The organism is Variovorax sp. J31P179, from assembly GCF_030316985.1.
Classification (GTDB): Bacteria; Pseudomonadota; Gammaproteobacteria; order Burkholderiales; family Burkholderiaceae_C; genus Variovorax; species Variovorax ginsengisoli_B.
Window position 1 is genome coordinate 1 of the sequence record NZ_JASZYL010000020.1, and the last position, 56,551, is coordinate 56,551.

Here is a 56,551-nt window from a genome sequence, read left to right on the forward strand (position 1 = left end):
ACGTAACCCCTTTTTCTTTCGTCCGCCTTTTGCTGGCAGGCGCTCTGCAGGCAACTTCGTTGGCTGCGGTCGCGGGGGGGGGGGGCGCGGCCCCCCCCCCCCCCGGCGGAGTCGGCGGCTCGCAGCGAGCCGAAGCTGGCCTCGTCCGGCGACTGGACCGAGTTCTAACAGCCCGTGCGGCGTACGGCCGCCATCCTAGGAGCAGCAATGCAGTGGTTTCAAAATCTTCGCGTCACCGTCAAGCTGGTCTTGAGTTTCCTCGTGGTCGCGGCCCTTGGCGCGCTCGTCAGCGCGCTCGGCATCTTCCACATGGGGCGCATCAGCGCGTCGACCGAGAGGCTCTACACCCATGAGCTGAGCGCTCTGCAGGCCGTACAGCAGGCCAATATCGCGCTGCTCTATGCCAGCCGCTCGCAGATGACACTGCTGTCGGCGGCCACCCGCGGTGAGCGCAACACGGGATCCAATGCGATCCGCCAATCGCTCGAGGCTCTCGAGGCTCGCACCGCCGAGGCCAAGCCGTTGTTCCTGGACAGCGAGGCCGGCACCAAGCTGTTCCGGCAATACGAGGCCTTGATGGCGCCGTTGAAGCTGCGCATGGCAGATTTCGTCACGCTGGTGGGCAAGCAATCGCTCGACAGTTCGCAATTCGACGGCCGGGTCGGTGACGACAGCGCGCAGCTGCTGAAGGACTCGCGCGCGCTCGAGGAGGTGCTGGAGGCGATGGTGGCCCACGCCAACACGCTCGCCAAGGCCAGCGCGGAGCGGGCCACGGAAACCTACCAGGGCTCGCGCTGGATGATGCTGGTGATCGCGGCCGTCGGCCTGCTGGCCAGCCTGGGCCTGGGCGCCGGGGTGGCCCGCTCGCTCGGGCGCCAGCTGGGCGGAGAACCGGCCTACGCGGCCGAGGTGGTCGGTCGCATCGCGGCCGGCGACCTGGCGGTCGAGGTGGACACCGGCGCGGCCCGGCCCGGCAGCCTGCTGCATTCAATCCGGCTGATGCAGATCGAACTGACCGAGGTGGTCGGCAAGATCAAGGCCTCCAGCGACACGATCGCGACGGCCTCGAACCAGATCGCGGCGGGCAACCAGGACCTGTCCTCGCGCACCGAGCAGCAGGCCAGCTCGCTGGAGGAAACGGCCGCCTCGATGGAAGAACTCACCAGCACCGTCAAGCAGAACGCGGACAACGCGCGCCAGGCGAATCAGCTCGCGGCCTCGGCCTCCGAGGTGGCGGTGAAGGGCGGCGAGGTCGTGAGCCAGGTGGTGGACACGATGGCGTCGATCAACGCATCGTCGAAGAAGATCGTGGACATCATCGGCGTGATCGACGGCATCGCGTTCCAGACCAACATCCTGGCGTTGAACGCGGCGGTGGAAGCCGCACGCGCCGGCGAGCAGGGCCGCGGTTTCGCGGTGGTGGCGTCGGAAGTACGCAGCCTGGCGCAGCGCTCGGCTGCGGCGGCCAAGGAGATCAAGGGCCTGATCGACGATTCGGTGGGCAAGGTGGGCGTGGGCAGCGCGCTGGTGGCCGAGGCGGGTCACACGATGGAAGAGATCGTGGGCAGCGTGAAGCGTGTGACCGACATCATGGGCGAGATCACGGCAGCCAGCCAGGAGCAGACCTCGGGGATCGAGCAGATCAACCAGGCGATCACGCAGATGGACCAGGTGACGCAGCAGAACGCGGCACTGGTCGAAGAGGCCGCGGCGGCCGCTCAGTCGCTGCAGGGCCAGGCCGGCGGCCTGTCCGAGGTGGTGGGGGTGTTCAAGCTTCGGGAGTCAGGCGCTGTTCAGTCTTCAACTTTCGGTTGAAGCTGCCGATATAGACCCTGAAGGCATTGCAGCGGCGATGCCGCACGCAACACCCACCCACACCCAACCAGGTAATCGATCCCATGTCAGGAAACTTGTTCTTCACGGGTCTGAGCGGCCTCAATGTCGCGCGAACCTCGCTGATGACGACGGCCCACAACACGGCCAACGTCTACACCACCGGCTACAGCCGGCAGGTCGCGGAAGTCGCCACCAACGCGGCGGTCGCCACCGGCTCGGGCTATGTCGGCACCGGCGCCGGCGTCACCACGATCAGCCGCAGTTACGACCGTTACCTGACCGCGCAGCTCGCCACGGCCCAATCCTCCTCGGCGGCCTTGAATTCCTACGGCACCGAGATCAACCGCATCGACTCGCTGCTGGCCGACAAGACCTCCGGCATCAGCGTGCTGATGCAGACCTTCTTCACCGCGGTGCAGGGCGTCGCCAACACCCCGGCCGACTCGGCCGCGCGGCAGCAGCTCATCAGCTCGGCGCAGTCGCTGTCGAACAAGTTCCGCGCGACCGACCAGTACCTGAGCGACTTGAACGGGTCGGTCAACGACCAGATCTCGGGCAGCGTCTCGCAGATCAACACCTACTCGAGCAAGATCGCCAGCCTCAACCAGCAGATCAGCATGATGACCGCCGTCGCCGGCGGCCAGCCGCCGAACGACCTGCTGGACCAGCGCGACCAGCTGGTCAGCGACCTGAGCCAGATCGTCGACGTCAAGGTGCTCGAGCAGGACAACGGCAAGTACAACGTGTTCATGGGCAACGGCCAGTCGCTGGTGACCGGCGACCAGGCCGCGACCATGAAGGCGGTGCCCTCGGCCGCCGACCCGACCCGCACCACGGTGGCGCTGGTGGGCATCGCCGGCAACGTGTCGGAGCTCGGCAGCGACGTCATCACCGGCGGCTCGCTGGGCGGCCTGATGAACTTCCGCACCCAGACCCTGATCCCGGCCCAGAACGCCATCGGCCGGCTGGCGATGGCGGTCTCGGGCGCCTTCAACGAGCAGCACGGCCTCGGCGTCGACCTCAACGGTGCACTGGGCACCGACTTCTTCACCACCGCCACGCCCGGCGTGTTCTCGAACGCGAAGAACGCCGGCAACATGGTGCTGTCGGGTGTCGTGACCGACACCAACAAGCTCAGCACCAGCGACTATTCGGTGCAGGTCAGCAACGTGGCGGGCACGCTGAACTACTCGGTGACCCGGTTGTCGGACAAGCAGTCGATGGGCACTTTCACGAGCTTCCCGATCAGCTTCGACGGCGTGAGCCTGTCGCAGGCGAGCGGCACGGCCCAGGCCGGCGACTCCTTCCTGGTGCAGCCCACCCGCACCGGTGCGCGCGACATGGACGTGCTGGTGCTCGACCCGGCCAAGGTGGCGGCGGCCTCGCCGATCGTGACCGGCAACGGCGCCGGCAACCAGGGCAGCGGCAAGCTGGGCAAGGCGACCGTCGACCCGACCTACCCGGCGACCCCGCTGGCCGCCAACCTGACACTGAGCTACGACTCCGCGACCGGCGCGCTGTCGGGATTTCCCGCCACCTCCGCCGTCACCGTGACGCTGGCCAACGGCACCGCGACCACCTACGCGGCCGGCGCCCCGGTGCCCTACACGGCGGGCGCCCAGATCAGCTTCGACGGCCTCAGCATGGCGATGACCGGCACGCCGGCCAACGGCGACACCTTCAACATCGGCAAGAACTCGGGCGGCGTGTCGGACGGCAGCAACGCGCTGCTGCTGGGCGCCCTGCAGCGCCAGACCACGATGGGCAACGGCACCACCACCTTCAATGGCGCCTACTCGCAGCTGGTCAGCGAGGTCGGCAACAAGGCGATGGAGATCAAGGTCGCGACCAAGACGCAGGAGAGCGTGACCAGCCAGATCAAGGCCAGCCAGCAGTCGATCTCCGGCGTCAACCAGGACGAGGAAACCGCCAACCTGCTGATGTTCCAGCAGATGTACCAGGCCAATGCGAAGGTCATCCAGACCGCCTCGACCATCTTCGACGCGATCCTCGGCATCCGCAGCTGATCGCCCCGACCCCACCCAGATCCAAGGAGCCGTGATGCGTATCAGCACCAGTTCGTTCTACGAGCAGAACACCCTCGCGATGGGCCTGCAGCAGCAGAACCTCTTCAACGTCCAGCAGCGCCTGTCGGCGGGCACCAAGTTCCTGACCGCCGGCGACGACCCGGTGGGCGCGGCGCGGGTTCTCGGCGTCGCCCAGACGCTGGCCGAGTCGGCCCAGTACGCCACCAGCCGCGAGCGCGCGACCCTGTCCCTCAAGCGCGAGGAAACCGCGCTCGACAGCACCACCGTCATCCTGCAGAACATCAAGACCCTGACCGTGCAGGCCGGCAACGGCACCTTGTCGGATGCCGACCGCGCTTCGCTGGCGACCGCGATCCAGAGCAATCTCGACCAGCTGGTGGGCATCGCGAACTCCGACGACGGCAACGGCCAGTTCCTGTTCGCCGGCTACAAGAGCGCCAGCCCGCCCTTCGCGGCCCAGGCCGGCGGCGGCGTGCAGTACATCGGCGACCAGGGGCAGCGTCTGATGCAGGTCGACGTGGCGCGCCAGCTGTCGACCTCCGACGACGGCCGCACCGTGTTCCAGTCGGTGCAGGGCGGCGCGGGCTACGTCACCTCGGGCGCCGCGGCCAACGCCGGCACCGCCGTCTTCGGCGCGGTCAGCGTGGTCGATGCCACCGCGGCCAACTACGGCAAGGACTTCACGATCAGCTTCGCGGCCGGGAACTACACCGTGTCGACCAACGACACGCCCCCGGTGGTCGCCGCCAGCGGCGCCTTCACGGCCGGCTCGCCGATCGCCTTCGGCGGGCTGCAGATCAGCATGACGGGTACGCCGGCGGACGGCGACACCTTCAACGTCACGACCGCCAAGAACGCGGGCACCGACGTCTTCGCGACCATCGGCGAACTGGTCACGGCGCTGCGCACCCCGCTGACAGGCGGCGGCGCGGTGGCGCAGGCGAAGCTGCAGAACGCGCTGAGCACCGCCAACGTCAAGGTCACGAACGCGCACGACAACGTGCTCACCGTTCTGTCCTCGGTGGGCTCGCGCATGAACGAGGTCGACGCCCTCGACGACGGCGGCGCGTCGCGCGTGCTGATGGACAAGAGCTACATGTCCTCGATCGAGGACCTGGACCCGGCCAGCGCGATCTCGGAGTTCTACCAGCGGCAAACCTCGCTGCAGGCGACCCAGATGACCTTCGCCAAGCTGGCGTCGATCTCGCTGTTCAACTACCTTTGATCGACAGCGGCCCGGGCGGCGGATGCGCCCGGGCCTCGTCCCTCCGGGGGCGGCCCGCTCCACCGGGCTTGGTTAGGCGTTAAAGTAGGTACAAAATCATTACATCGCTCAATTCTGGCGCGAGCATGAAACTTGTCCTGAACCATGGCGAACCTGGCCGATCTGGATCCATCGTTCTCGGTGCCTTGCAGGCGTTGTGCTGCCATGCTGCAGAAGGGGAACCGGTTTTGTCCCTTTTGTTTCGAGGATCAGCTGGCGCCGGCCGATACCGGCGATGCCGAGCCGCCGGCCGTGCCCGGGCGCGGCCTCTCCGTGGCCAAGGAGGTGCCGGCCCCGATGGTCATCGACTTCAGGGACACGGTGCAGCCGGAAGCGGACGAAGTCATCCACATTCCCGGCCCCACGGGCATGGCCGGGCAGGAGGCCGACGCCGAGATCGGCATGGTCCGGCCGGGCGCGTTCTGGCAGACGGAAGTGCTCGGCGGCGGCGGCAAGTCGAACTGGCTGACTCGCTTCGCGACCCCCCAGCGCATGGTGGCGGCCATTGCGCTCGCGCTGGTCGTGACCGGGCTCGCCGTCGTGGGGCTCGAGCGCGTCTATGTCGACGGTGAGAACGAGGCCAGCAGGGAGCGTGCGTTCAGGGACGACGTCGAGCGGGTCCAGGGCGCCCTGAAACGCGGCGACCTGGGCACTGCCGAGCAGGTGCTCGAGGGCCTGGATGCCGACCGTTCGGACGATCCGGCGGTGCAGGCCCTGTGGCAGGCCTTCGACAAGCGAGCGCAGGCGCAGGCCGCCGGCGGGGAGCCCCTTCCTGACGTTTCGCTGAAGGCGTCCAGGGCGATCCGGCTGGAGCAGGCCACTGCGCCGCCGGCCGCTGCGCCTTCGGCCCCGGCCCCGGCCCCGGCCCCGGCGCGGCCGGAGGCGCCGGTTGCGTCCCCGCCTGCGCCGACCGCCGGTGCGGCCGGACCGCAGGACAAGGAGTGCAGCGAGGCGCTGGCGGCGCTGGCCCTGTGCTCGAAGAATTAGAGAGTGCGCGCAAGAATGAGCCAGGCATCTCCTGGCAGTGTCATCAACCTTCGACGGAGCCAACATGCCAATCAGATTCCTGTCCATCGGGCTGTTGTGGATGGCCTTCCTCGCATGCGCGGCCGCGGCGCCCCGGGCGGAGTACAAGATCGTCACCGCATCGAAAACCGGCACGTACATCCAGATCGGCCGGGACCTCGCGACCTGGGTCGCGGACCCGGCCGACATCGATCTCGAAGTCCTCGAGTCGAAGGGGTCGGCCGAGAACGTCCAGCGCATGCGCTTCGAGCCGGGCGTCAAGCTGGCGCTGGTGCAGTCCGATGTCTACCAGGCCTTCCTGGACGAGGCGAAGGCCGGCAACGCCGAGGCCGGCAACATCATCCGGCCGCTGCGCCTGATCATGCCGCTCTACGACGAGGAGATCTACTTCGTCGTCCGCGCCGACTCGCCGCTCAACAGCATCCACGAGATCAAGAACCAGAAGATCGGGGTCGGCCCGCTGGGCAGCGGCACCGCGCTGACCTCGCGAACGCTCTACCAGCTGATGTTCGGCGAGCCGCTGCCGCCTGCCAACGCGCAGTACCTGACCAATGAAGAGGCGCTGGCCAGGCTCACGGTCGACAAGTCGATCGATGTCGCGATCATCGTCGCCGGGCAGCCGGCCAAGCTTTTCACGGACATGAAGGCCGAGGCGCGCAACTACATCAAGATCCTGAAGCTCGACGACGCGGCGCCGGAGACGGCGCGGGCGAAGAAGACCTACTTCCCGGCGGCGATCCGCGCCTCCAGCTACTCGACATGGCTCAAGGCCGACGTGCCCACCCTGACCGTGAAGGCCTACCTGGTCACCTATGACTACGGCCTGCAGTCGACGGTCGGCGCGCTGACCCGCTTTGCCGATTCCCTCTGCGCCAACTTCGACAAGCTGCAGGCCAACGGCCACCCCAAGTGGAAGCAGGTGCGCCTGGAACTGCCGCCCCTGAGCCAGGGATGGCGCTACTACGGGCCGATGGAAAAGCGCATGCGCAACTGCATCGCCCGCCGGTCGGCCGTCAGCGCAGCGGCGCCGACGGCGCCGCCGCCTCTGCCGCGCAACTGCACCGAGCAGGAACTGGTGCTGGGGATCTGCAGGCGCTGAAACAGGCCGCGACCGCCGCTGCGCGCGTGGTCAGCGCCGCAGCGCGCCCGCGAATCGCACCATTGCATCGAGACCGGCCGCGAAGCGCGGCTCCAGGAAGGCGCCCAGGTGCGGCGTCAGCAGCTGCAGCATCCCGATCCCGGCCAGCAGCGTCAGCGGAAAGCCCACGGCGAAGATGCTGAACTGGGGCGATGCTCGGTTCAGGATGCCCATCGCCAGGTTCAGGATCAGCAGGGCGGTCACCAGCGGCAGCGAGAGCATCATGCCGCTGGCGAAGATCTGGCTCGCGCCCGAGACCAGCACCATCCAGCCTTGCGCGGCCAGCGGCGCATCGGCGATCGGCAGGGCCTGGAAGCTCTCGGCCAGCGCGGCGATGATCAGCAGGTGGCCGTCGACCGCGATGAAGATCAGCATCGCCAGCATGTTCAGCAGCCGCGCCACCACCATCGTGGCGCCGCCGTTCATGGGGTCGAAGAAGGACGCGAAGGACAGGCCCATCTGCAGGCCGATGTACTCGCCCGCGGCGAGCACGGCGGTGAACACCATGCGCATCGTGAAGCCCATGGCGACGCCGACCAGCACCTGCTGGATGATGATCCAGACGCCGCCGGCGGAGACCACCGGCACGTCGGGCATAGGGCCCAGCGTCGGCGCCAGCACCAGCGCGAGCATCGCCGCGATCGCCACCTTGACCCGGCGCGCCACCCATGTCTCGCCGAAGATCGGCGCGGTGCTGACCAGCGCCAGCATCCGCACGAACGGCCACAGGAAACCCACCAGCCAAGCGGTGAGTTGCGCCGAGGTGACTTCGAAGACGGGTGGCATCAGGCCGCCGCCGGGCCGCCCCCTCGGGGGGCGGTGGCACACGAAGTTAGGAGCGTGGGAATCACGTTCAGCCGATCAGTTGGGGGATGCTCATGAACAAGGTGCGGATGTAGTCCAGCATCTGTCCAAGCATCCAGGGACCGGCGATGACCATGGTCGCGAACACCGCCAGCAGCTTCGGGATGAAGGACAGCGTGGCCTCGTTGATCTGGGTCGCCGCCTGGAAGATGCTGATGACCAGGCCGACGACCAGCGCCACCAGCAGCAGCGGGGCGCCGAGCGCGAGCGACACCTGGATCGCCTGGTTGCCCATCGACATGATGGTTTCGGGGGTCATGTCGGTTCTTTCAGGTGTAGAAGCTCTGCGCCAGTGCGCCGATCAGCAGTTGCCAGCCATCGGCCAGCACGAACAGCATCAGCTTGAAGGGCAGGGCGATGCTGGCCGGCGGCACCATCATCATGCCCATCGACATCAGCACGCTCGCCACCACCAGGTCGATGATCAGGAACGGGATGAAGATGGTGAAGCCGATCTGGAAGGCGGTCTTCAGTTCGCTGATCACGAAGGAGGGCAGCAGGATGCGCAGCGGCACTTCCTCGGGGCCCTGCATGTCGGGCACCTTGGCCAGCTTCGCGAACAGCGCCAGGTCGTTCTCGCGGGTCTGGCGCAGCATGAAGGCCTTGAAGGGCTCGATGCCACGTTCCAGGGCCTTGTCGGTGCTGATCTTGTTCTCGGAAAAGGGCTTGTAGGCCTCGGTGTAGACCTTGTCGAAGACCGGCGACATGACGAAGAAGGTCAGGAACAGCGACAGCCCGACCAGGATCTGGTTCGGCGGCGACGACTGGGTGCCGATCGCGGTGCGCAGCAGGCCCAGCACGATCAGGATCCGCGTGAAGCTGGTCATGCACAGCAGCAGCGCCGGCAGGAAGGACAGCGAGGTCAGCAGCACCAGCGTCTGGACGCTGAGGGACCAGGTCTGGCTGCCGCCGGGGCCGGGCGTGCTGATCAGCCCGGGCAGGCCCTGGGTCCAGGCGGCCATCGGCAGCGCAGCCGCGAGCAGCACCAGGCCGGCCTGCAGCCCCCGGCGAAGAGGCATTTTCACCATGACGCGGGACGGGCCTTGCCGGTCAGCGATTCACGCAGCTTCTGCGCGAACAGGTCGACCGGGTTGCGGGCCATCGAAACCGGTTCGGCGGCGGCGCCGGCCACCGCCTGCGCGGGCAGCGAATGCAAGGTGTTGACCTGGCTCGCCGTCACGCCCAGCACCAGCCAGGTGCCCGCGACCTCGACCACCACCACGCGTTCGCGCTGGCCGACGCTGGCGCTGGACACGACCTTGACCACCTGGCCGCCGCCGCCGAAGCGCTGCAGCCCGAAGCGGCGCGCCAGCCAGGCGCAACCGAAGATCAGGCCGAGCACCACCAGCATGCCGAGGCCGGCCTGCAGCAGGCCCGAGGCACCGACTGCCGGCGCCATCTCGACCGCGTGGGAGGGCACCGTCGGGAGCGTCATTGGAAAGCCTCCGCGCTTCGCGCTGCGGCGTTCGCCTTCGGAGCGGCCGTGCGGCTCATGACCGGGCCAGCTTCTGCATCCGCTCCGACGGCGTGATGATGTCGGTCAGCCGAATGCCGTACTTGTCGTTGACGACCACCACTTCGCCCTGGGCGATCAGGTAGCCGTTGATCAGCACGTCGAGCGGCTGGCCGGCCAGGCCGTCGAGCTCGACCACCGAGCCTTGCGACAGCTGCAGCAGGCTCTTGATGGTGATGCGCGTGCGGCCGATCTCGGCGGTCAGCTGCACCGGTACGTCCATCACGCGCGCGATGTCCACGGCGGAGACGCTGGCGGCGGCCGCCGGCTCCTGGATCTGCTGGAAGACCTGAGCCGCGGCGGGCGCCGGCACGGGTTCGGCTGCCGGTGGGGCGGGCGTGGCGGCGGTCTGCTCGGCCAGCGCGCTGGCCCAGTCGTCCGCGTCGCTGGCGGAGGAAATGTTGTCAGTCATGGTCGTTCTTCACATCGCTGTCTTGGTGGGAGATCATGTTTTGCACGCGCAGGGCGTAGCGCTCGTTCGAGGTGCCGAAGCCGCACTCCATCACCGGCACGCCGTCGACCCGGGCGATGACGGAGGACGGCAGCTCGATCGGCAGCACGTCGCCGACCTGGAGCTTGAGCACCTCGCCGATGGTCGAGGACATCTTCACGAAGTCCGCGGTCAGCTCGACGTCGGCGGCCTGCATCTGCCTGGACATCTGCTTGACCCAGCGCTTGTCGATCTCGACTTCGTCCTGGATCGGGTTCGACAGCAGGTCGCGGATCGGCTCGATCATCGAGTAGGGGATGCACACGTGCAGGAAGCCGCCGATCGGGCCGAACTCGATCTGCAGCGTGGTGTTGACCACCACCTCGTTGGGCGCCACGATGTTGGCCAGCTTGCCGTGCATCTCGGCCCGCACGTAGTCGAAGTCGAGCGGGTAGACCGGCTGCCAGGCCTCGCCGTAGCACTGCAGCGAGAGATCGAGCAGGCGCTTGATGATGCGCTGCTCGGTGCGCGTGAAGTCGCGCCCCTCGACCCGCACGTGATAGCGGCCGTCGCTGCCGAAGAGGTTGTCGACCACCAGGAAGACCAGCTTCGGATCGAACACGAAGAGCGCGGTGCCCCGCAGCGGCTTCATGTGCATCATGTTGATGTTGGCCGGCACCGGCAGGTGGCGCACGAACTCGGCGTATTGCTGGATCTGCACCGGCCCGACCGAGATGTCGGGGCTGCGGCGCATGAAGTTCAGCAGCGCGCTGCGCAGGCCGCGCGCGAAGCGTTCGTTGATGACCTCCAGCGTGTGCATGCGGCTGCGCACGACCCGGTCGGGCGCGCCGAGGTCGTAGGCCGGCAGGCCATCCGACGGCTTGGCCGGCTTCGAGGTCTGGTCGACGCTGCCGCCGGTGACGCCTTGCAGCAGGGCATCGACCTCGTCCTGCGAGAGGACTTGTTCATAGGCCATGGGTGGCTCGCCTGCTGGGGGTCACTGCACCACGAAGGTGTTGAAGGCCACGCTGGTGATGCCCTGCTCGGGCAGATCGGCGTTGAGCGGCCGGTTCAGCTCGGTGCGGATCTCCTCGGCCAGCTTGGCCTTGTCGTCGGGCGAGACCAGCGAGTCGGCGGTCCGGTTCGACAGCAGCATCAGGGTCCGGCTGCGCAGCTCGGGCATGAACTCGGTGATCTGCGCCTTCGACGGTTCGCCGCGCACCTTGAGCGCCATGCCGACGTGCAGGAACTTGGCGCGGCCTTCACCCTGCAGGTTGACGGTGAACGGTTCCAGTGCCACGAAGATCGGCTTTTCGGGCGCCGGCTTGGCGGCTTCGGCCTGGTGCGCTGCGGCGGCCTTGGGGCCGAGGAAGACGTAGGCGACCGCGCCGGCGGCCAGCAGGCTGACCCCGATCAGGAGGCCGATCAGCAGCTTCGAGGAGCGAGGCGCGGCGGCGGTGGGAGCGTTGGGTGAGGTGGCCATGGTGAAGTTCGATTAACTTGTTCGGTCTATTCTTTGCGAACTGAAGGCTTGGCGAACGGTCGATCAGGGAGGGAAAAGCGCTTCAGATCCGTTCATTGCCTTTTGATCAGTTGAGGACAGAGCAAAAACTGCTGCGCAGTTTGTTGGTCTGTCCCGCAAGGTCTCACTCAGTCGAGGACAGAGCAAAAACTGCTGCGCAGTTTGTTGGTCTGTCCCGCAAGGTCTCAGGAAGTCTCAGGCAAAGGTGTCCAGGCCGACATTGGCCGCCCGCAAGGCACGGGCCGGGCCCACGGGCTGCGGGACGGCCGAGGCTGCGTCGACGCCCTGTCCGGCACCGGGGTACGCCGGCTGGCCGGACGACCGTCCCGGGTTCTGCTGGGCGAACCCGCCTTGCGGCGAGGGCTGGCGGCTTTCGGCGCCGACCGAGGTGTGGCCCAGGCTGATGCCCTGGTCGGCCAAGGTCGTGCGCAGCTGGGGCAGGGCGGCCTCGACCGCCTTGCGCACGCCTTCGTGCGCCGAGACGAACGTCGCCTGGGCCTGGTTGTCGCCCATCGTCAGCGTAACCTTGAGCGGGCCGAGGCCGGCCGGGTTGAGGTTGAGCTCGGCCACCTGGTGGCCGCTGGCGCTCATCCGGATCATCTGCTGGCCGATTGCGGGACCCCATTCGTGGCTGCCCACGGGCGGCGCGACCGACAGCACGGGCGTGGCGTTCGAGGTGGCAGCGGCACGGTCGGCCGCGGCCGGCAGCGCCGAGGCGACCGGCTGCAGCGTCGGCGCGCTCGATTGCGCGTCGGCGTCGAGCGGCTCGGCGGCCTTGGGCTCGGCCGCGACGGCGGTCGCGGTCGCGGCGCTGGCGGCGGCCTGGACCGCGGCGGTCCTGGGCGTGTCGGTGGGTGCCGCGGCGGCTGCCGCCGCGGCATCACCAGCGCCCGGCGTCGCGGCCTTGGCGCCAGCCACCGGCGGCACGAACGAGGAGGTCACCGGGGTGGTGGCCGGTGGCGCGGCAGCCTCCGCCGCATCGGCGGTCGGTGGCGACAGGGCGGTGCGGGTGGCCGGATCGATCGCGCCGGCGGTCTTCGCCGCATGGCCGGCGGGCGAGGCATCGGCCTTCGCCTGCGCGTCGGCGGCCGGGGCCAGCGCCGCCGCTTCGGCGCCTTCGGCCTGCGAGGCGGCCGCGGCGTCGGCGGCGGTCATTGGGCTGGCCGACGTGTTCGTTGCGGCGCCGTCAGGCAGCACGCCGGCGAGGGCGGTGTCGGTGGTGGCGGACGCCGTGTTACCGGCGACCGGGCGGCCTCCGGCCGGGGTGCCGACGATCGGCGCCGCGATCGGCGCGGCCAGCGGTGCCAGCATGGCCAGCACGTCGGCGGCGCTGAGTTCGCTCTTGCGCTCGCCGTCGCGGCCCGGCCGCCGCGTTGCGGTGGCCTCGGGTGCCGCATCGGCCGCGGCCGCCGACCGGGTGCCGCCGGCGGCGCGCGAGCGGTCGAGCATGGCGCCGAAGCTGCGGCCGTCGGGCTCCTCGGCACCGCGGCCACGGGGCCCGGCCTGCGAGGCTTGGGGGCTGGCGAGATTGACGGAGGGCGAAATGAGTGTGGGCATGGGCGAATCCGGTCGGGATTTCAAAGGGTCGGATGGGCGGCGCGGTCGAAGAACTTCCGGGCTGCGCGTTCGTCGCTGTCGCGTTGCTCGCGCTTGGCCTGCGCCAGCATTTCCTGGCGCCGCACGCGCTCCGCCAGGATGTCGAAGGAGTTGAGGCGGCGCTTGTGGTGCTGCCAGTCGCTGCGGCCGTGGTCCAGCCGGCTCTCGGCCTGGGCCACGATCGCGCGCTGCTGCTCGATGGCGCCGTCGAGGGTGCCGAGGAAGGCCTGGAAGTTGCGCCACTGCGCGGTCGGCAGGCCCTTGTTCATGAGCTGGTGCAGCTGGTCGTAGTAGTCCTGGCGGTACTGCAGCAGCAGCTCGAGCTTCTGGCCGGCCCCGAGCCGGGCGCCCTGCAAGGCGCCGAGGCGGCGCGCGGCATCGTCGGTCTGGGTCCGTGCGAGATCGGTCAGCGTGTCGAGCGGGAGTTTCTGGGCCATCGGTGTCCTTCCTTACTCAGGTGGGTTCGAACAGCTTCGTCATGCGCGCGATCGACGTCGGGTAGTCGGTGGGCTCTTCCATCGACTGCTGCAGGAAGGCCTCGATGCGCGGATACATCGCGATCGCCTGGTCCAGCTGCAGGTCGTGGCCTGGGGCGTAGGCGCCGACGCTGATCAGGTCGCGATTGCGCTGGTAGCGCGACAGCATCTGCTTGAAGCGGCGCACGGTGTCGAACTGCGAGGGCGGGATCAGCGCCGTCATCGCGCGGCTGATCGAGGCCTCGATGTCGATCGCCGGGTAGTGCCCGGCTTCGGCCAGCGTGCGCGACAGCACCACGTGGCCGTCGAGGATGGCGCGGGCCGAGTCGGCGATCGGGTCCTGCTGGTCGTCGCCTTCCGAGAGCACCGTGTAGAAGGCGGTGATCGAGCCGCCGCGCCCGTCGGCGTCCCGGGCACCGTTGCCGGCGCGCTCGACCAGTGCCGGCAGCTTCGCGAACACCGAGGGCGGATAGCCCTTGGTGGCCGGCGGCTCGCCGACCGCCAGCGCGATCTCGCGCTGCGCCATCGCATAGCGCGTGAGCGAGTCCATGATCAGCAGCACGTCCTTGCCGAGGTCGCGGAAGTACTCGGCCAGGCAGGTCGCGTAGGCGGCACCCTGCAGCCGCAGCAGCGGCGAGTTGTCGGCCGGCGCGGCGACCACCACCGCCCGCGCCAGGCCTTCCTCGCCGAGCGTGTTCTCGATGAAGTCCTTGACTTCGCGGCCGCGCTCGCCGATCAGGCCGACCACGATCACCTCGGCGCTGGTGTAGCGGGCCATCATGCCCAGCAGCACGCTCTTGCCGACGCCCGAGCCGGCGAACAGGCCCATGCGCTGGCCGCGGCCGACCGTGAGCATCGAGTTGATGGCGCGCACGCCGACGTCCAGCACCGAGTCGATCGGCGCCCGCGTGAGCGGATTGATCGGCGGCGACGACAGCGGCACCTTGCGGCTGATGTCGAGCGGACCCAGGCCGTCGAGCGGCCGGCCCACGGCATCGACCACGCGGCCGAGCATGCCCTCGCCGACCGGCAGCCGCTTGGTGTGGGCCTCGCCGGCCAGGCCCGAGCCGGGCGCGCCGCTGCGCGGAAACACCTTGGCCCCGGGCACCAGCCCGGCCACTTCGGTCTGCGGCATCAGGAACAGCCGGTCGCCCGCGAAGCCGACCACTTCGGCTTCGGCATGGCGTTGCGGATGGCCGGGCGGCAGTTCGATCAGGCAGTCGCTGCCGACCGGCAGCTGCAGGCCGACGGCCTCCAGCACCAGGCCGACGGCGCGCGTCAGGCGGCCCGAATGGGCCGTCATCGCGCACTGGCTGACGTCGCTGCGGGCCTGCGCGAGCGTGCTCAGCCAGGACTTCAGGTGGGGATTGGCGGCCGCGGGTGCGTCGTCTTGCAGAAGGGGTGACATCCTAGTTGCTCCATCGCGCAGTGCGCGGCCCGCGACCCACGAAACTGGCGCAGCCAAGTGCCAGGGATACCGCGGAACCGGCTTTGCCGGGCCGCTGGTATCGCCCCCCTCGAGGGGGGAGGCGCCGCAGGCGCTTCGGGGGGTGTTTCATTTCAGACGTCCTGGGCGTCGACGTCGCGGTGCAGGGCCGCGGTGACGCTCTTCCAGCGGGTTTCGAGGCTGGCGTCCATCTCGCCGGTGGCCGATTGCACGCGGCAGCCGCCGCGGGTCATCGTCTCGTCGGGTCGGACCTGCCAGCCGGCGGCCTGCAGCTCGTTGCCCAGGCTGTTGCGCACCAGCGCGACGTCGTCCGGATGCAGCAGCAGGCGCGGCTCGCCCTGCAGCGCCGGTTCGGTGTGCAGCAGGTCCTGCACCATCGGCAGCACCCATTCGGGCTCGGCGCGCAGGGTGCGGTGCACCACCTGGCGCGCGACGTCGAGCGCCAGCGTGAGCACCGCGTCGGCCAGTTCGCTGTCGGCGCGCCGCAGCGCCGCGGGCAAGCTGGCGGCCAGCGCGCGCAGTTCCTCGGCATGTGCGCTGGCCGCGGCCAGGCCGGCCGCCAGCCCCTCGGTGCGGCCCTGTGCGTAGCCTTCGGCATGGCCCTTGGCGTGGCCTTCGCGCCGGCCTTCGGCGTCGCCGGCGCTGCGGGCCTCGCGGCGCAGGCTCACCAGCTCGGCGGCATGCAGCAGCGCCACCGACGGCGGTGCCTCGACGGCCGGCGCCACGCTGCCGCGGCCGGCAGGGCCCGGGGCAGGGCGCGGGGCAGGGTCGTCCAGCGTGTCCATCTCCCAGCGCTGCCAGGCGGACAGCAACGGCTTGGCCGGCTTCGTGCTCGCCGCGCTGCGCACCGGCGGCGCGTAGGCGGTGGCCATGCGCGCCCGGGTGCCGAAGGGCGACGGGGCTGCGGCGGAGGGGTACTTAGACGAAGTCATCGGTGCCTGGCGCAGCAATCACGATTTCGCCGGCTTCCGCGAGGCGGCGCGCGACCTGCAGGATCGCCTTCTGTTCGGTCTCGACCTGCGAGACGCGCACCGGTCCGCTGAGCTCCATGTCCTCGCGCAGCGTCTCGGCGGCGCGCTGCGACATGTTGGCCAGGAACTTGTCGCGCAGCTCCTGCGGTGCGCCCTTGAGCGCGATGATGAGCGAGTCGGATTCGATGTCCTTGAGCAGGCGCTGGATGCTGCGGTCTTCCAGGCTCAGCAGGTTCTCGAACACGAACATCTCGTCGATGATCCGCTGCGCCAGCGCCTCGTCGTGCTCGCGCACATGGGCGATCGCTTCCTCTTCCTGGGTGCTGTTCATCAGGTTGACGATCTCGGCCGCGGTCCGCACGCCGCCCAGGCGGCTGCGCTTCAGGCCCTGGCCCGAGAGCATCTCTGTCAGCACGTCGGTCAGCTCGTGGAGCGCCGAAGGCTGCACGCCGCCGAAGGTGGCCACCCGCATGATGACGTCGTGGCGCAGTCGGGTCGGCAGCTTCTCGAGCACCTCCGAGGCCTTCATGCGGTCCAGGTGGATCAGCACGGTCGCCAGGATCTGCGGATGCTCGTCGCGGATCAGCTCGGCCACTTCGCTGGCCTCGAGCTGGTTCAGCCGCTCGATGCCGCTGTGCGGCTCGTCGTTCTGCAGGATGTCTTCCAGCAGGTTGCTGGCGCGGTCGTCGCCGAGCGCCTTCTTGAGCACGGCGCGGATGTAGCTGCTCGAGCCCAGGTGCAGCGCCGACAGCTGCTCGGTCTCGTGGCGGAACTCGGACAGCACCGTGTTCAGCTCGTTCTTGGAGACCGAGGCGAGCTTCGCCATCGCGAGGCCGAGGGTCTGGACCTCGCTGGTGGCGAGGTGCGCCAGCGCCGCGGCGGCGCGGTCTTCACCGAGGGCCATCAACAGGATGGCGCTCTTTCGGGTTCCGGTTTCACTGATCATGGGTGTTCATCCAGTGCTGGATCAGCGTGGCGACCAGCTTGGGATCCTGCTCGGCGAGTTGATGGGCATAGTCGAGGTCGACCTTGTGGCGCAGGGCCTCGCGCTGGCGCAGGGCCTCTTCGGCCGAGATCGCCGGTTCGTCGGACTCGGCCGGCGGGTCGCCGGCGGCTTCTCCGTCGGCGCCGGGTTCGACCATGGCCGGTGCCGGAGCGGGGGGCGGCGCGAGGTGCTTGCGCAGCAGGGGCCGCAGCACCGCGAACCAGGCGAACAGGGCCAGGAAGGCGAGCAGCAGGTACTGTCCGAGGGTCTTGCCGAGATCGAGGTTGTCGCGGTCGCGCCAGAACGGCACGGCGGCAGCGGTCGGCTCCTTGTTGTCGTCCGCGAAGGCGCTGTTCACCACGTTGAGCGAATCGCCGCGGTCCTGGCTGAAGCCCATCGCCTCGCGCGCCAGGTTGCGGATCTGCTCGATCTCGACCGGGGTCAGCGCCCGCTGGCTGCTCTTGCCGGCGCCGTCGGTCGTGTCCTTGTAGTTCACCACCACCGCCACCGACAGCCGCTTGATGCCGCCGGCACCTTGCTGCACGTGGCGGATCGAGCGGTCGAGCTCGTAGTTGGTCGTGACGTCCTTGCGCGTGCTGCTCGGCCCGGTCGCCACCGAGGTGGTCGTGCTCGCCGCGTTCGCGCCGCCTGGCGCCGCTGCCGGGGCGCCGGGCGTACCGGGCCGGGGGGCGGTGGTGATCGGCGCGCTCGGGGTGCCCGGCGGCTGGTTCGACAGCGCCCCGGGGACGCCGCCGGGCGGCGTGCCGCCCTGCTGGTTCGACTCGCTCGACTGCTGGCTGCGCATCGCGGCCTTGCCGGGCTCCTGGTTGGGCTTGTACTTCTCGTCGGTGTGCTCCATCACCGAGAAGTCGATGTCGGCCGCGACCTGGGCGCGCACGTTGTTGGCGCCGACGATCGGCTGCAGGATGGCCTCGATGCGGCGGATGTAGCCCTGCTCGATCTCCTGCACGTACTTGAGCTGGCTCACGTCCAGGCCGCGGGCGCTGCTGTTGGCCGCCGACAGCAGGTTGCCGCGCTGGTCGACCACCGTGACGCTCTTGGGGTCGAGTTCCGGCACGCTGCTGGAGATCATGTGGACGATGGCGCTGACCTGGCCCTCGTCGATGCTGCGGCCGCGCTGCAAGGTCAGCACCACCGAGGCCGAGGGCTTCTTCTGCTCGCGCACGAACAGCGAGGGCTTGGGCAGCGCCAGGTGGACCCGCGCCGACTCCACCGTGCCGACCGATTCGATCGAGCGCGCGAGCTCGCCTTCGAGCGCGCGCTGGTAGTTGACCTGCTCGGCGAACTGGCTGGTGCCGAACTTCTGGTTGTCCATCAGTTCGAAGCCGACGCCGCCGGCCTTGGGCAGGCCCTGGGCCGCGAGCTTGAGCCGGACCTCGGGTACCTTGTCGCCGGCGATCAGGATCGCGCCGCCGCCCTCTGCGAACTTGTAGGGCACGTTCATCTGCTGCAGCGACGCGATGATCGCGCCGCCGTCGCGGTCCGAGACGTTGGTGTAGAGCACCTTGTAGTCAGGGCCGCGGTTCATCAGCGTGAAAGCGGCCACGGCGGTCACCAGCACGGCGGCGCCGATGACTATCGGCAGCTTGGGCTGGGCCCGCAGGCGCTCGAGCATCGGCGGCAGCGAGGAGGCTGCGGGCGCCGGGATCGCGGGGGCGGTCGCACTCATTGTCGGATCCCCGCCATGGCCGGTGCGCCGGGACGGTGCGTGGTCATGCAGAGAGAGAGGGTTTGTTGTTCAGAGGTCATGCCGTAGGCCGTGAAGTCGTCAGCGGGCTTGTCGTTTCGCGGTTGATTGTGAGCAGCCGTAACAAATTCGATGGACCGAACAGCGGTGGGTTTAGCCGTCTGTTGGCCGCTTTTATCGGGGTCTTCCCTTGCTACGCTGAAAGGACGACGGAGCGCCTGGGCGCTTCTATAGCAACACCAAAGTAAACAAAGGAAAGCCATGTCGATCACCGCCATCGAATCCGTCCTGCAGCAGATGCGGGCCACCGCCGTGCAGGCCGGGTTTTCGCCCGCCGCCGCCGCGCCCACCGAGGGCGGCGGCTTCGCGGCCGAACTCAAGCGCTCGCTGGACAACATCAGCGGCGCCCAGACCAAGGCCTACGGCCAGGCCGAATCCTTCGAACTGGGCAAGCCGGGCATCGCCCTGAACGACGTCATGGTCGACCTGCAGAAGGCCAACGTCGCGTTCCAGACCGGGCTGCAGGTGCGCAACCGGCTGGTGAGCGCATATCAAGAGGTCATGAACCTGCCGGCTTGAGCCGCAGAGGTTGTGAAGAGGGCTCGCGATTATTTGAGCCGGGCCCCTAAATGTTTCAAAGGGTGTGCCGATAACTGAACCAACGGTGGCCTGAGTCTCACGGCGAGAGAGGGTCCAACGTTACGGCCAGAGGCCGGAAGTAGTCCACAACCTTTGTAAACAGGAGTCGAGCATGGCGCAAGTCATCAATACCAACAGTCTCTCGCTGCTCACGCAGAACAACCTCAACAAGTCGCAATCGTCGCTGAACACCGCGATCGAGCGTCTGTCGTCCGGCATGCGCATCAACAGCGCGAAGGACGACGCCGCCGGCCAGGCCATCGCGAACCGCTTCACGGCCAACATCAAGGGCCTGACGCAAGCATCGCGCAACGCCAACGACGGCATCTCGATCGCTCAAACGACCGAAGGCGCGCTGACCGAAGTGAACAACAACCTGCAACGCGTTCGCGAACTGTCGGTGCAAGCCGCCACCGGCACGAACTCGCAGAGCGATCTGGACTCGATCCAGGGTGAAATCACGCAGCGCCTCGACGAAATCAACCGCGTCTCGGAACAGACCCAGTTCAACGGCGTGAAGGTGCTCTCGGCCGACGCTGGCAAGCTGACGGTGCAAGTCGGTGCCAACGATGGCGAAACCATCGACATCGACCTGCAAGAAATCAGCGCCAAGACGCTCGGCCTCGACGGCTTCAACGTCAATGGCAAGGGTGCCGCCAACAAGACCGCCACCGAATCGGACCTGCTGGTTGCCGGCTGGACCAAGGGCGCCACGACCAGCGGCAACACCGCCTTCACGAAGGTGCCGAGCCAGGCTGCAACGGCCAACGACGTCCTGGGCAAGATGCAGGACAAGGGTACCGTGGTGGTCGGCACCGCGACCTACACCTACAGCGCGGCAAGCAAGAGCTACACGACTGTCGACACCGCTCGCACCGGCGCCGCCCTGACCAGCTCGCTCACGCCGCCGGCCGGCCAGTCCATCACCGCCACCGTCACGCTCGGCGGCAAGGCGATGGATGTCAAGATCGACAGCAACGGTGCACTGACCGATGCGGCCGATGGCTCTGCGCTGTTCCTGGACGCCAGCAAGAACCTGACGAAGACCGGTACTGGCGCGACTGTCGCCGCCACGGTGTCTTCGTTGACCACGACCGCAACCGGCATGGCGAGCGGCGACACGATCAAGATCGGTGCCACGGGCGCAACCTACACCGCGACCGCTGTGGCCAATACCGTCAGCGTCGCAGGCGAGCCGATCTCGGCCGCTGCGGTGGCTGCCAAGGTCAATTCGGGTGTCGCATCCACGATCGACGTCGACGGCACCGGCGGCGCGACGGTTGCCTATGACGTGACTGCGGTCACTGGCGCGGTGGCGCAAGGTGCGGCTGCGCAGTTCGTCGACATCAGCGGCGCACTGGTGGGCAACGCGGCGCAAACCATCACGATGCACAGCAATGGCATCGTGACGGACGCGAACGCGAACACGGTGTATGCCGACGGCGCTTCGCCGGGCAAGCTGACGACCAGCGCCGTCAGCAACGCGACGTCGACGGCCAACCCGCTCGCCGCCGTCGACGCCGCCCTCTCGAAGGTCGACAAGCTGCGCTCCTCGCTGGGTGCGGTGCAGAACCGTTTCGACTCGACGATCGCCAACCTCGGCACCACCATCACCAACCTGTCGTCGTCGCGCTCGCGCATCGAAGACGCGGACTACGCGGTGGAAGTGTCGAACATGACGCGCGCCCAGATCCTGCAGCAAGCCGGTACCTCGGTGCTGTCGCAGGCCAACCAGACCACGCAAGGCGTGCTGTCCCTCCTGCGTTGATCAACTAGCCGTTAACGAAAGGAATGCCAGGCCCCTCCCGCAAGGGAAGGTCCTGGCGGCGCCAGGCCTCGCGGCCTGCGCTGTGCTCTGCGGCCATGCGCGATGGCAAGGCCGCAGAGCACAGCGAACCCCGCAACCAAGGTGGAGAAGATGTCGAACCCGCTTGCCCCGATTCCCGCGAAGGACAGCCCATGGACGCAACTGCTCGTCGGCCGCGCCGCGGGTGCTGCGGCCGCGGACGAGACGGCGGAGCCGGTCGAGGAAGCGACGCCGGCGCAGGTCGAGACCGCGGTGCAGGCCGTCAACGCCTCGCTCGAGATGCGTTCGGTCAGCCTGCAGTTCGAGATCGACAAGGACACCGACAAGGTCATCGTCAAGGTGGTCGACCAGACCAACGGCGTGGTGATCCGCCAGATCCCGACCGAAGAAGTGGTTCGCATCGCGAAGGTCATGGGCAAGGCGCCCGGGATGCTGGTGAGCCAGCAGGCCTGAGGCGGGTCCCTCTTCAAACGTAATACAGGAAAGCAACAAGATGGCAACGATCACCAGCCTGGGCGTCGGCTCCAACCTCGACCTGGCCACCCTTCTCACGCAGCTGCAGACGGCGGAAAGCCAGCCGCTGGTGGCCCTCGATGCGAAGGCGAAGAGCTACACCAGCAAGCTGTCGGCCTATGGCACGGTGCAGAGCGCGCTCAGCGTGCTGCAGACCGCCGCCAAGAAGCTGTCGGACCCGGCGCTGTTCCAGTCGGTCACCGGCACCCCGACCGTGAGCGGCATCCTGGCCGCCTCGTCCACCGACGCCAGCTCGGCCGGCAACTACAGCATCACGGTGTCGCAGCTGGCGCAGTCGCAGTCGGCGATCGCGGCCGGGCAGGCGAGCACCACGACCGCAATCGGCAATGGCAAGATCACGATCGACTTCGGCACCATCACCGGCGGCACCCTGGACCCGGCCACCGGCCAGTACAGCGGCGCCACTTTCGCCGCCGACGCCTCGCGCGTCGCCAAGCCGATCACGATCGACCCCAGCAACAACACGCTGGCGGGCATCCGCGAGGCGATCAACGGCGCCGATGCCGGTGTCACGGCCAGCATCGTCAACGACGGCAGCGGCACGCCCAATCGGCTGGTGCTGGTGTCGACCCAGACCGGCGAAGCTTCGAGCATGCGGATCTCGGTGGACGGCGATGCGGCGCTGCAGAACCTGCTGGGCAACGACCCGGCCGGCACCCAGAACCTGAAGCAGACCGTGGCGGCGCAGAACGCCAAGCTCACGGTCAACGGGATCGCGATCACCAGCGCCAGCAACACGGTCAAGGAAGCGATCCAGGGCAGCACGCTGACGCTGGTGAACACCGGCACCACCGGCCTGTCGATGAAGGCCAACACCAGTTCGGTGACGAGCGCGATCAACGATTTCGTCAAGGCCTACAACAGCCTGCAGAGCACGGCTACCACCTTGACCGCCTATGACGCCGACACCAAGACCGGCGCCGCGCTGATGGGCGACTCGACGCTGCGCAACCTCCAGACCCGCATCCGCCAGGCGCTCACGACGCCGCAGGCCGGCGGCACCGACGGCTTCAAGGTGCTGACCGAGATCGGCGTCAGCTTCCAGAAGGACGGCACGCTGGCAGTCGACTCGACCAAGCTCGACAAGGCGCTCGGCAGCAACCTGGAAGGCGTCGCGAACCTGTTCGCCAGCGCCACCGGCAGCACATCGGGCTACGGCAAGCAGATCGACGCCCTGGTGACCGACCTCAACAGCACCGGCGGCTCGCTCAAGGTGGCCTCGGACGGCGTCACGGAGACGATCAAGGAGCTCGACAAGCAGTACGACGCGATGCAGACCCGGGTCGACGACACGGTGGCGCGCTACCGCAAGCAATTCAACCAGCTCGACGTGCTGGTCAACAGCATGAACAGCACCTTGAGCTACCTGAAGCAGCAGTTCGATGCGATGAGCTCCAGCAGCAAGTAACGCCCTTCCCGGAAGTCGACGATGTACACCCCCCACACCTTCAGGACCGGCGCCGGCGCGTATGCGCGCGTCGGCGTCGAAACCGGCGCCATGAGCGCCTCGCCGCACCAGCTGATCTGCATGCTGTTCGACGGTGCCAGGTCGACCATCGGCATGGCCCGCCACCACATGTCGACCGGCGACATCGGTCCCAAGGGCCAGGCGATCTCCAAGGCGGTCGACATCGTCGACAACGGCCTCCGGGCGGTGCTCGACGCCAAGGCCGCGGGCCCCGAAGGCGAGGCCCTGGTGGCCAACCTGTCGGCCCTCTACGGCTACATCATCCAGCGGCTGCTGCAAGCCAACCTGCGCAACGACACGCAGGCGCTCGACGAAGCCGACACGCTGCTCGAGAGCATCGCATCGGCATGGCGCGAGATCGACGCCGGCCCGGCGCGCGACTGACCGGCAACAAATGAACAAAAGGGAACACCATGGCGACCAGGAGTGAAGTCGTGCATTGCTACGGGCAACTGGCCTCGGGCGTTGCGCTCATGGCTGAACTGGCCCGCGCCAAGGAGTGGGGCCAACTGCCGGCGCTCGAGGAGAAATGCGCCGCGATCGTCGAACGACTCAAGGTGCTGGTGCCGCTCGAAACGCTGGAACCGAGCCAGTTCGAGGAGGCGCTGCGCCTGATCGAGCGCATCCGCCTCGACCAGGACGAGGTCTGCGGGCTGGTCAAGCCGCAGATCGAACAACTGCTCTCCCGCATGGGTTACCTGCATCAGCAGCGCAACCTGGGCAAGGCCTACGGGCCGCCGCACTGAGACGCGAGGGAACTGGCCATGAGCGGACTCACCGGACTCATCGATGCGCTGCTGGCCGTCAAGGCTTCGCCGCGTCTGGACGTGCTCGCGATCAAGGCCGAGACCCGGATCGGTGCGCCCGGCGCGGTGTCGGAGGTGCTGAAGGTCGAGAACGACGTTCGCCTGCCTTCGAAGGCTGCGCTCGACCGGGTACTGCCGGGCGGACCGTCCGGCCTGCCGCCGGCCGCCTCGGCGCGGCCAGCGCCCGAGGCGGAGCTGTCGGTGGCGGCGCGCGTCATCAGCGCGGTGCTGGCCGACCTCGAATCGGATGCGGGTCCGGTGCGTGGCGCCGCACCCGCATGGCCCTCACGACAGGCACCCTCGGCGCCGGCGCTGGCCGGCGCGCTGGCGCAGACCGTGGCCCAGAGCGGCTTGTTCTACGAATCCCACCTGCTCGAGTTCGCTGCCGGCGCGCGTCCGCTGGTCCAGCTGATGCAGGAGCCGCAGGCGCGCTGGGCGACACCGCTGGCGGCGCAACGCGCCGCCGAGCCGGCGCCTGCCGCCGCATCCGGCGAGGGCGCGCCCGCTGCCGAAGAAGCCGTGCGTGCCGTCGCCGAGCCGACGCTGGATGAAGCCGGCGCCTTGCCGCGCAGCGCCCAGCCCGTGGTCGCCGCGGCTGCCGGCAACGGCGCCGCGCCAGCGCCCGGCCCCGCACTGGTGAGCACGGCAGCTGCCGCCGTCGACAACACCGCGCCGGAAGCCGGCCCGGCGCCGACGCCCGACGCCGCCCGGCTGCAGGCGGCCTATGGACGCGGCGAGGCGACAGCCTCGGTGCCGGCAGCGGATGCACCGGCGGCCGAGCGGGTGGAGGAAGCCGGTGCCTCTCACCACGCGGCCGCGTTCGCTCCCAAGGCCGCGGTCCCGCTGGGCGAAGTGATTCATCCCCAGGCCGTGAACCTGGTGCATCAGCAACTCGACTTGCTCGCCACGGCGGTGTTCCGCTGGAGCGGCGAGGCCTGGCCGGGCGTGGCGATGAACTGGACGGTCGAGAAGGAAGCCGCCGACCCGTCGGACGAAGGATCGGGCGACGACCCGCCGCAGCGATGGTCGACCACGGTCGCCATGAGCCTGCCCCGGCTCGGCCAGGTCGACCTCCGGCTGAGCCTGGCGGGCCCTGGCGTGCAGGCCCGGCTGGCCGCCAGCGAGGCCGGCACGGTGGCGACCCTGCGCGCCGACGGCGGCACGCTGGTGCAGCGGATGGAAGCCGCCGGCCTGCGCATGCAGGAGCTGCAGGTGGCGCCGATGGCGCCGGCAGGAGGTGCGTCGTGAGCACGCCCATGGACGACCGGCACAGCGCGGTGGCGCTGTCGCATGCCGACAAGAACCGGGCACCGGTGGTCGTGGCCAAGGGCTATGGCGTGGTGGCCGAATCGATCATGCGCGAAGCCCGGCGGAACGGCCTTTATGTCCATGCCTCGGCGGGCCTGGTCAAGCTGCTGATGCAGGTCGACCTCGACCAGCAGATCCCGCCGCAGCTCTATCGCGCCGTGGCCGAGGTCATGGCCTGGATCCACGAACTCGAAGCCCGGGCGGATATCGCCGGGACCCCGCAGGCATGACGATGGCATCGCCGATGTTTTCTAAATGATACGTTTTGTTTCAGTATCAATGAATCTTCATTGGATTTTCGCGAGCTTTAATGATTAGTACTTTGTAGTTCAATTGAATTTTTAATACTTTTTAATCACCCAATTGCACGCGGTCGCCTATTATTCCGTAAGTAGTTTGAACTACTTTTCATTGGGAAAACAGACCGTCTGTAAGCCGACTCCGACAGTACGTCAGATAAGTCTCACTTTTCGGAATGAGTGCTCTTAGGGTGGTGAATTTGTTAGAAATTGTGTATAGACTGCAGACTTGATTGAATGGAGTGCAGAGTGGAAATGGATATCGATGGCGGCGTAAATAATGGCGACATCTCGAAAGAGATCGGCGACATTAACCTGGCCTATATGCTGCTCGCTCAAAAGCTGGCCAAGCAGGATCGCGCCGCGGCAATGTACCGCCTCGGCGTCGGTCGTGAATTGGCCGATTTGCTGGCCAACATGTCCTTGACGCAGATTGTCAAATTGGCGACATCCAATTTCCTGCTCTGCAGCTTCAGGCTCGACGACCACCCGATGTTCGCGGTGTTCGGCGAAGGCAAGGACACCACGCTCCAGCAGGCCCACATGTCGATCCTGATGGCCGCCCGCCAGCTCCAGCCCCGCGACACGGACGCACTGGCATGAGCTCGAAAAGCGTCCTCGGCGAAGTCCGGCAGGTCCGGCTGGCGGTCGAATTGATCGAGCTCGGTGCCCGCCTTCAATTCCTGGAAGCGGAAGTCGAATTGAGCCGTGAACGGCTAATTCGCCTGTACAAGGAACTCAAGGGCGTCTCGCCGCCAAAAGGGCTGTTGCCGTTTTCGACCGACTGGTACATGACATGGCTGGCCAATATCCATTCGTCGATGTTCTACAACATGTACCGCTTCATGCTGCACGAAGCCAATGAGCCCAGGCTGCAGGCGCTGATCAAGGCCTACCGCCTTTATTCGGAGCAGATCGAGGCCCATGGCGGCGAAATCGTGCTGGATTTCACGCGTGCCTACACGATGGTCCGCTTTTTCGACAGCGACATGCTGCAACTCAGTGCCTGCAGCCGTTGCGGCGGGAATTTCGTCGCGCACGCGCATGACCACAAGCATGGCTATGTCTGCGTGCTGTGCCGCCCGCCGTCGCGCGCCGGCAAGGTTCGCGGTCCGAAACGGATCGACGAGCCGGTCAAGACGCCCCAAGTTGCGGCGGCTCCGATTCTGGCAGTGCATTCCGCGCTGGGCGCCAACGGAGTTCATTGAAAACGGCAGTTTTTCGCTTATTCGGCAATTTCTTGATTTGATGCCTGCGGGCAAAAGGGGACGCGCGTGCTCGTGCTGGTTGGATACCTGGTAGTCATAGGGGCCGTTTTCGGCGGCTACGCCCTCATGGGCGGGCATTTCGGCGTCCTGTTCCAGCCGGTCGAGTTGCTGATGATCGGCGGCTCCGCGCTCGGCGCCTTCATCGCCGGCAACAACGGCAAGACGATCAAGGCGACCATGAAGGAACTGCCGCTGCTGCTGCGTTCGTCCAAGCACAACCGGCAGCTCTACATGGACCTGCTGGCCCTGCTGTACGAGCTGCTCGCCAAGGCCCGCAAGGACGGCATGATGAAGCTCGAGAACGACGTCGAGAATCCGGCCGAGAGCGAGATCTTCGGGCGCTACCCGGCGCTCATGGCCGACCACGAGCTGATGGAGTTTCTCTGCGACTACCTGCGCCTGGTCATCAGCGGCAACACCGACCCGTTCGAGATCGAGGCCCTGATGGACCACGAGATCGAGACCATCCGCCATGAGGCCGCGGTGCCGCAGCACAGCCTGGCCGGCGTGGCCGATGCGCTGCCGGCGCTGGGCATCGTGGCCGCCGTGATGGGCGTGGTCCATGCGCTGGCCTCGGCCAACCTGCCGCCCGACGAGATGGGCGCGCTGATCGCGCACGCGCTGGTCGGCACCTTCCTGGGCGTGCTGCTGGCCTACGGCTTCGTCGCGCCGCTGGCTTCGCTGATCGGCCAGAAGGTCGAGGAAGCCATGAAGATCTACCAGTGCGCCAAGGTCACGCTGCTGGCCAGCCTGAACGGCTACGCACCCCAGCTGGCCGTCGAGTTCGGCCGAAAGGTGCTGTTCTCGACCGAACGTCCTTCCTTCACCGAACTGGATGACCATGTTCGGGAAGTCAAGGCACGCTGAGTTCCGGGACCGCAACCATGAGCGCTGAGAAGCACCGCGTCGTCATCAAGCGGGTCGTCGCCCATGGGGGCGGCCACCACGGCGGCGCCTGGAAGATCGCCTACGCCGACTTCATGACCGCCATGATGGCCTTCTTCCTGGTCATGTGGCTGTTGGCGATCTCGACCCCGAAGCAGCGCGCCGGCATCGCCGAGCACTTTCGCATGCCGCTCAAGGTGGCGCTCGCGGGCGGCGAGAAAAGCAGCCTCAGCAGCAGCATGATCCCGGGCGGCGGCGCCGACGTGATGGCGACCGAGGGCGAGGTCAAAAAGGCCGACCCGAGCGAGGAAGAGCTCGACGCCCAGCGGCTGGCCGACATGAAGCAGAAGCTCGACACGCTGATCGAGAACAGCCCGGTCTTCAAGCAGTTCCGCTCGCAGATCCTGATCGACATCACCACCGAAGGCCTTCGGCTGCAGCTGGTCGACAGCGACAACCGCCCGATGTTCGACCTTGCCAGCGCGCGCGTGGTGCCGCACATGCGGGCCATCCTGCGCGAGCTCGGGCCGAAGCTCAACGAACTGCCGAACAAGATGACCTTGTCGGGGCACACCGATGCCATCGTCTACACCAATGGCGACAAGGCCTACGGCAATTGGGAGCTGTCGGCCGACCGCGCCAATGCCTCGCGGCGCGAACTGGTGACCGGCGGCATGTCGGAGTCGAAGGTGCTGCGCGTGGTCGGCCTGTCCGACAGCATGCACCTGGACAACGCCGATCCGCGCAATCCGATCAATCGCCGCATCAGCATCATCCTGCTGAATCGCCAGACCCAGGAACGCATCGAGCGCGAGAACAGCGGCGACGGTGCCGCGGTGCGCGCCAGCGCGCTGAAGACCGGTACCCCGGGCGCCTCCGGCACCGCCGGCGCCAGCAGCGAGATGAAGCCGACATCCTTCAAGCCCACCAGCCCGACGCAGTAACCAACGACAGACCCAACGCCGGTGTTTGCAGCGCCGGCACCGGAACACACAGATGGACCTCAGCCAGTTTTCCCAAGCCTTCTTTGTCGAAGCGATCGAGCTTCTGGCGCAGATGGAGCAACTGCTCCTCGAGCTCGACGTCGACTCGCCGGACAGCGAGCAGCTCAACGCGATCTTTCGTGCGGCCCATTCGATCAAGGGCGGTGCGGCCACCTTCGGCTTCACCGCGCTGACCGAGACGACGCACGTGCTGGAGACCCTTTTGGACCGGGCACGCCATGGCCAGTTGCGCCTGAGCGGTCCGATGATCGATGCCTTTCTGGAAACGAAGGACGCCTTGCAAGAACAACTCACTGCCTACCAGGCGGGCAAAGAGCCTGAAGCCGAACGTGTCGCGCACATCTGCGGCGTGCTGCAGCAACTCGCGCGGGAGAACGGCGAGGGCGCCGCGGCGCCTGCACCCGCACCCGCTGCGGCGCCGGTCGCGGTGGCCGCCGCCGCGCCCGCGCCTGCCGCCGCGACCGCATCGACCGGCGCGCTGCGCATCCGCTTCGCCCGCCTGTCGGACAGCGAATGCGAACTGCTCGCCGGCGAACTCGCCAACCTCGGCACGCTGAGCTCCCGGACCCGCAGCAACGACCAGTTCACGGTGATGCTGGAAACCACCTGCGACCCGGACGACATCATCGCCGTCTGCTGCTTCGTGATCGACGAGTCGCAGATCGACATCTCGCGCGAACTGCCCGAGGCGCAAGCCGCGGCCGCGCCGGCAGCCGCACCGGCCGCAGCCCCCGCAGCCGAGCCGGCCGCCAAGGCCGCCGGGCCGGCCTCGGCGGCACCGGCCGCAGCGCCCGCGGCCGCCGCCAAGGAGTCGAGCTCGATCCGCGTCGATGTCGAGAAGGTCGACCAGCTCATCAACCTGGTGGGCGAACTGGTGATCACGCAGTCGATGCTGACCCAGGCCGCCACGATGCTCGACCCGGTCGTCTACGAGCGCTTCCTGAGCGGCCTCGGCCACCTTGAGCGCAACGCGCGCGACATGCAGGAGTCGGTGATGTCGATCCGCATGATGCCGATGGACTATGTGTTCAGCCGCTTCCCGCGGGTGATCCGCGACGTCAGCGCCAAGCTCGGCAAGCAGGTTCGGCTCGATACCTTCGGCAAGGAGACCGAGCTCGACAAGGGCCTGATCGAACGGATCATCGACCCGCTCACGCACCTGGTGCGCAACAGCCTCGACCACGGCATCGAGACGCCCGACATCCGGCTCGCCAAGGGCAAGGAAGCCACCGGCCAGCTGCTGCTGTCGGCGCAGCACCATGGCGGCAACATCGTGATCGAGGTCAGCGACGACGGCGCCGGCCTGAACCGCGAGAAGATCCTGGCCAAGGCGATGCAGCAGGGCCTGGCGGTGAGCGAGACGATGCCCGACGAGGAAGTCTGGCAGCTCATTTTTGCGCCGGGCTTCTCGACCGCGGAGCAGGTCACGGACATCTCGGGCCGCGGCGTTGGCATGGACGTGGTCAAGCGCAACATCCAGGAGATGGGCGGCCACGTCGAGATCCAGTCGCGCGGCGGCCACGGCACCACCACCCGCATCGTGCTGCCGCTGACCCTGGCGATCTTGAACGGCATGTCGGTCAAGGTCGGCAGCGAGGCCTACATCCTGCCGCTGAGCTACGTGATCGAGTCGCTGCAGCCGCTGGCCGAGCATCTGCATTCGATCACCGCCGACGGCCACGTGATCAAGGTGCGCGGCGAGTACCTGCCGCTGATCGAGCTGCACCGGGTCTTCGACGTGGCGGGCGCGCAGGTCGACCCGACCCAGGGCATCCTGGTGATCGTCCAGGCCGACGACGCGCGCTTCGCGCTGTTGGTCGACGAACTGCTGGGCCAGCACCAGGTGGTGGTGAAGAACCTCGAGACCAACTACCGCAAGGTGCCGGGCATCTCGGCCGCGACGATCCTGGGTGACGGCAGCGTGGCTTTCATCATCGACGTTGCCGCCATGCCGCGCATCCAGCGCGCACAGGCGGCCAGCGCCGCGGCGCTGGCGGGCGCCGCCAGGCCGGCGGCGGTTGCTGCTTGAGCCCTGCGTACGCCATGCCGCGGACATTGCATCGCGCTCAACGCTTGACCCGACCCTCAGACGGAGCCATCTGCCATGCGCTTTGACTTCTTTCGAACCTCGGGCGCGGCCGCCGCGAACCGCAAGGGCGACGCCGGAATGCCGGCGCAATCCCGCGAGGAGCCGGTGGACGAGCTCGGCGGGCCGCGCGAGGCAAGCGGCTACGTGCGCCATGCACTCCAGCTCGACCCGCAGCAGCGGGTCAAGGGCTATCGCATGGCCTGGCTCGCGACGCCGGGCGCCGCGCCGACGCCCGATGCGTCCAGCCAGTTCATCGCGCTGCTCGACAACATCACCCGGCACCTGAATCCGCCGCGCACCGGCTGGCGGCTCGGGCGGCTGGTGCTCTTCCTCGACGTCACGGTCGACGGGCTGTTCCTGGCCGAGCTGCAGTCGCTGCCGCCGGAGAACGTGGTGCTGTGCATGGGCCTGGGCGACCTGAGCGATGTCGACACGCGCTCGATGCTGCTCTTCCTGCGCGAGCAGGGCTTCGGCTTCATGCTGAAGGATGCCGACGGCCTGCCGGCCGATCCGGAGCTGCGCGAGATCATCACGCACCTCGACGTCGGCGACGGCGACCCCGAGCGCGTGGCGCGGGTGCGCGCCGAGGAGCAGCAAGGCCGGGCGCCGGTGCAGCTGATCGCCACGCGCATCGACACCTGGGCCCAGGCCGGGGCCTGCGCCGACCTGCGGGTCGACATCTTCGTCGACGGCGCGCTCGCGCACCCGCCGGTGAAGGAGGGCGGCGATGCACTGCAGCCCGAGTCGGTGATGATCGTGCGGCTGATGCACATGATCCAGCGCAACGAGAACGTGCGCAGCATCGAATCGGCGCTCAAGCGCGACGCGGCCCTGACCTACCGGCTGCTGCGTCACATCAATTCGCCCGCCATCGGCGCGGGTGTCGAGATCCATTCCCTGCGCCACGCGGTGGCGATGCTGGGCTACGCGCCGCTGTTCCGCTGGCTGTCCGTGCTGCTGGCCACCAGCAACCGGGCCGCGGCGCCGTTCATGACCAAGAAGGCGATCACGCGCGGCCGCTTCGTCGAGCTGATGGGCCAGGGGATGCTGCCGCCCGGCGAGGCCGACAACCTCTTCGTGGTCGGCATGTTCTCCTTGATCGACCAGCTGCTCGGCGTGCCGATGACGGAGGTTCTCGCCAAGGTGCAGCTCGCGGGGTCGGTGCAGCAGGCGATCCTGGCGCGCGAAGGCGTCTATGCGCCCTTCCTCGCGCTGGCGGAAGCTTGCGAAACCGACGCCGCCCAGGCCGCCCGGCTGTCGGAGGCCCTGTTCGTGGGATCGGGCCAGGTCAACGCAGCGCACCTGGCGGCGATGGTCTGGTCCCAGGAAGCCGACGCCCACGACGCAAGCTGATGCAGCGCGAGCAGCAAGGTATTTGTCCCGTTGATCGAACCATTGGAAAAGAAGCTCGCTATGTACATTGAGACCCAGGCACCGACGTCCACCGTGAGCACCGAATTTCTCTTCACCGACAGCGATTTCTCGAAGGTCCGCGCGATGATCCATCGGCGGGCCGGGATCGCGCTGGGCGAGCAGAAGCGGCAGATGGTCTACAGCCGCCTGTCGCGCCGGCTGCGCGAGCTGCGGCTGCCGGAGTTCTCCTCCTACCTCGAGTTGCTGGAGTCGCGCCAGGACGGCGACGAGTGGCAGTCGTTCATCAATTCGCTGACCACCAACCTGACGTCGTTCTTCCGCGAGGCGCACCACTTCCCGGTGCTGGCCGAGCACGTGCGCAAGGCCAGGGAGCCGGTCACGATCTGGTGCTCGGCGGCCTCGACCGGCGAGGAGCCCTATTCGATCGCGATCACGCTGATCGAGGCGCTGGGCGACAAGGCCAACGCGGCCCGGGTGATCTCGACCGACATCGACACCGCGGTGCTGGCAAAGGCCCAGGCGGGCGTCTTCACCGCCGATCAGGTCAAGGCGCTGTCGCCCGAGCGGCTGCGCCGCTTCTTCAACAAGGGCACCGGGTCGAATGCCGGCAAGGTGCGCATCCGCCCCGAGGTCGCGCAGCTGGTGAAGTTCTCGCGCCTCAACCTGCTCGACCCGTCCTGGTCGGTCAAGGAGCCGCTGGATGCGATCTTCTGCCGCAACGTGATGATCTATTTCGACAAGCCGACGCAGAAGAAGGTGCTCGACCGCTTCGCGCCGCTGCTGAAGACCAACGGCCTTCTGTTCGCGGGCCATTCGGAGAACGCCTCGCTGGTCAACCAGACCTTCAGGCCGCTCGGGCAGACGGTGTACGAGCTGGCGCGCGCAAAGGGCAAGGCAGGGGTGCCATGAATGCAGTCGTGCCCGGGTCGCTGGCCAACCATCACTATTTCGACCGCGACGTCGGCAGCATGGCAGTCAAGCTGCTGCCTTCCGAGTACTTCGTGACCACCACCGACACGGTGCTGACCACGGTGCTGGGGTCGTGCGTGTCGGCCTGCATCCTCGACACCGACAACGGCGTCGCCGGCATGAACCACTTCATGCTGCCGGAGGAGGGCGACTCGGTCGCCCGCGACGCCACCGAGTCGATGCGCTACGGCGCCTACGCGATGGACGTGCTGATCCGCGAGTTGATCCGCTCCGGCGCCCGGCGCGAGCGGCTGCAGGCCAAGGTGTTCGGCGGCGCCGCGGTGCTGGCCAACATGACGACCCTCAACATCGGCGACCGCAATGCCGATTTCGTGCTGCGCTACCTCAAGTCCGAACGCATCAGCGTCGCGGCCCAGGACCTGCGCGGCCAGCATGCGCGCCGCGTCTGCTTCATGCCGGCGAGCGGCAAGGCGGTGGTGCGCAAGCTGCGGGGGCAGAACGACGTGCAGGCGATCCAGCGCGAGGAGGGCGAGCTGCTGCGCATGGCCCTGCCGCGACCGGCGCTCGACCTGCGCAAAACCAACGGCCCGGTCGGCGAGAGCCCGCCGTGGGCCAGAAGCAAAGGAAGCTGGTGAGCGCGAACAAGATCAAGGTGCTGTGCGTCGACGACTCGGCGTTGATACGCAGCGTGATGACCGAAATCATCAACAGCCAGCCGGACATGACGGTGGTGGGAACGGCCGCCGATCCGCTGGTGGGGCGCGACCTCATCAAGGTCACCAACCCAGACGTGCTGACGCTGGACGTCGAGATGCCGCGCATGGACGGCCTCGAGTTCCTCGAGAAGCTGATGCGGCTGCGGCCGATGCCGGTGGTGATGGTGTCGTCGCTGACCGAGCGCGGGTCGGAGATCGCGCTGCGCGCGCTCGAACTGGGCGCGATCGACTTCGTGACCAAGCCGCGGCTGGGCGTGCGCGACGGCCTGCTCAACTACACCGAGCTGATCGCCGCCAAGATCCGCACCGCCGCCAGTGCACGGCTGCTGCCGTCGCGGCATGCCGCGTCGGCCCGGCCGGCGGGCGAGCACGCGCCCGAGGCACTGCTGCGCAGCCCGTTGCTGAGCACCGAGAAGCTGATCATCATCGGCGCCTCCACCGGCGGCACCGAGGCGATCCGCGAGGTGCTGCAGCCGCTGCCGCCGGACAGTCCCGCAATCCTGATCGCGCAGCACATGCCCTCGGGCTTCACCAAGTCCTTCGCCCAGCGGCTCGACGGCCTGTGCCGCATCACGGTCAAGGAAGCCGAGCACGGCGAGCGGGTGCTGCCGGGCTATGCCTACATCGCGCCGGGTGGCTTCCACCTGTCGCTCGGCCGCAGCGGCGCCAACTATGTGGCGCACCTCGACCAGGAGCCGCCGGTGAACCGGCACCGCCCTTCGATCGACGTGCTGTTCGACTCGGCCGCCAGGCATGCCGGCAAGAACGCGATCGGAATGATCCTCACCGGCATGGGCAAGGACGGCGCCGAGGGGCTGCTGCGCATGAAGCGCGCCGGCGCCCACACCTTCGCCCAGGACGAGGCGAGCTGCGTCGTCTTCGGCATGCCGAAGGAAGCCATCGCGATCGGCGCGGCCGACGAGGTGGCGCCGCTGGGCGAGATGGCGCGCCGCGTGCTGGCGCACCTGCGCACCTTCGGTGCGCGCACGAATCGGGTTTGACAACGAACTGTTTGAGTGGAGAGAAACGTGATTGACAAGAGCATCAAGATCCTGGTCGTGGATGACTTCCCGACCATGCGCCGCATCGTGCGCAACCTGTTGAAGGAGCTCGAGTTCCTCAACGTCGATGAAGCGGAGGACGGCGCCGCCGGCCTCGAGAAACTGCGCGGCGGCAGTTTCGGCTTCGTGGTGTCGGACTGGAACATGCCCAACATGGACGGCCTGACCATGCTGCAGAACATTCGCGCCGATCCCGAGTTGGGCAAGCTGCCGGTGCTGATGGTCACGGCCGAAGCCAAGAAGGAAAACATCGTCGCGGCGGCCCAGGCCGGCGCGAACGGCTATGTGGTCAAGCCTTTCACGGCCGCCACGCTCGAAGAGAAGATCACCAAGATCTTCGAAAAACTGGCGAAGGGGTGAGGCCATGAGCAAGAACGCGTTCGACGCCGAACAAGGGAACACCGCTGAAGAGTTGCTGGGCCGCATCGGGCAGTTGACGCGTCAGTTGCGCGAAGGACTGCGCGAGCTGGGCCTCGACAAGGAAGTCGCCAAGGCGGCGCAGGCCATTCCCGATGCGCGCGACCGGCTGGCCTACGTCGCCGCGACCACCGAGCGGGCGGCCCATCGCGCGCTCAATGCCATCGATGTCGCGCAGCCGCTGCAGGAAGGGCTGGCGAGCGACGCCAAGGGCCTGAGCAAGCGCTGGGACGAGTGGTTCGCCGACCCGATCGAGCTCGACCATGCGCGCGAGCTCGTGATGGACACGCGCGGCTTCCTGCAGGACGTGCCGCAGAAGACCAATGCCATCAACTCGCAGCTGATGGAAATCCTGATGGCGCAGGACTTTCAGGACCTGACGGGCCAGGTCATCAAGAAGATGATGGAAGTGGTCAACGACGTCGAGACCCAGCTGCTGCAGGTGCTGATCGACAACTCGCCGGCCGAGAAGCGGCAGGAGATCGTCAGCAACAGCCTGCAGAACGGCCCGCAGATCGTGCCCGGCAATCCCGATGCGGTGGCCGACCAGTCGCAGGTCGACGATCTGCTGGAGAGCCTTGGCTTCTGAGGCCTCGATCGAGCGAGAAGGAGGGCGATTGCGCTCTTGATCGGGCGATTGTTCCGGCCCTCCGAATCGAATAATCAGTCATGTGCAGGCGTTTCTCGCCTGCTGCTCCAGGAGCATGAATGGCTGAGGAAAGCGATCTCGAAAAAACGGAACCCGCCTCCGAGCGGCGCCTCGAAAAGGCGCGCGAGGAAGGCAATGTGGCCCGCTCCCGCGAGCTGACCACGCTGGTGATGCTGTCGACGGCCATCGGCGGGCTCTGGTTCACCGCCGAGTCGCTCGGCGCCAGCCTCAGCGCCGCCTTGCGCCGCGGCCTGCAGTTCGAGCGCGGCATCGCCTACGAGCCCCAGCAGATGCTGGCCCGCACCGCCTGGATGGTGATGCAGACCTTGCTGGCGATGGCCCCCCTGTTCGCCATGATGGTGGTGGCCGCGGTGGTGGCGCCGATGATGCTCGGCGGCTGGCTGCTGTCGGGCAAGGCGGTCTCGCCGAACTTCGGCAAGCTCGACCCGCTGGCCGGCATCGCGCGCATGTTCTCGACCCAGTCGCTGGCCGAGCTGATCAAGGCACTCGCCAAGTCGCTGCTGATCGGCGGCGTCGCCTACCTGGTCATCATGGATGACCTCGAGCACGTCATGGCGCTGCTCGGCCAGCCCGAGTCGACCGCCTTGCCGCACACCATCATGCTGGTCGGGCGCAGCTGCGCCCTGATCGCGGCGGCGCTGGTGCTGGTGGCGCTGGTCGACGTGCCCTGGCAGCTCTGGACCTACTACAAGAAACTGCGCATGTCGCGCGAGGACGTGCGCCAGGAGCACAAGGAAAGCGAAGGCGACCCGCACATCAAGGCCCAGATCCGCCGCCAGCAGCAGGCGATCGCCAAGCGCCGGATGATGGCCGAGGTGCCGAAGGCGGACATCGTGGTCACCAACCCGACCCATTTCGCGGTCGCGCTGAAGTACATCGACGGCGACATGCGCGCCCCGCGCGTGGTGGCCAAGGGCACCGACCTGGTGGCGCAGCGCATCCGCGAGATCGCGGCCGACAACAAGGTCGCGATCCTCGAGGCGCCGCCGCTCACGCGGGCGCTCTACAAGCACACCCGCCTGGGCGACGAGATTCCCTCGGGCCTCTACACCGCCGTGGCCGAGGTGCTGGCCTGGGTCTATCAGCTCAAGCGCTGGAAATCCGAAGGCGGCGAGGCGCCGCGCATGCCGACCGACGTCGCGGTTCCTGACGAACTTCAATACACCGTGCCCGTATGAACGCGATGACCAACCTGATGCGTCTGCCGACGCAGTTCTTCTCCGGCAACCAGTTCAAGGGACTGGCCGGGCCGATTCTCATCATCATGATCCTGAGCATGATGGTGCTGCCGCTGCCGGCCTTCCTGCTCGACCTGCTGTTCACCTTCAACATCGCGCTGTCGGTGATGGTGCTGCTGGTCAGCATGTACACCATGAAGGCGCTCGACTTCGCCGCCTTCCCCGCCGTGCTGCTGTTCTCGACCCTGCTGCGGCTGTCGCTCAACGTGGCCTCCACCCGCGTGGTGCTGATGCACGGCCACACCGGCCCCGATGCCGCCGGCAAGGTGATCGAGGCCTTCGGCCACTTCCTGGTCGGCGGCAACTTCGCGGTCGGCGTGATGGTCTTCATCATCCTGGTGCTGATCAACTTCATGGTGATCACCAAGGGTGCGGGCCGGATCGCCGAGGTCGGCGCGCGCTTCATGCTCGACGCCATGCCCGGCAAGCAGATGGCGATCGACGCCGACCTCAACGCCGGGCTGATCGGCGAGGACATCGCCCGCAAGCGCCGCACCGAAGTCGCGCAGGAGGCCGACTTCTACGGCTCGATGGACGGTGCCAGCAAGTTCGTGCGCGGCGACGCGGTGGCCGGCCTGCTGATCATGGTCATCAACATCATCGGCGGCCTGGTGGTCGGGGTGGCACAGCACGGGCTCGACTTCTCGACCGCCGGCAAGACCTACACGCTGCTGGCGATCGGCGACGGCCTGGTGGCGCAGATCCCGGCGCTGGTGATCTCGACCGCGGCCGGCGTGATCGTCTCGCGCGTGACCACCGACGAGGACGTCGGCAGCCAGCTCACGGGCCAGCTGTTCTCCAACCCGCAGGTGCTGTTCCTGACCGCCGGCATCATCGGCCTGATGGGCCTGATCCCGGGCATGCCGAACCTGGCTTTCCTGCTCATCGCCGGCGGCCTCGCCTGGCTCGGCCACAACCTGCTCAAGCGCAAGCCGAAGCAGGCGGCCGAAAAAGCCGCCGCCGCGGCCCAGGCCGCGCTGCCGGCAGCCCCCGAGGCGGCCGAAGCCAGCTGGGACGACATCGCGCTGGTCGATCCGCTCGGCATGGAGGTCGGCTACCGGCTGATCCCGCTGGTCGACCAGTCGCAGCAGGGCGAGCTGCTCGGCCGCATCAAGAGCATCCGCAAGAAGATCGCGCAGGAGATCGGCTTCCTGGTGCCGGTGGTTCACATCCGCGACAACCTCGAGATCAAGCCGAACACCTATGTCATCAGCCTGAAGGGGGTGGAGATCGGGCGCGGCGAGGCCTTCCCGAACCAGTGGATGGCGATCAACCCGGGACAGGTCACGGGCAGCCTGCCCGGCACGCCGACCCAGGACCCGGCCTTCGGCCTGCCGGCGGTGTGGATCGACGGCAACCTGCGCCAGCAGGCGCAGATCCACGGCTACACGGTGGTCGATGCCTGCACCGTGATGGCGACCCACCTCAACCACCTGATCCAGACCCATGCCGCCGAGCTGCTGGGCCGCCAGGAAGTGCAGCAGCTGCTCGACCAGATCGCCAAGACGGCGCCGAAGCTGACCGAGGACCTGGTGCCGAAGCTGATCTCGCTGAGCACGCTGCACAAGGTGCTGCAGAACCTGCTCGGGGAAGAGGTGCCGATCCGCGACATGCGCACCATCCTCGACGTGCTGGCCGAGCATGCGCCGACCGTCAAGGACGCGACCGAACTCACGACGCTGGTCCGCCTGGCCCTGGGCCGCGCGATCACGCAGCAGCTGTTCCCGGGCGATGCCGAGCTGCAGGTGATCGGGCTCGACGGCTCGCTCGACAGCGTGCTGCAGCAGGCCATGACCAGCAGCAGCGGCATCGAGCCCGGCCTGGCCGACAACCTGCTGCGCCAGGCGCAGGCCGCCATCGTGCGCCAGGAGCAGATGGGCCTGGCGCCGGTGCTGGTCGTCCAACACGCATTGCGCGTGCTGCTGTCGCGCTTCCTGCGCCGCAGCCTGCCGCAACTCAAGGTGCTCTCCCATGCAGAGATCCCTGACTCTCGCAACATCAAGATCACCGCCACCATCGGAGGAAGAGTTTGAACATGTCTACAGACGTGCGGACCACGGCCCGCAAATTCGTCGCGGCGACCAGCCGCGAAGCCCTGCGCCTGGTCCGCGAGGCACTCGGTGCCGAAGCCATCGTGCTGAACCATCGCGCGACACCCGAGGGCGTCGAGATCGTCGCCATGGTCGAAGGCGAGATGACGCAGGCGGTGGCGAGTGCCGCGCCGGTCGTGCCTGTCAGGGCGCCGCTGCCGGCAGCGCCGGTCGCCCCGGTGATGCCGGTCGCCCCGGCAATGCCGGCGCTGCCGGCGATGGCGATGCCCGTGGCCGCCCCGGCCGTCGCGCCGGCGCCCGCCGCCCCCGTGGCCCGCGCGCCCGCCGCTGCGCCCGCACCGGCCGACATGGTCATGAACGAGCTCCATTCGATGCGCGGCATGCTCGAGGAGCAGCTCGCCAGCGTGGTCTGGAACGACCGCCAGCGCCAGGACCCGGTGCGCGGCCGCCTGCTGCGCACCTTGCTCGGTGCCGGCTTCAGCGCCAAGCTGTCGAAGGCCATGCTCGAGAAGCTCCCGACCGGCCAGAGCTACGCCGAAGGCATGGCCTTCGCGCGTGCCGAACTGATTCGCGCGGTGCCGGTGCACGAGGACGAGGACGCCCTGCTCGCGCAAGGCGGCGTGTATGCGCTCATGGGCCCGACCGGGGTCGGCAAGACCACCACCACCGCCAAGCTGGCGGCGCGCTGCGTGATGCGCTTCGGTGCCGACAAGCTGGCCCTGGTGACCACCGACAGCTACCGCATCGGCGCCTACGAGCAGCTGCGCATCTACGGCCAGATCCTCGACGTGCCGGTGTTCGCGGTCAAGGATGCGGCCGACCTGCACCTGGTGCTGCAGGACCTGCGCGACAAGCACATGGTGCTGATCGACACGGTCGGCATGAGCCAGCGCGACCGCTCGGTGTCGGACCAGATCGCGATGCTGTGCAACAGCCACCGCCCGGTCAAGCGGCTGCTGCTGCTCAACGCCACCAGCCACGGCGACACCCTCAACGAGGTGGTGCATGCCTATCGCAACGGCGGTGGCGGCAACGAGCTGGCGGGCTGCATCTTCACCAAGGTCGACGAGGCCACCCATCCCGGCGCGCTGATCGACACCGTCATCCGCCACCGGCTGCCGGTGCACTACATCTCCAGCGGGCAGAAGGTGCCCGAGAACCTCATGCTGGCGGACCGCGCGCAGCTGGTCGACAGCGTGTTCCAGCCGCGCCGCCACAACCCCCTGTTCGTGCCGGCCGAGGCCGACATGCAGGACGACGCCGCGGGCGCGGCGCCGTCGGCCCAGGTCGTGCAGGCGCAGGCCGAGGCCGAGCGGCTGCGGCTGCAATACCAGAACCTGATCCGCGCCATGGCGCACGATGCCCAGGAACTGGCGACCGCGGCCGGCGCGCTGGCCGGTGCCCAGATCGGCTTCGAGGGCGCACGCCGGCTGTGGCGCAACGCGGGTGACGAGGCGGTTGGCCAGAAGGCCGTGCTGGAGGACCTGATGGTGCAGGCGCGCAGCGAGGTCGCGGCCGGCTGCGAGACGCACGTGCTGGCGCTCTCGGGCCAGGTCGGCCTGCGATCCGACGAGGGCGGCGACGCCTACGAATGCCAGGGCAGCTTGCTGCTGTCGGATCGCAGCGGCCTGCCGCTGGCGGCGCCCAACCAGTGGCTGTCGACGGCGGCGGTGGCCGGGGGCGCGGAGACGCGGCGCAAGCCGGGGCTGCGCCAGGTCCAGTGGTTGCGCCAACAGTCGCTCGGCCGCACGCTGGTGCACGTGCTGCCGCGCCTGCCGATGCCCGAGTCGATGGTCGAGTGGCAGGCCCAGGGCCAGCGCTGGCTGGCGCGCGCGCCCGGCGCGACGGCGGTGATCGACCCCGTGACCGAAGCGCCGGGCAAGCTGGCCCGGCTCGGCCTCGAATTCGGCCCGGCGCGCCCCGTGAGCTTCCGCGGCAAGCCCGCGCTGCAGTGCGAGGCACAGGCCGAGGTGCTGTTGCGCCTCGGCGCCTCGGCGACGATCGACCGGCGCGCGCTGCCGCTGCTGCGCTGCGTCGTCACCCGCGTCCTCGATGCACGCGGCCAGAAGATCCTGGCCCAGAGCTACCTGCTGTCGAACCTCGGCAGCGAGGTGAGCGCGCAGCAGCTCGCGCAATGGCAGGGCTGGGCGGCCGAGGCCGATCCCTGCTTCCGCCTGCTGCGCCAGGGCGTGCAGCTGATCGGCGGCATGGGCGAACTGGGCGATCCGGACATGATGAAGCGGCTGCTGATCGCCGGCCAGGTGGGCACCACCGTGTGGCGGCTGCTGCAGGCCAGGGGCGAGTGGGCCGACCGCACGCGGGTGCTGCTGAACCAGCTCTCGGGCCGCCCGGCGCGCTCGAGCCGGCCGCTGACCGGCAACGCGCTGTATGTCGGCGTGGGCAAGCTCTTCATGCTGCTCGAGGCCCTGGGCACCGAGTCCACCGCGCCGACGCAGCCGGCCCGGGTGCTGGCGCCGCAAGGTTGAGGAGCCGCACATGACCAAGCTGGTTGCAGATCAGGCCGACGGATTGCGGCGCCTGCTGGCCCATACGCCCACGCGCGTCGTCGCGGTCGCGGCCATGGGCCCGGGCGGCGGCGCCACGGAGGCCGCCATGAACCTCGGCGCGGCCCTTGTCCAGCAGGGCAGGGACGTGCTGGTGCTCGACGAACACGGCGGGACGGCAGCGGCGATTTGCGCCGCCTGGGCGATCGATCCGCTCGGCGACCTGGCCGACGTGGCCGACCGGCGGCTGACCTGCGAGGGCGCGATCGCCCGGGCCGGCTGCGGTGTCGGCGTGCTGCCGGCGCCGCTCGGCGACCGGCATGCCGAGATCGATCCGCGCCTGCTGTGCCGCGGCGGCGTGGTGCTGATCGCCGCCCGGATCGACGGCGAAGGCCGGCTGTCGGCGCTGGCCCAGGCAGCCGACGAACTGCTGCTGGTGCTGCAGCCGAACGCCGCGTCGATCACTTCGGCGTACGCGGGCATCAAGCGCCTGCACTATGCGCATGGACTGAAGCAGCTGCGCTTCCTGGTCGACGGCGTGGCCGGGCCCGAGGAGGCGCAGCAGATCACCACCAACCTCGCGAGCACCGGCAGCCGCTACCTCGCGGTGTCGCTGGAAGCGGCCGGGTGGGTGCGCGCCGATCCGCATCTGGCGGACGCCCGCCGGCTGCGCCAGAGCGTGGTCGAGGCCTTCCCGGCCAGCGCGGCGGCGGTCGACTTCCGCCGCGTCGCGGTCGACATGGGCGGCTGGCCCTGGCGCACGCGTGCGCCCGCGGCCCGTCCCGCCCGCGCCGTGGCGCCGCCATCGCACGGGCCGCGGGTCGAGCTGCCGCGGGGCCGTGCGATGGCCGCGGCGCGCTCCGCCATCGCCTGAACCGGCGAACCGAACAACCGACATGCAACGAAGGAGCGCACGTGTACACCGCACAGGGCACCATTGAGAAGTCTCACCTGCTGGCGCAGCACCAGCCGCTGGTCCGGCGCATCGCGCTGCAGATGATCGCCAAGCTGCCCGCGAGCGTCGAGCTCGACGACCTGATCCAGGCCGGCATGCTGGGCCTGCTGGACGCATCGAGCCGCTACCAGGACAACAAGGGCGCGCAGTTCGAGACCTTCGTGAGCCAGCGCATCCGTGGCGCCATGCTCGACGAGCTGCGCGCGAGCGACTGGGGCTCTCGCGGGCTGCGCCAGTCGGCGCGGGCGGTCGAGAAGGCGGTCCATGCGCTCGAGCACCGGCTCGGCCGGGCGCCCACCGAAGGGGAGATCGCGAAGGAGATGAAGATCGACCTCGAGGCCTACCAGTCGCTGCTGCAGGAGATCCAGGGCTGCCAGCTGGTCTATGTCGAGGACTTCGCCAAGGGCGAGGCCGAGAACCCCTTCCTCGACCTGCATGCGCAACAGGCGCGCAAGGGCCAGGGCGCGAGCGACGACCCGCTCGAGCAGCTGATGGAGAGCGGCTTCCGCCACCAGCTGATCGATGCCATCTCGGCGCTGCCCGAGCGCGACCAGCTGCTGCTCAACCTGTACTACGAGGAGGAGCTGAACCTGCGCGAGATCGGCGCCATCCTCGAAGTGAGCCAGAGCCGGGTCTGCCAGCTGCACAGCCAGGCGATCAGCCGGCTGCGGGCCCGGCTGAAGGACATCCTCTAGGCGCGAAATCGTCGCCTCCGGTGCGCATCGCTCGTCTATCATCGCCGGCGGAGCGGGTGCGCAATGCGCAGAGGAGCAGCCCAATGAACAGAGCCAGTCTTGCGGCCATCGCGGGGAGTGCCTTGTGCGCCTCGGGAGCGGCCTTCGCCCAGACGAGCCAGGTGCAGGGCCCGGTCACCGGCAGCAGCGTCACGCTGTTCGGCGTGGCCGACGCGGCGGTGGCCTACGGCAGCGGCAGCATCGCCACCAAGACCCAGCTGATCAGCAGCGGCAACACCGCCTCGCGCCTCGGCTTTCGCGGCATCGAGGATCTGGGCGGCGGCCTGGGGGCGGGCTTCTGGCTCGAAGCGGGCGTCAGCCTGGACACCGGCACCGGGGTCGCGGGCAACACCAACAACCAGGCGAGCGGTGTCACCTCGGCCGACGCCTTGAGCTTCAACCGTCGCTCCACGGTCAGCCTGTTCGATCTCTGGGGCGAGCTGCGGCTGGGCCGCGATTTCACGGCCCACTACCGCAACCGCACCGACGTCGATCCCTTCGACAACAACGGCGTCGGCACGATCCAGCCGCAGGCCGGCTCGATCGCCGGGCCGACTTCGCCCCGGGCCTCGAACATGGTGGGCTATTTCCTGCCGCCGGGCCTGGGCGGCTTCTTCGGCGAAGTGCAGTACTTCATGGGCGAGAACCAGAAGCACACGCCGGGCGCCGACGACGGCACCGGCTTCAGCGGCCGCGTGGGCTGGCGCTCGGGCCCCTTCGGGATCGCGGTCGCGACGGCCCTCACCGACTACCAGCAGACCCCGACCAACGGCGACATCCGATCGACCAATGTCGGCGCCAGCTACGACTTCCAGATCGTCGAGGTCTCGGCCGGCTACTACCGCGACAAGGTCGAGAGCTTCCAGCCCGTCACCGCGACCGGCTATGCGGTCGGCTTCATCGTGCCGGTCGGCATCGACCAGATCAAGTTCGCCTGGTCGCGCTACGGCACCGATGCCATCGGCGATCCGGCGGCGCGCAAGCTGTCCCTGGGCTATGTCTACAGTTTCTCGAAGCGCTCGGTGGCCTATGCGACCTACTCGCACCTGAGCAACAGCGGCGGCTCGGCGGTCGGCCTGAACGGCTCGATCACGGCGCCCGACCGCAGTTCGAACGGGTACGACCTCGGGTTGCGCCACAGCTTCTGATCGGGGCTGGTTCCGTCCGGGCGGCGGGGGGGCCGCCAGCCAGCGCTTGCCATCAAGAATTTGTTACAGTGTGTTTCATTCGAAAACACAACAACACAACTTGGTGGAGACCAGCGAATGAGAAAGTGGAACCTTGCCGCAGGCATCCTGGCTGCGGTGGCTTTGGCATCGTGTGGCGGCGGTGGAGGCGGCGGCGGCGGAGGCCTGGCGGGCTTTGCCGCCAAGCCGGCCTTGACCACCTCGGTGAAGATCAACGGGCAGGCCGCGACGGCCCAGAGCGCGGACCTGTACGCCGTGAAGCCCGGCGACAAGGTGGAGATCACGCCGAGCCAGAACGTCTCCTGGACCAGCAGCAGTGCGCCGGCCGGCATCACCGCCAACGCCCTGGCCAGCACGCCCACCCAGTGGAGCGCGCAGCTGGTCAACGAGACCGCCTCGGCGGCCACCTACACGGTGACCGCGTCGGAAAGCGCCGATGCGTCAAGCACCAGGTCGCTGCAGTTCGCCGTGTCGGGCGGCGATGCGCGCAACGGAAGCTACAAGGCCTTCGCCACCAACGGCACCCGGCAGACCCTCGCACTCAACTTCGACACCGGCGCCTACAGCTGGACCGACAGCAACAACGCCGTCGTCAGCGGCAGCTTTGCCGCGGATGCGAATGAGGCTGGCACCTATGTGTTCCAGTCCGCCCGGATTGCCACGGCGGCGAACACGGCGCGCTTTCATCTCAACCAGGACACCGTGATCGGCGCATTCCCCTTCGCCGTGACCCAGTCGGCGAACGAGGCCTTCGCGATCCAGCCCTTCTTGGCCTCGCGGGCGCTCGAAACGCAGCAGGCGGCGCTCGATGGCGTCTACAACCGCTTCGGCATCGACGTCGGCCCGACGACCCAGACCTCCGACATCTCGCAGTTCGAGATCTCGGCCGGGGGAACGAAGCTGGTGCGCTGCAACGACGCCAACATCTCCCGGATCGAGCTCTGCCAGCCCGCTGACCAGCAGACCTGGCTGATCTCCCCCGGCAGCGCGAGTGGCATGTGGACCATGACCGAAGCGGCTACGCCTTCGAACACCGCCAACATCGCGCTCGCGCGCATTGGCGACCAGAAGATCTTCCTGATCGCGGGCAAGTCCGCGAGCGACCCGCGCACCGCCGTGTTCCGGATCGGCGTGCCCGAGGGCACGGCCTGGCCTGCCGGCACCGGCTATGGTTCTGCCACGCCGGGCTCGTGGGGCCGCGTACAGGTTGCGGCCAACAACACGTCGACGCGCAACGGCGTGGCGACCGATGGCAGCGTGGTCCAGACCTTCAACACCTTCTATCCGATGGGCACCAGCCAACCGAGAGGAATGCGCCTGCTGCCCAACACGACCACCGGCGCGACCTACTTCGCCATGCAGGGCGCCAAGCTCTTCGCCATCATCGGCGCCAACGATCCCGCGCATGGCACCAACGGCTATCTGCAGCTCAGCTTGATGGACTGAGGCCGCGGCCGGCCCGGAGTGCCAGCGCGGCGATCTGGCGGTCGTGCGGCCGCGTGAGTAGCGGCAGCGACGGGGCGTGGCGGGGCCGACTGTATCCATGGATGGCGGGTCGGGGTCATGCCGGGATTCTTCTGATCGGCGAAGCGGCCGGAAACTACATTGCCGCGTAGTTCGGGCCGCCGCCGCCCTCAGGGCTGCTCCAGATGATGTTCTGGGTCGGATCCTTGATGTCGCAGGTCTTGCAGTGCACGCAGTTTTGCGCGTTGATCACGAGTTGATCGGCGCCATGCGGGTCGCGGGTGAATTCGTAGACGCCTGCGGGGCAGTAGCGGGTCTCCGGGCCTGCGAATTTCGCCAGATTGACCGACACCGGAATGGCCGTATTCTTGATCAGCAGATGCGCGGGCTGGTTCTCTTCATGATTGGTGTTGCTGATGAACACCGACGATGGTTTGTCGAAGCTGATCGCGCCATCTGGCTTGGGATAATCGATGGCGACGCATTGGTCGGCAGGCCGCAGGCTCGCGTGATCGGGGCTGCGGTTGTGCAGCGTCCACGGCGGACTCGAAACGCCGATTTTCGGCAGCAACCATTGCTCGACACCCGTCATGAACTTGCCGACCAGGTCGCCCTTCTTGTACCAGAGCTTGAAGTTGCGGGCCTGTTTCAACTCGTCCGAGAGCCAGCTGGCTTCGAACGCGGCCGGATAGGCCGCGAGTTCGTCGTGGGCGCGTCCTGCCGACAAGGCTTCCGCGATCGCGTCGGCGCACAACATCCCCGACTTGATCGCGGCATGGCTGCCCTTGATGCGGGCGACGTTCAGGTAGCCTGCATCGCAGCCGACCAGCGCACCCCCGGGGAAGATGGTCTTTGGCAGGGCCTGCGGCGTGCCGTTGTTGATCGCGCGGGCACCGTAGCCGATGCGCTTGCCGCCCTGCAGATGCGCGCGGATCGCCGGATGCGTCTTCCATCGCTGCATCTCGTCGAACGGGCTCAGAAAAGGGTTCCGATAGTCGAGCCCGACCACCATGCCCAGTGTGAGCTTGTTGTCTTCGAGGTGGTAGAGGAAGCCGCCGCCGAAGGTGCCCGGGTCCATTGGCCAGCCGGCGGTGTGGACGACCAGCCCTGGCTCGGCCTTGGCGGGGTCCACCTCCCAAAGTTCCTTGAGTCCGATGGCGAAGCTCCGGCAATCCTTGCCCTCGGCAAGCCGGTATTTGTCGATCAGCTCCTTGCCCAGATGGCCGCGGGCGCCTTCGGCGAACACGGTGTACTTGCCGCGCAGTTCCATGCCGAGCTGGAACTGTTCCGTCGGCTGGCCGACCTTGTCGATGCCCACGTGGTTGGTCGCGACGCCGACGATGCGGTTCTGATCGTCACAGAGAAGCTCAGAGGCTGCGAAGCCCGCAAAGATCTCGACGCCGAGGTCTTCGGCCTGTTGTGCCAGCCATCGCACGACGTTGCCCAGGCTGATGACGTAGCAGCCTTGATTCTGGAAATTGCGTGGCATCAGCCATTGCGGCGTACTGACGAAGCTGGTTCGGGACAGCACCAGGAGCTGGTCGCGCGTGACCGGCTGCTTCAATGGCGCGCCGCGCTGCTGCCAGTCGGGGAAGAGTTCATGGATGGCGCGCGGGTCCATGACCGCACCGGAGAGGATGTGCGCACCCGCTTCGGAGCCCTTCTCGAGCACGACCACCGAGATGTCGCTGTCGATCTGCTTGAGACGGATCGCGGTCGCGAGGCCGGCCGGCCCGGCGCCGACGATGACGACATCGCAATCCATGGAATCGCGCGGGCCGTGCGATTCCAGAATGTGTGTGGGGGTCTTCATTGGCGCAGTCTAGGAAGCCGGCCTGGGTTCCTGCTCGCGCTTGTTCCGTGAAATGTATGGAAGCATCCCTTGCCGCTGCGGGAAGCGTCCGATGAACTGCAGAGCCCAGCCGTTCCCCAAGTGATTCAGCGTATTCGCCGCGCTCGATCGCCTCGCCCGCTGCGGCCTGGCCTTGCCTCCAGGCGCGCGAGCTCGCCGGCCGCATTCGCAAAGCTCGCGCGGACGAAGTCGAACGCCCGCGCAGCTGCAGGCACCAGCGTGCGGCCGGCACGATGGACGATTCCGAGCGTCAAGTCCAGGTCGAGCCGCGGCGTCACGTCGATCGGAACCACGACGCCGGCCTTCAGCGGATCGAGCACGGCGATGGCGGTCGATGGCGTGACGGCATCGCTGGATGCCAGCAGCGCGTGGACGGTGCCGAGATCGCTGGTGCTGAGCGCGAAGTGGTCGCTGATAGGCATGCCGAGGCCATACAGGTCCGCGATCCTGCGCTCGACGGATTCGTCGGCATAGCCCGCGGCAATGAGCGGATAGGCAGCGAGATCGGCCATCGTCACGTTGCGCCTGGCCGAGAGCGGATGCGCCGCGCGCGCGAACCAGCCGAAGGTGCACGGGTAGATCGGCTCGGTCACCATGTCGCGCTCGCGCCGGGCGATGCGGACGTCGCCGATGAAGAAATCGAGCCGCTCCTTCCGCAAGGCCTCGTGCAGCACGTCGGTGCTCTGGACCATGGCGCTGACACGCAGCCCCGGCGCCTTGTCGAGCATCTCCAGCATCAGCGGCGCGAGCAGGAACCTGGCGATCGACGAGCCCATGCCGAGCGCCAGCGATCCGAGTTCGCCTTCGCGCATGAGCGCCAGGGAGCGCGCCCCTTCGTTGTCGTCGAACACGATCCGCCGCGCGCGCTCCACGTAGGCGAGGGCATAGGGCGTCGGGCGCAAGCGCCGGTCCTGCCGGTCGAACAGCGGCACTCGCAGGACGTTCTCGAGCGCCCGCAGGCTGCGCGACAGCGCAGGTTGGCTCAGGTGCACCGCCTCGGCGGCGGCGCTCAGCGAGCCGAGGTCGATGACGGCCAGGAAATGCCTCAGTTGCCGGATGTTCATTTCAGCCTTGGCTTGCAGATCCTGCAAGTTGAAGCTGAATATTATGCAATTTACGCAAGCTCGGCGAATTCCTAGACTGCCTTCCGCAGCCCAGCCATTCGCCATGAAAAACCTCCCGCATCCGTCCACCAGCCTGCGACCCGTCGTCGTCATTTCGTCCGACCGGGTCGAGCGCCACGGCCATCCGGCGCATGCCGCCCTGCATGGCTACGTTCACGCGGTCGGCGAAGTCTCGCGCGCGCTTCCGCTGGTGCTGCCCGCCGTGGCGGGCGGGCAGCTGGCCGCTACGCTGGCGGCGTCGATCGACGGCATCGTCCTCACCGGCAGCCCTTCCAATGTGGCTCCGGCGCGCTATGGCCTGCCGCTGCCGCACCGCGAGATGCTGCTCGACCATGACCGCGATGCCGCCATCCTGCCGCTGCTGCCGGCGCTGGTCTCGGCCGGCGTGCCCGTGCTGGCCGTGTGCCGCGGCTTCCAGGAGATCAATGTCGCCTGGGGCGGCACGCTGGAGCCCGCCGTGCACGAGCAGATCGGCAGGCTCGACCACCGCGAGGGCGATCACGATCGCCCGATCGAGCGCTGGTACGACGATAGCCACGACCTCCACCTCGTCGAAGGCGGCCTGCTGGCCCGATTGGCCGGCAGTACCCGGACCCGGGTGAATTCGCTGCACCACCAGGGCATCGACCGACTGGGCGCCGGCTTGCGGGTCGAGGCCAGGGCGCCCGACGGACTGGTCGAAGCCTTCTCCATCGCGGACGCCGCCCAGTTCACGCTGGCCGTGCAGTGGCATCCCGAGATGCGCACCGGCGACAGCGCGTTCGCGCGCGCCATCTTCGAGGCCTTCGGCGACGCCTGCCGGCTGCGACAGCAGCAGCGCCTCGCCCCATCCCCCTGACCCACAACGAACTGACGGAGACATATGGAAAACAATGCCTGGATCGACGGGCTCTTCAGCCACAGCTATGCCGAAGCACGGGAGAAATTCCTGAGCGCCGCCGCGCGGCGCGGCCTGCCGGTCGAGTCCCATGAACTGGAACTCGTCGGCGCCGACGGCGAAACGCTGGCCACGGACGTCGTCCTCGACGGCCCGGCCGATGCATCGAGGATGCTGCTGGTGATCAGCGGCGTCCATGGCGTCGAGGGCTTCTGCGGATCGGCAGTCCAGACCGGGATGCTGCTGGCTGCCCACCAGGGCGCCGATGCCTTGCGCGACACGGCAGTGCTGCACGTCCATGCGATCAATCCCTTCGGCTTCTCGCATCTGCGTCGCGTCACGCAGGAGAACGTCGACCTCAACCGGAACTTCGTCGACTTCGCCAAGCCCTTGCCGGTCAATCCCGGCTATGCGGAGATCCACGAACTCCTGCTGCCGGCCGCCTGGCCGCCGGAGGCCGAGGTCGAAGCCGCGCTCGCGGCCTACCGCGATCGGCATGGCGCGCGCGGCCTGCAACGGGCCATGAGCCTGGGCCAGCACGGCTTCGCCGACGGCATGTTCTTCGGGGGCCATCGGCCGACCTGGAGCAACGACACCTTCCGCCGCATCCTGAAGCGTCACGCGCCGAAGGTGCGCCAACTGGCCTCGATCGACATCCACACCGGTCTCGGCGCCTACGGCGTCGGCGAGCGCATCTTCGCGAGCTTCGACGACGACCCGGCCGTGCTCGTGCGGGCCGAACGGTGGTGGGGCGAACTGACTTCGGTCACGACCGGCACCTCGACCAGCATTCCGCTGACCGGACCGATCCAGACCGCGATCACCGAGGAGTGCCGGGGCGCGCAGCACGTGGGCATATGCCTGGAGTACGGCACCTGGCCGAGCGAGCGTGTCACCGGCGCCTTGCGTGCCGAGCATTGGCTGCACCGGCACGGCGACACCGACGCGGCCCGGTCCGCCGCCATCAAGCGGGCGCTCAAGGATGCGTTCTATCCCGACGCCGCCGACTGGAAGCGCGCGGTATGGCAACAGGCTTCGCAAGCCTGCCTGAGCGCACTCGAAGGCTTGCAGGAAGACGCGTCCCAGGCCATGCTGGCCTGACGCGCGTCCGTTCTCGATCTCGACCCCGAACGAACCACGGAACACCCCATGAACGCGTCCACCCTGAATCCCGCCGGCCTGCCCCAGGCCGCCACGGCTGCGCGCAGCGCGCAGCCCGTCGCCAAGACCGCCATCAGCCGCAAGTCCGTCGCGGCAGCCGTCGCGGGCAATGCCCTCGAGTTCTACGATTTCGTCATCTACGCCTACTTCGCCGTCTACATCGGCCGCACCTTCTTCCCGGTCAGCGGGGAGTTCGGCAGCTTGCTGGTGGCGGTGGCCACGTTCGGGGTCGGGTTCTTCACGCGGCCGCTGGGCGGCGTGTTGATCGGCGCCTTTGCCGACCGGGCCGGGCGCAAGCCGGCCATGATCCTGACCGTGGCGCTGATCACCGTCGGCACGCTGGGCCTGGCTGCGACGCCCAGCTACGCGAGCATCGGCATCGCGGCACCGGTGATCGTCGTGTTCTGCCGCTTGCTGCAGGGCCTGGCGCTCGGTGGCGAGGTGGGGCCGGCCACCGCGCTGCTGCTCGAAGCGGCGCCGCCCGGACGGCGCGGTTTCTATTCGAGCTGGCAGATCGCCAGCCAGGGGCTCGCCGTCGCGGTGGGCGGGACCTTCGGCGTCGCGCTGTCGCTGGTGCTCACGCAGGAGCAGCTCTCGTCGTGGGGCTGGCGCGTGCCGTTCCTGTTCAGCCTGGTGCTCATTCCCATTGCGCTCTACATTCGCCGCAGCCTTCCCGAAACACACGAAGGCAGCGGGGAACGCACCGGCGCGCAGATCGTCGGCTCGGTGTTCAGCAAGCACCGCCGCGTTCTGGTGCTGGGCGTGCTGCTCATGGCAGCGACGGCGGTGGCGTCGCAGGTCGGCAACTACATGGTCACCTACGCGGTCCAGGTGCTGAAGCTGCCGCCGGCGCTGGCGCAGGGCAGCGTGCTGATGGGCGGCGTCATGACGTTTGCCTTCGCCCTGGTCGGTGGCCTCCTGTGCGACCGCTACGGCAGAAAGGTCACCAACCAGCTGCCCCGCATCGTTCTGATGTTGTCGATCGTGCCGCTGTTCATGTGGCTGTCGGGTGCACCCGGCGCCACCACGTTGCTGGTGGTGTCCGCGATCCTGGCTGCGCTGACGGCGATGTTCGGCGCCGCGGGGCTGGTGACCGTTCCGGAACTCCTGCCCATCGCGGTGCGAAGCACGGGCCTGTCGCTGGTCTACGCGATCGGCACCTCGGTGTTCGGCGGCACCACCCAGTTCGTCGTGACCTGGCTGATCGCCGTGACGCGAAATCCGATGGCCCCGGCCTACTACGTGGTTGCGATGTGCGCGATCAGCGTGGTCGCCATGTGGATGCTGCCCGAGTCGCGCGATGTCGATGTGACGAAGTAGCGGCTGTCGGTCGGGCGACTTCGTCAGGCCGCCAGGAAGCGCTCGGTCAGCAGCGCCCAGTAGGCCGAGCCGATCGCCACGTTGTCGTCGTTGAAGTCGTAGCCCGGGTTGTGCACCATGCAGGCGCCGGCACTGTCGCCATCGCCGTTGCCGATGAACAGGTAGCTGCCCGGCAGCTTCTCGAGCATGAAGGCGAAGTCCTCGCTGCCCGGCAGCGCCGGGCCCTGCAGCGTGACCTGGTCGGCACCCACCAGCTCCAGCGCCACTTCGCGCGCGAAGGCGGTCTCTTCGGGCGTGTTGACGAGCACCGCATAGCCCGGCCGCCAATCGACTTGCGCCCTGACGCCGAAGCTCTCGGCCTGCGCGGCGATCAGTGCCTTCACGCGCCGTTCGAGCGTGGCCCGCACCTCGCGGTCGAGTGCGCGGATGCTGATCTCCAGCGTGGCCTGCTGCGGGATCACGTTGTTGGCCTTGCCGGCATGGATCGCGCCGACCGTGACCACCGCCATCTGCAGCGGATCGACGTTGCGCGACACCACGGTCTGCAGCGCCATCACGATGCTGGCCGCGGCGACCACGGGGTCGGCCGCCCGGTGCGGCATCGCGCCATGGCCGCCGACGCCCGTGAGGGTGACCGTGGCGTAGTCCGACGAAGCCATCGTCGGGCCCTCGCGCAGCACCAGGCGGCCCTGCGGCATGCCCGGCATGTTGTGCATCGCGAAGATGGCGTCGCACGGGTACTTGTCGAACAGGCCGTCCTCCATCATCTTGACCGCGCCGCCGCCGCCTTCCTCGGCCGGCTGGAAGATCAGGTTCAGCGTGCCCGAGAATCGGCCCCGCTCGGCGAGATGGCGCGCCGCGGCCAGCAGCATCGCGGTGTGGCCGTCGTGGCCGCACGCATGCATCACGCCGGCATTGCAGCTGGCATAGCCGAGCCCGGTGGCCTCGTCGATCGGCAGGGCGTCCATGTCGGCTCGCAGGCCGAGGCGTCGTCGTCCGTCACCGCGCACCAGCCGGCCGACGACGCCGGTGCCGCCGAGCCCGCGCTCGACCTCGTAGCCCCAGGCCTGCAGCTTCTCGGCCACCAGGGCCGAGGTGCGGTGCTCGTCGAAGGCGAGCTCGGGGTGGTGGTGGATGTCGCGCCGCAGCCCGATGAATTCATCCGACTGGCTGTGCATGTGATCGAGGAGTGCGCTCATCGGGGCCTCATTGCGGTTGCAGGTTGATCGACTTGGCGATCGCACGATAGCGCGCGGTCTCGGCTTCGTAAAACTTGGCCGCCTCGGCCAGCGTCATCGGCGGCGCTGCCAACTGGGTCTGGGCCGCCAGCTGCGCGCGCACGCCAGGGTCCTTCAAGGTGGCGCCGATGGCCTTGTGCAGGCGCTGCACCACGTCTTCGGGCGTGTTCTTCGGCACCATGAACCCGCTCCAGATCTGGAACGCGAAATCCTTCAGTTCCTTGCCTTCGCTGACCGTGGGCACGTTCTTCAAGAGCTCCGAGCGCTGGGCGCCGAGCTGGCCGATCACCTTGAGCCGGCCCTGGTCGGCCATCGCGCCCATGCCGGCGCTGTAGACCAGCACCGCGAAGTCGACCTGGCCGCCGCCGATGTCGGTCAGCAGCGGCGCGTTGCCCTTGTACGGCGCATGGATCAGCTGGATGCCGGTGCGTTTCTGGACGTCCTCGAGGATCAGGTGGTAGAGCGAACCGATGCCCACGCTGCCGTAGGTCAGCGGCTTGTCGGCGTTCTTGCGCGCCAGCGCGATCAGTTCGTCGATGTTGTTGGCCGGGAGGTCCTTGCGCGCGACCACCACCATCACGGCGTCGGTCACCGGATGGACAAGGCGGAAGTCCTCGGCCTTGAGCTTGACCGCGGCGTTGGCCAGCGGTGCCAGGATGACCTCGTTGGGGGAGCCCTGGAACAGGTAGTAGCCGTCGGCGGGCGCCGCGAGCACCTTCTGCGCCGCCAGCGCGCCGGACACGCCGCCGAGGTTGTCGACGATCACCTGCTGGCCCAGCTCCTTGCCCAGCGGCGCGGTGAAGATCCGGGCCGCGGCATCCGAAGGGCCGCCCGCGGGGTACGGCACCATCAGGCTGATCGGCTTGCTCGGGTAGTTCTGGGAGAACGCGGCGCCTGCGGCCAGCAGCAGCAGGCCGGCGATCGAACGTTGGAAGAAGGTCTTCATGGGGTTCCTGATGACGTTTGGGCTGTGGGGCCGTCCCTCGGAGCGGGGACGCGCTTGCATCGTAGGAGCGCCGCGTGAGAACATCCAATGCATTGTTGTCCGCCAAATGATTACTTCAATGCATGCATTCCGCGGAGCCGCCCGATGACATTGGTCCAGCTCAGGCACCTGCTCGCGCTGGCCGAAAGCGGTTCGTTCAGCAAGTCGGCGCAGGCGATGTGCATCACGCAGCCGGCCTTCAGCCGCAGCATCCGCGCGCTCGAGGACGAACTCGGCATGCCGCTGTTCGACCGGATCGGCCGCCGCAGCGAGCTCACGCCTTTCGGCCGCGACGTGGTGCTGCGGGCCCGCCAGCTGGTGTCCGAGGCCGGCGAGCTGCGCGACAGCGGCCGCCAGATGCGCGAAGGGCAGGGCGGCGCGATCCGCATCGGCATGGGCTCGGGGCCGGGCGCCATGCTGATGACGCCGCTGCTGATGCACATGGCGACCCACCATCCGAAGGTGCGGGTGGTGGTGGCGCGCGGCGGCACCGAGCTGCTGGCGCAGGCCTTGCGCGCCCGCACGCTCGATGCGCTGGTGCTCGATGCCCGCTCGCTGGCGCCCGGTGCCGACCTCGAGGTCAGCATGCTGCGCGAGATGCGCGGGGTCTTCATGTGCCGGCGCGGCCATCCGCTGGCGCGCCGGCGCAGCGGCGTGGATTTCGAGGCGGTGCAGCGCTATCCGATCGCCTCGACGCCGCTGAGCGACGAGGTGGCGCGCAGCCTGATCGAGACCTACGGGCCCGAGGCCCATCCGGCGCAGTGCGTGACCTTGCAGTGCGAGGAGGTCGCCAGCCTGGTCGAGGTGGCGCGGCAGACCGATGCGGTGCTGCTGGCGATCCGGGCGGCGGCGCCCGACCTGGTCGAACTCAGGATGAACCCGCCGATGGAACGCAGCGCGCGCTTCGGGCTGGTCACGCTGCGCCGGCGCACGGAGGCGCCGGGGCTGGCGATCGTGCGCGCGCTCATGCAGGAGTTGCTGCACGACTGACAGGCGCGGCGCCGGGGGCCGCCGCGCCGTCTCGGTCGATCAGGGAGGGCAGGCGCCGCCGGGGCTGTTGACGATGAGGTTGCGCAGGACGGCGGTGCTCGCCGTCGGGCCGCCGTCGTCGGGGGTGATGGTGTTGTTCGTGAAGGCACAGCCATAGGTCGTCGCGGCCACGGTCGCCGGCGTGACCACATCGTCGCCTGCGGGCTTGGGGCCGCCGCCTTCCCACTTGATCATGGCGTCGAAGGCGGCGACCTGCTCGGCCACCGTGAAGTCGCAGTGGGTGGCGCCGCGGATGGCGCGCTGCACCAGCCAGTTGCCGTTGCCCTTGGCGGCGACGCGCTTCTGGTAGATCTGCTCCATGCTGAAGGGCACGTAGAGGTCGCCCAGCGTGTGCAGCGTCACGACCGGAATCTTGAAATCGCCGTTGGCCTTGGGAATCCAGCGCAGGCCGTCGGTGCGCAGCCGGTTGGCGTCGGCCACGGCCGTGAGCTTGAGCACCGAGGCGTTGATCTGGTTCGAGGTCGCCGCATCGCCGTCGACGGTGTAGGTGAAGCGGTTGGTGTCGATCACGCTCTTGTTCAGGATGCCGGTGATCGTGCCGTCGCCGCCGAACACGCCCCACACGGCCGGGAACGAGCCGCCGTAGGCGAGGCCGAGGTCGAATATCGGCCGCGGGCCGCCGGTGAGGTTCTGGATCACCTTGGCGTACTTGACGCCGGTCGGCGTCAGGCCGAGCGGCGTGGCCATGCTGGTGAACAGCGCGCCCGTCACC

53 protein-coding genes (1 of these 53 cut by a window edge) are annotated in these 56,551 nt (G+C 68.2%); 35 read left to right on the plus strand and 18 right to left on the minus strand.

Annotated elements, in window-relative coordinates:
* The first annotated feature begins 207 nt into the window (after nt 1-207).
* From QTI17_RS31600 to QTI17_RS31620, 5 genes are all read left to right on the plus strand, one after another.
* Nucleotides 208-1,815: a methyl-accepting chemotaxis protein gene (locus tag QTI17_RS31600; protein WP_286537840.1), complete on the plus strand. Its 1,608-nt coding sequence runs from the start codon at nt 208-210 to the stop codon at nt 1,813-1,815.
* An 83-nt stretch (nt 1,816-1,898) separates the two neighbouring features.
* A complete protein-coding gene (flgK, locus tag QTI17_RS31605) occupies nt 1,899-3,863 on the plus strand; it encodes a flagellar hook-associated protein FlgK (RefSeq protein WP_286537841.1) in 1,965 nt (654 codons plus the stop codon).
* 34 nt (nt 3,864-3,897) lie between these two features.
* Nucleotides 3,898-5,109, plus strand: coding sequence for a flagellar hook-associated protein FlgL (gene flgL / locus QTI17_RS31610; RefSeq protein WP_286537843.1), 1,212 nt, complete (start codon nt 3,898-3,900; stop codon nt 5,107-5,109).
* A 204-nt stretch (nt 5,110-5,313) separates the two neighbouring features.
* Nucleotides 5,314-6,135 carry a hypothetical protein gene (locus QTI17_RS31615; protein ID WP_286537844.1) on the plus strand — a complete coding sequence of 274 codons (822 nt, stop codon included), beginning with the start codon at nt 5,314-5,316 and terminating at the stop codon, nt 6,133-6,135.
* Nucleotides 6,136-6,199: 64 nt separating this feature from the next.
* The gene (locus QTI17_RS31620; protein ID WP_286537845.1) at nt 6,200-7,273 is read left to right on the plus strand and encodes a TAXI family TRAP transporter solute-binding subunit; all 1,074 of its coding nucleotides are present in this window, start codon (nt 6,200-6,202) and stop codon (nt 7,271-7,273) included.
* A gap of 30 nt (nt 7,274-7,303) precedes the next feature.
* Here QTI17_RS31620 and fliR read toward each other — a convergent pair whose 3' ends face one another.
* The 13 genes from fliR to fliF all read right to left on the minus strand — a co-directional run bounded on the left by fliR (nt 7,304) and on the right by fliF (nt 18,806).
* Nucleotides 7,304-8,098, minus strand: a complete 795-nt coding sequence (fliR, locus tag QTI17_RS31625; RefSeq protein ID WP_286537846.1) for a flagellar biosynthetic protein FliR — start codon at nt 8,096-8,098, stop codon at nt 7,304-7,306.
* A 67-nt stretch (nt 8,099-8,165) separates the two neighbouring features.
* A complete protein-coding gene (fliQ, locus tag QTI17_RS31630; protein WP_286537847.1) occupies nt 8,166-8,435 on the minus strand; it encodes a flagellar biosynthesis protein FliQ in 270 nt (89 codons plus the stop codon).
* Between the two features lie 10 nt (nt 8,436-8,445).
* Complete coding sequence (fliP, locus tag QTI17_RS31635) at nt 8,446-9,195, minus strand: flagellar type III secretion system pore protein FliP (protein ID WP_503011151.1); 750 nt, start codon at nt 9,193-9,195, stop codon at nt 8,446-8,448.
* Nucleotides 9,196-9,197: 2 nt separating this feature from the next.
* On the minus strand, nt 9,198-9,611 hold the full coding sequence (gene fliO / locus QTI17_RS31640; RefSeq protein WP_286537848.1) for a flagellar biosynthetic protein FliO: 414 nt from the start codon (nt 9,609-9,611) through the stop codon (nt 9,198-9,200).
* A gap of 55 nt (nt 9,612-9,666) precedes the next feature.
* The gene (gene fliN, locus QTI17_RS31645; RefSeq protein ID WP_286537849.1) at nt 9,667-10,101 is read right to left on the minus strand and encodes a flagellar motor switch protein FliN; all 435 of its coding nucleotides are present in this window, start codon (nt 10,099-10,101) and stop codon (nt 9,667-9,669) included.
* Complete coding sequence (gene fliM, locus QTI17_RS31650; RefSeq protein WP_286537850.1) at nt 10,094-11,095, minus strand: flagellar motor switch protein FliM; 1,002 nt, start codon at nt 11,093-11,095, stop codon at nt 10,094-10,096. Before fliM ends, fliN begins: the two co-directional genes overlap by 8 nt.
* A 21-nt stretch (nt 11,096-11,116) precedes the next feature.
* Nucleotides 11,117-11,602, minus strand: coding sequence for a flagellar basal body-associated protein FliL (fliL, locus tag QTI17_RS31655; RefSeq protein WP_286537851.1), 486 nt, complete (start codon nt 11,600-11,602; stop codon nt 11,117-11,119).
* A 234-nt stretch (nt 11,603-11,836) separates the two neighbouring features.
* The gene (locus QTI17_RS31660; RefSeq protein WP_286537852.1) at nt 11,837-13,198 is read right to left on the minus strand and encodes a flagellar hook-length control protein FliK; all 1,362 of its coding nucleotides are present in this window, start codon (nt 13,196-13,198) and stop codon (nt 11,837-11,839) included.
* Nucleotides 13,199-13,218: 20 nt separating this feature from the next.
* Nucleotides 13,219-13,674: a flagellar export protein FliJ gene (fliJ, locus tag QTI17_RS31665; protein ID WP_286537853.1), complete on the minus strand. Its 456-nt coding sequence runs from the start codon at nt 13,672-13,674 to the stop codon at nt 13,219-13,221.
* Nucleotides 13,675-13,690: 16 nt separating this feature from the next.
* Nucleotides 13,691-15,121: a flagellar protein export ATPase FliI gene (gene fliI / locus QTI17_RS31670; RefSeq protein WP_286537854.1), complete on the minus strand. Its 1,431-nt coding sequence runs from the start codon at nt 15,119-15,121 to the stop codon at nt 13,691-13,693.
* A gap of 152 nt (nt 15,122-15,273) precedes the next feature.
* Nucleotides 15,274-16,032, minus strand: a complete 759-nt coding sequence (fliH, locus tag QTI17_RS31675; protein ID WP_286537855.1) for a flagellar assembly protein FliH — start codon at nt 16,030-16,032, stop codon at nt 15,274-15,276.
* A 46-nt stretch (nt 16,033-16,078) separates the two neighbouring features.
* Nucleotides 16,079-17,077: a flagellar motor switch protein FliG gene (gene fliG, locus QTI17_RS31680; protein ID WP_286526989.1), complete on the minus strand. Its 999-nt coding sequence runs from the start codon at nt 17,075-17,077 to the stop codon at nt 16,079-16,081.
* Nucleotides 17,067-18,806, minus strand: a complete 1,740-nt coding sequence (gene fliF, locus QTI17_RS31685; RefSeq protein ID WP_286537856.1) for a flagellar basal-body MS-ring/collar protein FliF — start codon at nt 18,804-18,806, stop codon at nt 17,067-17,069. Before fliF ends, fliG begins: the two co-directional genes overlap by 11 nt.
* A 279-nt stretch (nt 18,807-19,085) precedes the next feature.
* Between fliF and fliE the strand changes: the two genes are divergently transcribed.
* From fliE to QTI17_RS31815, 26 genes are all read left to right on the plus strand, one after another.
* The gene (gene fliE, locus QTI17_RS31690) at nt 19,086-19,403 is read left to right on the plus strand and encodes a flagellar hook-basal body complex protein FliE (protein ID WP_286537857.1); all 318 of its coding nucleotides are present in this window, start codon (nt 19,086-19,088) and stop codon (nt 19,401-19,403) included.
* 172 nt (nt 19,404-19,575) lie between these two features.
* The gene (locus QTI17_RS31695) at nt 19,576-21,231 is read left to right on the plus strand and encodes a flagellin N-terminal helical domain-containing protein (protein WP_286537858.1); all 1,656 of its coding nucleotides are present in this window, start codon (nt 19,576-19,578) and stop codon (nt 21,229-21,231) included.
* 150 nt (nt 21,232-21,381) lie between these two features.
* A complete protein-coding gene (locus QTI17_RS31700; RefSeq protein ID WP_286537860.1) occupies nt 21,382-21,723 on the plus strand; it encodes a flagellar protein FlaG in 342 nt (113 codons plus the stop codon).
* A 40-nt stretch (nt 21,724-21,763) separates the two neighbouring features.
* Complete coding sequence (gene fliD, locus QTI17_RS31705) at nt 21,764-23,212, plus strand: flagellar filament capping protein FliD (RefSeq protein WP_286537861.1); 1,449 nt, start codon at nt 21,764-21,766, stop codon at nt 23,210-23,212.
* 21 nt (nt 23,213-23,233) lie between these two features.
* Nucleotides 23,234-23,656: a flagellar export chaperone FliS gene (fliS, locus tag QTI17_RS31710; RefSeq protein WP_286537862.1), complete on the plus strand. Its 423-nt coding sequence runs from the start codon at nt 23,234-23,236 to the stop codon at nt 23,654-23,656.
* 29 nt (nt 23,657-23,685) lie between these two features.
* Nucleotides 23,686-24,018 carry a flagellar protein FliT gene (locus QTI17_RS31715; RefSeq protein ID WP_286537863.1) on the plus strand — a complete coding sequence of 111 codons (333 nt, stop codon included), beginning with the start codon at nt 23,686-23,688 and terminating at the stop codon, nt 24,016-24,018.
* Nucleotides 24,019-24,036: 18 nt separating this feature from the next.
* Complete coding sequence (gene fliK / locus QTI17_RS31720; RefSeq protein WP_286537865.1) at nt 24,037-25,326, plus strand: flagellar hook-length control protein FliK; 1,290 nt, start codon at nt 24,037-24,039, stop codon at nt 25,324-25,326.
* A complete protein-coding gene (locus QTI17_RS31725) occupies nt 25,323-25,616 on the plus strand; it encodes an EscU/YscU/HrcU family type III secretion system export apparatus switch protein (protein ID WP_286537866.1) in 294 nt (97 codons plus the stop codon). The genes fliK and QTI17_RS31725 overlap by 4 nt, the downstream gene beginning before the upstream one ends.
* A 324-nt stretch (nt 25,617-25,940) precedes the next feature.
* Nucleotides 25,941-26,288, plus strand: coding sequence for a flagellar transcriptional regulator FlhD (gene flhD / locus QTI17_RS31730; protein WP_286504516.1), 348 nt, complete (start codon nt 25,941-25,943; stop codon nt 26,286-26,288).
* Nucleotides 26,285-26,893: a flagellar transcriptional regulator FlhC gene (gene flhC / locus QTI17_RS31735; RefSeq protein ID WP_286537868.1), complete on the plus strand. Its 609-nt coding sequence runs from the start codon at nt 26,285-26,287 to the stop codon at nt 26,891-26,893. Before flhD ends, flhC begins: the two co-directional genes overlap by 4 nt.
* Before the next feature lie 66 nt (nt 26,894-26,959).
* On the plus strand, nt 26,960-27,820 hold the full coding sequence (gene motA / locus QTI17_RS31740) for a flagellar motor stator protein MotA (RefSeq protein WP_286503669.1): 861 nt from the start codon (nt 26,960-26,962) through the stop codon (nt 27,818-27,820).
* A 17-nt stretch (nt 27,821-27,837) separates the two neighbouring features.
* Nucleotides 27,838-28,782 carry a flagellar motor protein MotB gene (gene motB, locus QTI17_RS31745; protein ID WP_286537871.1) on the plus strand — a complete coding sequence of 315 codons (945 nt, stop codon included), beginning with the start codon at nt 27,838-27,840 and terminating at the stop codon, nt 28,780-28,782.
* Between the two features lie 52 nt (nt 28,783-28,834).
* Nucleotides 28,835-30,871, plus strand: a complete 2,037-nt coding sequence (gene cheA / locus QTI17_RS31750) for a chemotaxis protein CheA (protein WP_286537873.1) — start codon at nt 28,835-28,837, stop codon at nt 30,869-30,871.
* Between the two features lie 75 nt (nt 30,872-30,946).
* Complete coding sequence (locus QTI17_RS31755; protein WP_286537876.1) at nt 30,947-32,284, plus strand: EAL and HDOD domain-containing protein; 1,338 nt, start codon at nt 30,947-30,949, stop codon at nt 32,282-32,284.
* 60 nt (nt 32,285-32,344) lie between these two features.
* Nucleotides 32,345-33,214: a CheR family methyltransferase gene (locus QTI17_RS31760; RefSeq protein WP_286537877.1), complete on the plus strand. Its 870-nt coding sequence runs from the start codon at nt 32,345-32,347 to the stop codon at nt 33,212-33,214.
* Nucleotides 33,211-33,870, plus strand: coding sequence for a chemoreceptor glutamine deamidase CheD (gene cheD / locus QTI17_RS31765; RefSeq protein ID WP_286537878.1), 660 nt, complete (start codon nt 33,211-33,213; stop codon nt 33,868-33,870). The genes QTI17_RS31760 and cheD overlap by 4 nt, the downstream gene beginning before the upstream one ends.
* Entirely contained in the window at nt 33,867-34,952 is a 1,086-nt protein-coding gene (locus QTI17_RS31770) for a protein-glutamate methylesterase/protein-glutamine glutaminase (protein ID WP_478141146.1), read from the plus strand. The genes cheD and QTI17_RS31770 overlap by 4 nt, the downstream gene beginning before the upstream one ends.
* 30 nt (nt 34,953-34,982) lie before the next feature.
* Complete coding sequence (cheY, locus tag QTI17_RS31775) at nt 34,983-35,372, plus strand: chemotaxis response regulator CheY (protein ID WP_286371658.1); 390 nt, start codon at nt 34,983-34,985, stop codon at nt 35,370-35,372.
* A gap of 4 nt (nt 35,373-35,376) precedes the next feature.
* Nucleotides 35,377-36,018 (plus strand): protein phosphatase CheZ, encoded by a 642-nt coding sequence (gene cheZ, locus QTI17_RS31780; RefSeq protein WP_286537879.1) that lies wholly within the window; start codon nt 35,377-35,379, stop codon nt 36,016-36,018.
* Between the two features lie 119 nt (nt 36,019-36,137).
* Nucleotides 36,138-37,277, plus strand: coding sequence for a flagellar biosynthesis protein FlhB (gene flhB / locus QTI17_RS31785; protein ID WP_286537880.1), 1,140 nt, complete (start codon nt 36,138-36,140; stop codon nt 37,275-37,277).
* Nucleotides 37,274-39,370, plus strand: coding sequence for a flagellar biosynthesis protein FlhA (gene flhA, locus QTI17_RS31790; RefSeq protein WP_286537882.1), 2,097 nt, complete (start codon nt 37,274-37,276; stop codon nt 39,368-39,370). Before flhB ends, flhA begins: the two co-directional genes overlap by 4 nt.
* Before the next feature lie 2 nt (nt 39,371-39,372).
* Nucleotides 39,373-41,874, plus strand: a complete 2,502-nt coding sequence (flhF, locus tag QTI17_RS31795; protein WP_286537884.1) for a flagellar biosynthesis GTPase FlhF — start codon at nt 39,373-39,375, stop codon at nt 41,872-41,874.
* A gap of 10 nt (nt 41,875-41,884) precedes the next feature.
* On the plus strand, nt 41,885-42,766 hold the full coding sequence (locus QTI17_RS31800) for a P-loop NTPase family protein (protein WP_286537885.1): 882 nt from the start codon (nt 41,885-41,887) through the stop codon (nt 42,764-42,766).
* Nucleotides 42,767-42,807: 41 nt separating this feature from the next.
* Entirely contained in the window at nt 42,808-43,542 is a 735-nt protein-coding gene (locus QTI17_RS31805) for an RNA polymerase sigma factor FliA (RefSeq protein WP_286537886.1), read from the plus strand.
* Between the two features lie 83 nt (nt 43,543-43,625).
* Nucleotides 43,626-44,729, plus strand: coding sequence for a porin (locus tag QTI17_RS31810; RefSeq protein WP_286537888.1), 1,104 nt, complete (start codon nt 43,626-43,628; stop codon nt 44,727-44,729).
* 117 nt (nt 44,730-44,846) lie between these two features.
* Nucleotides 44,847-46,214, plus strand: coding sequence for a hypothetical protein (locus QTI17_RS31815; RefSeq protein WP_286537889.1), 1,368 nt, complete (start codon nt 44,847-44,849; stop codon nt 46,212-46,214).
* A gap of 154 nt (nt 46,215-46,368) precedes the next feature.
* On the opposite strand, the gene QTI17_RS31820 is transcribed toward QTI17_RS31815, so the two are convergent.
* On the minus strand, nt 46,369-48,045 hold the full coding sequence (locus QTI17_RS31820) for an electron transfer flavoprotein-ubiquinone oxidoreductase (RefSeq protein ID WP_286537891.1): 1,677 nt from the start codon (nt 48,043-48,045) through the stop codon (nt 46,369-46,371).
* 125 nt (nt 48,046-48,170) lie between these two features.
* Complete coding sequence (locus QTI17_RS31825) at nt 48,171-49,253, minus strand: LysR family transcriptional regulator (protein WP_286537892.1); 1,083 nt, start codon at nt 49,251-49,253, stop codon at nt 48,171-48,173.
* Between QTI17_RS31825 and QTI17_RS31830 the strand changes: the two genes are divergently transcribed.
* The 3 genes from QTI17_RS31830 to QTI17_RS31840 are packed head-to-tail and all read left to right on the plus strand — an operon-like array spanning nt 49,252 to nt 52,566.
* Complete coding sequence (locus QTI17_RS31830; RefSeq protein WP_286537894.1) at nt 49,252-50,046, plus strand: gamma-glutamyl-gamma-aminobutyrate hydrolase family protein; 795 nt, start codon at nt 49,252-49,254, stop codon at nt 50,044-50,046. The genes QTI17_RS31825 and QTI17_RS31830 overlap by 2 nt on opposite strands.
* A gap of 24 nt (nt 50,047-50,070) precedes the next feature.
* Nucleotides 50,071-51,186, plus strand: a complete 1,116-nt coding sequence (locus QTI17_RS31835) for a M14 family metallopeptidase (RefSeq protein WP_286537895.1) — start codon at nt 50,071-50,073, stop codon at nt 51,184-51,186.
* Between the two features lie 48 nt (nt 51,187-51,234).
* Nucleotides 51,235-52,566 (plus strand): MFS transporter, encoded by a 1,332-nt coding sequence (locus QTI17_RS31840; RefSeq protein ID WP_286537896.1) that lies wholly within the window; start codon nt 51,235-51,237, stop codon nt 52,564-52,566.
* Nucleotides 52,567-52,589: 23 nt separating this feature from the next.
* Here the strand turns inward: QTI17_RS31840 and QTI17_RS31845 are convergent, their stop codons facing one another.
* Nucleotides 52,590-53,765 (minus strand): M20 aminoacylase family protein, encoded by a 1,176-nt coding sequence (locus QTI17_RS31845; RefSeq protein WP_286527025.1) that lies wholly within the window; start codon nt 53,763-53,765, stop codon nt 52,590-52,592.
* A gap of 7 nt (nt 53,766-53,772) precedes the next feature.
* A complete protein-coding gene (locus QTI17_RS31850; protein WP_286527026.1) occupies nt 53,773-54,750 on the minus strand; it encodes a tripartite tricarboxylate transporter substrate binding protein in 978 nt (325 codons plus the stop codon).
* A 144-nt stretch (nt 54,751-54,894) separates the two neighbouring features.
* Between QTI17_RS31850 and QTI17_RS31855 the strand changes: the two genes are divergently transcribed.
* Nucleotides 54,895-55,779, plus strand: a complete 885-nt coding sequence (locus QTI17_RS31855) for a LysR family transcriptional regulator (protein ID WP_286537897.1) — start codon at nt 54,895-54,897, stop codon at nt 55,777-55,779.
* A 39-nt stretch (nt 55,780-55,818) separates the two neighbouring features.
* Here QTI17_RS31855 and QTI17_RS31860 read toward each other — a convergent pair whose 3' ends face one another.
* Nucleotides 55,819-56,551: the 3' end of an alpha/beta hydrolase family protein gene (locus tag QTI17_RS31860; RefSeq protein ID WP_286537899.1), read on the minus strand. It continues 803 nt past the right edge of the window; only the last 733 of its 1,536 coding nucleotides appear in the window; its start codon lies off the right edge, out of view; its stop codon occupies nt 55,819-55,821.

What these genes read in the sequence shown, in the direction of transcription:
- QTI17_RS31600 (WP_286537840.1), top strand. Translation starts at nt 208, where the DNA reads ATGCAGTGGTTTCAAAATCTTCGCGTCACCGTCAAGCTGGTCTTGAGT.
- flgK (WP_286537841.1), top strand. Translation starts at nt 1,899, where the DNA reads ATGTCAGGAAACTTGTTCTTCACGGGTCTGAGCGGCCTCAATGTCGCG.
- flgL (WP_286537843.1), top strand. Translation starts at nt 3,898, where the DNA reads ATGCGTATCAGCACCAGTTCGTTCTACGAGCAGAACACCCTCGCGATG.
- QTI17_RS31615 (WP_286537844.1), top strand. Translation starts at nt 5,314, where the DNA reads ATGCTGCAGAAGGGGAACCGGTTTTGTCCCTTTTGTTTCGAGGATCAG.
- QTI17_RS31620 (WP_286537845.1), top strand. Translation starts at nt 6,200, where the DNA reads ATGCCAATCAGATTCCTGTCCATCGGGCTGTTGTGGATGGCCTTCCTC.
- fliR (WP_286537846.1), bottom strand. Translation starts at nt 8,098, where the DNA reads ATGCCACCCGTCTTCGAAGTCACCTCGGCGCAACTCACCGCTTGGCTG.
- fliQ (WP_286537847.1), bottom strand. Translation starts at nt 8,435, where the DNA reads ATGACCCCCGAAACCATCATGTCGATGGGCAACCAGGCGATCCAGGTG.
- fliP (WP_503011151.1), bottom strand. Translation starts at nt 9,195, where the DNA reads ATGCCTCTTCGCCGGGGGCTGCAGGCCGGCCTGGTGCTGCTCGCGGCT.
- fliO (WP_286537848.1), bottom strand. Translation starts at nt 9,611, where the DNA reads ATGACGCTCCCGACGGTGCCCTCCCACGCGGTCGAGATGGCGCCGGCA.
- fliN (WP_286537849.1), bottom strand. Translation starts at nt 10,101, where the DNA reads ATGACTGACAACATTTCCTCCGCCAGCGACGCGGACGACTGGGCCAGC.
- fliM (WP_286537850.1), bottom strand. Translation starts at nt 11,095, where the DNA reads ATGGCCTATGAACAAGTCCTCTCGCAGGACGAGGTCGATGCCCTGCTG.
- fliL (WP_286537851.1), bottom strand. Translation starts at nt 11,602, where the DNA reads ATGGCCACCTCACCCAACGCTCCCACCGCCGCCGCGCCTCGCTCCTCG.
- QTI17_RS31660 (WP_286537852.1), bottom strand. Translation starts at nt 13,198, where the DNA reads ATGCCCACACTCATTTCGCCCTCCGTCAATCTCGCCAGCCCCCAAGCC.
- fliJ (WP_286537853.1), bottom strand. Translation starts at nt 13,674, where the DNA reads ATGGCCCAGAAACTCCCGCTCGACACGCTGACCGATCTCGCACGGACC.
- fliI (WP_286537854.1), bottom strand. Translation starts at nt 15,121, where the DNA reads ATGTCACCCCTTCTGCAAGACGACGCACCCGCGGCCGCCAATCCCCAC.
- fliH (WP_286537855.1), bottom strand. Translation starts at nt 16,032, where the DNA reads ATGGCCACCGCCTACGCGCCGCCGGTGCGCAGCGCGGCGAGCACGAAG.
- fliG (WP_286526989.1), bottom strand. Translation starts at nt 17,077, where the DNA reads ATGATCAGTGAAACCGGAACCCGAAAGAGCGCCATCCTGTTGATGGCC.
- fliF (WP_286537856.1), bottom strand. Translation starts at nt 18,806, where the DNA reads ATGAGTGCGACCGCCCCCGCGATCCCGGCGCCCGCAGCCTCCTCGCTG.
- fliE (WP_286537857.1), top strand. Translation starts at nt 19,086, where the DNA reads ATGTCGATCACCGCCATCGAATCCGTCCTGCAGCAGATGCGGGCCACC.
- QTI17_RS31695 (WP_286537858.1), top strand. Translation starts at nt 19,576, where the DNA reads ATGGCGCAAGTCATCAATACCAACAGTCTCTCGCTGCTCACGCAGAAC.
- QTI17_RS31700 (WP_286537860.1), top strand. Translation starts at nt 21,382, where the DNA reads ATGTCGAACCCGCTTGCCCCGATTCCCGCGAAGGACAGCCCATGGACG.
- fliD (WP_286537861.1), top strand. Translation starts at nt 21,764, where the DNA reads ATGGCAACGATCACCAGCCTGGGCGTCGGCTCCAACCTCGACCTGGCC.
- fliS (WP_286537862.1), top strand. Translation starts at nt 23,234, where the DNA reads ATGTACACCCCCCACACCTTCAGGACCGGCGCCGGCGCGTATGCGCGC.
- QTI17_RS31715 (WP_286537863.1), top strand. Translation starts at nt 23,686, where the DNA reads ATGGCGACCAGGAGTGAAGTCGTGCATTGCTACGGGCAACTGGCCTCG.
- fliK (WP_286537865.1), top strand. Translation starts at nt 24,037, where the DNA reads ATGAGCGGACTCACCGGACTCATCGATGCGCTGCTGGCCGTCAAGGCT.
- flhD (WP_286504516.1), top strand. Translation starts at nt 25,941, where the DNA reads ATGGATATCGATGGCGGCGTAAATAATGGCGACATCTCGAAAGAGATC.
- flhC (WP_286537868.1), top strand. Translation starts at nt 26,285, where the DNA reads ATGAGCTCGAAAAGCGTCCTCGGCGAAGTCCGGCAGGTCCGGCTGGCG.
- motB (WP_286537871.1), top strand. Translation starts at nt 27,838, where the DNA reads ATGAGCGCTGAGAAGCACCGCGTCGTCATCAAGCGGGTCGTCGCCCAT.
- cheA (WP_286537873.1), top strand. Translation starts at nt 28,835, where the DNA reads ATGGACCTCAGCCAGTTTTCCCAAGCCTTCTTTGTCGAAGCGATCGAG.
- QTI17_RS31755 (WP_286537876.1), top strand. Translation starts at nt 30,947, where the DNA reads ATGCGCTTTGACTTCTTTCGAACCTCGGGCGCGGCCGCCGCGAACCGC.
- QTI17_RS31760 (WP_286537877.1), top strand. Translation starts at nt 32,345, where the DNA reads ATGTACATTGAGACCCAGGCACCGACGTCCACCGTGAGCACCGAATTT.
- cheD (WP_286537878.1), top strand. Translation starts at nt 33,211, where the DNA reads ATGAATGCAGTCGTGCCCGGGTCGCTGGCCAACCATCACTATTTCGAC.
- cheZ (WP_286537879.1), top strand. Translation starts at nt 35,377, where the DNA reads ATGAGCAAGAACGCGTTCGACGCCGAACAAGGGAACACCGCTGAAGAG.
- flhB (WP_286537880.1), top strand. Translation starts at nt 36,138, where the DNA reads ATGGCTGAGGAAAGCGATCTCGAAAAAACGGAACCCGCCTCCGAGCGG.
- flhA (WP_286537882.1), top strand. Translation starts at nt 37,274, where the DNA reads ATGAACGCGATGACCAACCTGATGCGTCTGCCGACGCAGTTCTTCTCC.
- flhF (WP_286537884.1), top strand. Translation starts at nt 39,373, where the DNA reads ATGTCTACAGACGTGCGGACCACGGCCCGCAAATTCGTCGCGGCGACC.
- QTI17_RS31800 (WP_286537885.1), top strand. Translation starts at nt 41,885, where the DNA reads ATGACCAAGCTGGTTGCAGATCAGGCCGACGGATTGCGGCGCCTGCTG.
- QTI17_RS31810 (WP_286537888.1), top strand. Translation starts at nt 43,626, where the DNA reads ATGAACAGAGCCAGTCTTGCGGCCATCGCGGGGAGTGCCTTGTGCGCC.
- QTI17_RS31815 (WP_286537889.1), top strand. Translation starts at nt 44,847, where the DNA reads ATGAGAAAGTGGAACCTTGCCGCAGGCATCCTGGCTGCGGTGGCTTTG.
- QTI17_RS31820 (WP_286537891.1), bottom strand. Translation starts at nt 48,045, where the DNA reads ATGAAGACCCCCACACACATTCTGGAATCGCACGGCCCGCGCGATTCC.
- QTI17_RS31830 (WP_286537894.1), top strand. Translation starts at nt 49,252, where the DNA reads ATGAAAAACCTCCCGCATCCGTCCACCAGCCTGCGACCCGTCGTCGTC.
- QTI17_RS31825 (WP_286537892.1), bottom strand. Translation starts at nt 49,253, where the DNA reads ATGGCGAATGGCTGGGCTGCGGAAGGCAGTCTAGGAATTCGCCGAGCT.
- QTI17_RS31835 (WP_286537895.1), top strand. Translation starts at nt 50,071, where the DNA reads ATGGAAAACAATGCCTGGATCGACGGGCTCTTCAGCCACAGCTATGCC.
- QTI17_RS31840 (WP_286537896.1), top strand. Translation starts at nt 51,235, where the DNA reads ATGAACGCGTCCACCCTGAATCCCGCCGGCCTGCCCCAGGCCGCCACG.
- QTI17_RS31845 (WP_286527025.1), bottom strand. Translation starts at nt 53,765, where the DNA reads ATGAGCGCACTCCTCGATCACATGCACAGCCAGTCGGATGAATTCATC.
- QTI17_RS31850 (WP_286527026.1), bottom strand. Translation starts at nt 54,750, where the DNA reads ATGAAGACCTTCTTCCAACGTTCGATCGCCGGCCTGCTGCTGCTGGCC.
- QTI17_RS31855 (WP_286537897.1), top strand. Translation starts at nt 54,895, where the DNA reads ATGACATTGGTCCAGCTCAGGCACCTGCTCGCGCTGGCCGAAAGCGGT.